The following is a 55,502-nucleotide window of genomic DNA, read 5'->3' as shown; positions in this document are numbered from 1 at the left end:
CGATCGATACATACCTCGGCGATCTTGCCCAGGACCTCCAGCACGATCCCGCAATGATTGCCCGGGCCGAGGCAATCAAGACCCAGGTCCTCGGTGATCCCGAGGTCCGCGAACTCGCTTCCCGCACGTGGGGCACCATCAAGGACGCGCTGCTCACCGCCGTCGACGATCCCGACAGCGAACTGACACAGCGCTTCAAGAGTGCTGTCCGGGACTTCGGTTCGCGGCTTGTCAACGACGACGAGCTCGCGGGCAAGGTCAATGCCTGGATCGGTGATGCAGCCGGGTACCTCGTCAAAACGTACCGCTCCGATATCGCGGGGGTCATCACGGACACCGTCGCACGCTGGGATGCCGAGGAAACCTCGCAAAAGATCGAACTCCAGGTGGGCAAGGACCTGCAATACATCCGCATCAACGGCACCGTGGTGGGATCGCTGGCTGGGCTCGCGATCTTCACCGTGGCGCACTTGGTTTTCGGCTGACGCGGGTTCGGCCCGCCCGCAACAAGGGACATGCCCAACGCTGCCTCTGAGCAACGGACATAATCCCAATATGTCCACTCCTCGACCCGGGAAGGCGCATGTCCCAAGTGGGCACCCGGCAGGCAGCAAGGGGCATGTCCGGTGGAGGGGAACCCTCAGCCCAGGAAACGAATCCGCTGGCCGGGGCGGGCTTGGCCCAACAAGTCCAGATCCGTGCGACGCACCACGGCAATCACGGGGTAGCCACCCGTCACGGGATGATCAGCGAGGAATACAGTCGGAAGGCCCGACGGCGGCACTTGCAGTGCGCCGAGCACCATGCCTTCGCTGGGCAGTTCCTCGAGCCGGGTCTGGGTGAGAGGGCGGCCCACCAGTCGGGCACCGATCCTGTTGGAATCAGGCGACAGGGTCCAATCTTGGCTGACAAGCCGGCGCCAGGAGTCGTCGTCGAACCAGTCTGCACGGGGACCGCGGTCCACTCGGGCCGTGATGGCGCGCCCCGGATCGGGAGCGCGGCGGATGGCAGGGAGGGCATGCGCGTTGTTGCGGGTCCCAATGCCCGCACTGGCCCCAGATCCCGGTCCGGGAACGGAACCCACACCGGAAACCAGGCCGTTGCCCGCGGAAACACGCCCGATTCCCAACTGCCCACCCGATTTCAACGGCGCGGGGCCTTCACCGGAGAGCATGTCCGTGCTGCTTGAACCGAGGAGCTTGGGAGCATCGATGCCGCCCTGTACCGCCAGGTAATATCGCAGTCCGAACACTGGAGCAGCGAAGTCCAGCACCGCACCCGGCGCCACCCGTACGGCTTGGTTCAGCGGAATCTCGGCGTCGTTGAGTGTCACGATTCCCTCCGCCCCTGTCACCGCGACCGTCGACGCCGTGACGAACCTCAAGCGAAGCCCACCCAGCAATATCTCCAATCCGGCCGCTTCCGCAGGATTCCCCACCAGCAGATTGGCAAGCCGGAGTGATTGCCGGTCGAGGGCGCCGGAAGGGCTCAGCCCCAACGAAGCCCAGCCCGGCCTGCCAAGGTCTTCCACCAAGGTGAGTGGGCCGGGGTTCACCACTACGATCCCCATCACGCCTCCACGAATCGGACCAGGTCACCCGGCCGGATCAGCGCGGGCTCGGCTTTGGACGCATCCCACAGTGCCGCCGTCGTGGTTCCGATCAATTGCCAACCGCCCGGAGACGATCGCGGGTAGACGCCGCTGAACTCGCCTGCGAGGCCAACCGAGCCGGCCGGCACGGCAGTGCGCGGAGTGTTCCGACGCGGAACGCGGAGCCGCTCATGTGTGGTGACCAGGTACACGAAGCCGGGCGCGAAGCCGGAAAAGGCGGCCGTCCACTCGGAGCTCGTGTGAAGCTTGACCACTTCGGCCTCGCTCATGCCGAGGAACTGTGCCGTCTCGGCGAGGTCGGGGCCGCCGTAGGAGACCTCGATGGTCACTTCGCGGCCCGAGGCGGAGACCCCCGCTGCAGGCTCCGCGGACTCCAGCCAGTCGCGGACGTCGGAGGGACGGATCGTCCCGGGATCGAAGGTGACGAGGACGGTGCGGGCGGCGGGCACGACGTCGATGATCCCTTGCGGCGCAGAAAAGCGAGCCGAAGCGCCGGTGCCGGTCAGCCCGCGGTAGTACGCGACGACGGCGGTCAGTTCCGGCAGTTCCACCAAGAAAGCGCTGTCGCCGCAGGGCAGAAGGATCCGGTCAGGCGAAGGACTCAATCTCCACACCAGCTTCCTCAAGCCCAGCGCGCACCGCCGCCGCCAGCTCGACAGCACCCGGGGTGTCGCCATGGATGCACAACGAATCGGGCTTCACCCGAACCACCGTGCCGTCCACGGCCAGCACCTCGCCCCGTACGGCAAAGCGCACGGCCCGTTCGACTACCGCGGCGGCGTCGTGCACCAGTGCACCGTCCTGCGAGCGCGGAACCAACGTGCCGTCCGGCATGTAGCCGCGGTCCACGAAGGCCTCCCGGAAGACCGGGTGCCCGGATTCTTCGGCGATCCGCAGCAAAGCGGAACCCGGCAGGCCAAGGACAGGAAGCCCGGGATCGTAGGCGTGAATCGCCGCCACCACGGCTTCGGCCTGCTCGACGTCGTGAACGATCCTGTTGTACAAGGCGCCGTGGGGTTTGACGTAGTCCACGGAAGCGCCCACCGCGTGGGCCATGCCGTCCAGGGCACCGAGCTGGTAGAGGACGTCGCCGAAGAGCTCATCGAAGGACATGTCCATCGCTCGGCGCCCGAAGCCATGCAGGTCCCGGTAGCCCACATGGGCGCCGACCCGGACGTCGAGCTCGAAGGCGGCACGGCAGCTGTCCAGCATCGTCACCGGGTCCCCGGCGTGGAAGCCGCAGGCAACGTTGGCGCTGCTGACAATCCGGAACATTGAAGCGTCGTTCCCCATGGTCCAGGAGCCGAACGACTCCCCCGAATCAGCGTTGAGATCCACTATTTCCGCCTTCCAGCGCGTTTTGCCGGGCGGCTGGGAGCAGCTCGCCCGGGATGATGTCCGGCATGGGACCGAATGCTTCCCTCGCCGAGGCCGCTGCGGCACGCCCCATGACGCGGTTTCCGACTCCGCCAACCACGGCCCCGACGCCGAAAGGCAGGGCACGGCCGAGGAAAGCGGCGCCTTGGCGCTGGACGAGGCGCTTGAGGAAGGCGCGCTGGATGGCGTCGCGAATGACCCCGAATCCTCCGCCAGGCAGCTTCTTCGTGAGGGTCTTGCCCCAGGCCTGCGTGACGCCTTTGCCTTTGCCGAGCGATTGTCCGCTCAGCGCACCCAGCAGCGCGGTGCCTTCCTCGCCGAGCATGATGGCCATGACCATCGTTCGAGCACGGTCCGGATCGGTCAGGCGGATGCCGTGGAGCTCGGCCAGGGAAGCGGCGTAAAGGGCGGTTCCTTCCAGGAAGCCGATGGTGGCCAGCGCGGACAGCCCCAGCGAGGCTGCCGTACCGATACCGGGCACGACGGCGGTTGCCCCAACGGCGGCACCCCCGCCGGTGACTGCGGCGAGGTAGTCCCTCTCCAGTTTGGCGGCCAGCTGCGCCGCCGTGGCCTGCGGGTATTTGCGCTGCAAGCGACGCAGGTTCGCCAGGACAAGGGGACGTTGGACCTCGACAGCCCGAAGGAGCACGTTGTGGACACCGGGCTTGGCATTGCCGCTGGCGTCGAACATGGCGTTGTGGGCCGTTTCCTGCGCAATCTTTACTGCCTGATTGGGTCGCTTTGCCATTCTTCACCTCTGCATTCAGCCCTTGGATTCGTTCGGTAGTTCCTTGGCCTAGCCTAGGCCACACGCCCCCTCCCCGGCGTAGACTTGAGTGCGTTCACGGGAACAGTCCAACGAAGGACAGGAAGTATCCGGAATGGAAAAAGCAGCAGAGTCCAACGACGTCCGCCATCACAGCGACGCCCCTGCCGAAGGGGAAACGGAGGGCTGGGTGTCGCACGATACCGGCCTTCATAGCCAGGAACCTGCCGAAGGGCCGGATACCGACGACGCCCCCGCATAGTAGCGTTCAGCCTGCGAAATCGGGGGCCCGAAAGTGGCTTCGCACGGGGTGCTCGTCCCTCCGGGGGACACTCAACCGGGGCAATTGTTGGCGCGCGTCCTCGACGAACTGCGCGCTTTGGAGAAGCACGACGCCGCGAGCTTCCGCACCGTCCGACGCAGGATTTCCGCGGAAATCGCCACGATGGACGCCGCCGTCGTCTTCAATCTCGCCGAAGGGCTCGTACAAGCGGGCTTTGACTGGGAGGGATGGGAGTTCATCAATTCCCATCGGGCGGCTTTCGCTGAGCTGACGCCGGCCCGGCTTGAATACTTGGGACAAGGCATCGCTACGTGGGGCCAGGCCGATGCCTTCGCGGCCGACTTGGTGGGGCCGGCGTGGCGCGAAGGACTCATCTCGGACGCCGACGTCGACCGCTGGGCGCGGAGCCCGGACCGTTGGTGGCGGCGCATAGCCCTTGTCTCCACTACCGTGCTCAACACGAGATCACGGTGGGGAACAGGTGATACACAACGGACGCTCACCGTCGTCGGGATCTTGATCAACGATCGCGACGATACCGTGGTCAAGGCAGTCAGCTGGGCGTTGCGGTCCTTGGTGCCATGGGATCCTCGGGCCGTCCGGACCTTCCTGGAAATGCATGAAACCGAGCTTGCCGCCCGCGTGAAGCGCGAGGTCCGGACCAAGTTGGAGACCGGGCTGAAATCGCGCCGACGCAGCGTTCATGGCGCCGAACTTTCCAAATGAAGCCTCCACTGTTCTTGGGGGTGGTGCCATGCACATAGCCTTCATCTGTCTGCCTGCAGCCGGCCATGTGAACCCGACGTTGCCAGTGGTCGCCGAGCTGGTTCGCAGAGGCCACAGGGTCACCTATGCGACGTCGGCGAAGTACGCGAAGGCAGTCGAATCTGCCGGCGCCGCGTTCTTTCCCAGTGGAGAGGACCTGGCGGCCTTCCTCCCCCCGCGCGAGCGTTCCGCTGAAGGCGGTCCGCCCCCGGGAGAGGGCGGCCCTGCGCCGTCACCGATGACGGGGATGTTCGCCGGAATGCCGTCCGGAATGATGTCCGGACTGCTTGAGCGGATTCTCAAGGGCGCACGCGAGGAATTCCCGGCGTTGCTGGCCCGTCTGGCCGAGGACCCGCCGGACGGGGTGGCTTACGACGCCATGACGCTCTCGGGGAAGATGGCTGCAGCGAAGTTGGCGTTGCCCGATATTGCGTTGCTTCCGAGCTATGCCACCAATGAGCATTTCTCGATGCGGGATCTCATGCCCGGCCCGCCGTCGCCGGGGATGGTCGAGGCCTGGAAACAGGTAAGCCAACGGATCAACGATTTCGCCGCGGAACATGGCGTGGGTCATCTGCAATTCATGGGAGGCCCTCCTGCGTCGCTAAACATCTCCTTCATCCCGAGGGAATTCCAGCCCTCGGGAGAAACATTCGATGCCAGGTTCCACTTCGTGGGTCCCTGCCTCGGCGTGCGGGGCAACGAGGAAGCCTGGCAGCCCCGGGAGAAGGACAGACCTTTGTTGTTCGTCTCGCTGGGCACCACGCCGTTGAATGACCGGCCGGACTTCTTCAGAATGTGCTTGGAAGGATTTGCAGGCACAGACTGGCAAGTTGCCATGGCAATCGGCGAGCGCGTCGAGGAGTCCGAGCTGGGGGATGTCCCGGACAACGTTGAGGTACGGCCCTTCTTTCCGCAGCTTGAAGTCCTTCCCCACGCCGATGCGTTCCTTTCCCACACCGGGATGAACTCGACCATGGAGGCGCTCTATTTCGGGGTGCCGTTGGTAGCTTTCCCACTGCAGCCCGAACAGGGAGCCAATGCGCGCCGGGTGGAGGACCTGGGGCTCGGGCGCCGTCTCCCCCTTGAGGGGCTCTCCCCCGAGCTCATCCGGGAAACGGTCCTTGAAGTCAGCGGCGACCAGGCGATCCTGGACAATCTTGAAGCGATGAGTGCCCGTGTCCGCGGTTCCGGCGGAGCCGCCGCAGCCGCCGGCGCCATCGAAGGCTTCCTGCGCGGCCCCACTGTCCGCCTTCCAGCGCCGCCCGATGCTGTGTAGCGTGTAGCCATCATCGCGACGGGAGGGCCTCATGCGCTGGATCAATGCTCCCGCGGGTATGCCGTGGAACAACCCATGGCCGCACGACATGGTGATCAACGTCGAGGACCGATCCCTGCCGCTGAACGAGCTTCTGTTCATCCGGCACGCTTGGGGCTTGGCCCCCTACGCCGACATTCCCGCACTCTCACCCCGTCCAGATCCGGGGACCTCGCGGACCCCTGGTTCGGCGAGCGTCGCCGAGTGGGAGGAAAGGTGGCAAGCTGCCTGGAAGCGCGCCTGGGACTGGTACGAGATCAGGGAACGGACCGCGGAAAACAGGCCCACACCCGAGGTGATCCGGCAGGTCACCCGGCCGGGTCAACCGCTCCACCCGTTCATTCCCCCATTGTGGAGTTCTGAGTACGGCAGCGAGGGCGTGGACCAGGCGGCTTTCCATGCCTGGCACAATTCCCTGGTCCCTGCAGTTCCGCCGACTGCGGAACGCGATAGCCTGCAGGCCTTGATTCCGGCCTGGGAGAGTGGCCTGGAGGAGATCATCGTTCTCCCCTACGCCGGCTTCTACGCCAAACGCATCAGCCGGCGGCAACTAGTTGTTTCGGCGGTGACGCGGAGCGAGCCCGCGAGCTACAGCCGGGCATTGGCGGTTCGGCTAGCCGAGGGCGCCTAAGCCCGGGTGGGGTCCCGCAGACATTCGGCCCGGCCCTGTGTAGCGTGTAGCCAACACCGCGCGACGCCCGCCAGGAAGGACACCGAACATGGCCGCTGGATCCAAGGAAGACCCCTGGAAACTCACCACCCCGCCTGGTTCCTCCGACTACTCGATGTACCGGGACGAAGCGGGTGACCCTCCCGCGATCGTTTGCCAGGTGGGTTCCACGACCCTCAAGTACCACTTGAGCGCCATCGAGGACCTGCATGCGTGGCTACTCCAGCAGGGCGATTGGGTGCCGCTCGGGGCCGCCGATGAGAACAAGCCGGCCGCCGAAGGCACGGTTGAGGCCTGGGGGCGCGACGACGGCAACCCGGTGGGCGGTTGGTACGGCCTGCGCAAGGGATACCGCGGTCGCTTCGGTATGTACATGCCACCGCTCCTGGAAGCGCTTGGACTCGCCGAACTCACCCACGAGAAGCGGAACAACAGCATGCGGGCCATAGCGCCTCAGTAGGGAGCACCTCAGGCGGGGTTCGACGACGGCGCGCGGCCGCCGTCGTCGAGCGCGTCACCGCCGGGTGCGGCACTCAACCGCCCCGCCGCGTCCTGCTGGATCCGTGCGGCTTTGGAGGAATAGTCCGCGATGACGCGGAGTTCTTCGTCGCTGTATCCCTCCAACAGGCTCGCGAGCCCGCCCATGAAATCGACGAAATGGGGCATCGCGGCAGTCACCTGGTCCCCCACGAGCTCGATCAGGACCTTCCGCTTGTCCCCTTCGTGCCGGACTCTGCGCGCCACGCCCTTGCTCTCGAGCCGTTGCATCAATCCCGTGACCGAGGCTGGAGCCAGGCCGGAATGTTGGCCGAATTCCCCCGCCGTCATGGGTCCGAAGCGCAGCAGGATGTCGATCGCTTTGCCCTCCGTCGCAGACAGTCCGCGCAGTTCGGACAGCTTGGTGTGGAACATGACGGCCGCCGTCGAAAGCTCCCGTCCCGAGGCAAAGACCGCCTCAAGCAAGTCTTGGCGGTGCGTACTGACTCCGGGGGGGTTTTCCATCCTCCGAGGCTAGCAAATTATTTCGTCTCACCGAAAGGATTGACCGCGCCTACGGCGAGTCATATATTTCTTTCAACCGAACGAAATAAATTGCAGAGGACTCCGCCATGTTGAACTGCCTTGTCATCGGATCCGGGATCGCCGGACTCGCCACAGCCATCTCGCTACAGAAAGCCGGCCATAACGCCACCGTCTTCGAGGCCTACAGTGGGCCCTCGGACGGCGTCGGCGGCTTCCTCACTGTGGCCGTCAATGGCTTCGATGCCCTCGAAACCCTCGAACTCAAGGGGGCGGCCGCCAACCTGGGCTTCAGCACCCCACAGATGTCCATGTATCTGGGCAGTACCGGTAAACATCTCATCGACTTCGACTACGGCGGATCCCTTCCTGACGGCACCACCGCCCGCACCATGACGCGTTCCGAGCTGTACGGCATGTTCCGCGAGGCGGCAGGCCACCGCGGGATCCGCATCGAGTATGGCAAGCGGCTCGCCACGGTGAAAGAAGCGCCCGACGGCGTCACGGCCGTTTTCACGGACGGCACCTCCGCGCATGGAGACCTGGCGGTAGGCGCCGATGGCCTCCACTCGGCCGTGCGGCGGCTGATCGACCCCTCGTCCCCGGCTCCCCGCAATATCCCCCTGCTCAACACCGGCGGCATCGTCGAAGCCGGGTTGCTCCCGGCCGGGCTGCTGGACCTCGAACCGGGACGAATGAAGATGGTCTTCGGCAAGCGCTGCTTCTATTGCTACATGCAGGATCCGGAGGGAAAGATCTGGTGGTTTGCCAATCCGCTTCAGCGGTCATCGGAGGATCCGGCCACGCTGGACCACAGCGCCCGCAAGTCCTGGCTGACGCAGCTCGTAGCAGGGGACCGCACGCCCATGGCTGAGATCATCAACGCTACTGACGGCATCATCCGGCCGTACACCACCTCAGATTTTCCGAGCATCCCCAGCTGGCATCGAGGCGGCCTGGTGCTGGTGGGAGACGCTGCCCACGCTGCATCGCCGTCGTCCGGGCAAGGCGCCTCTATGGCCATCGAGGACGCCATCTCGCTGGGCCGATCGCTCCGGGGCATCTCGCCCGGCGACATCCCCGGCGCCCTGTCCCGCTATGAAAAGGAACGCCGGAGCCGGGCAGAATCAGTGGTCGAATGGGGCCGCAGGAACGCCGCCCCGAAGATCCGCGGCCAATTCAAGCGGGTCTTTGAAGACCTTGTCCTGAAGGCCGTCTTCCGCTCACTCGCCCGGAAGACGGCCGACAACTTCGACTGGGTCTATCGCCACCACATCGACTGGGATTGGTCGGAGACGGTGCCGGCGCGCTGAAGTTCGCTCAAGCAAAGCGTCCCCTGCGCCATCGGGAAATCAGCCGTTGGGATAGGCCTGTGCGATCAGTTTCCCGCGGAGCACAGCCATCTGGGCGTACATGTCGTGCACCAGATAGAGATCACGACGCCGGGTCCACGGCTGTCCCGACTGCGGATCATAGGTGCCGGGCATGTCGATACCTTGGGGAGCGAAAGCGTCCATCCCGCGGTCTTGGGTGGTCTGGACACAGCGCTTGATATGGTCCCGGAATCCAACAATCCCGGCGATCCCCGCAGGCTGAGAGGCGCGGAGCTCCTTGACCTGGGCTGCAACGCCGTCCGTGCTCAGATACACAATGGTGCCGTCCCCCGAAATGACCGGTTCAATCGAAGTCACCCCGCTCATGTGGTATTTGGACTCGAGGAACCTGGCGATTTCCCACTGAGCGTAGACGGGAAGGTTGCGCCCCGCCCGCAGCTTCGCAACCGTGTCCGCAAGGGCTTCGTTCACCGGGCCAGGCTCGTAGAGCACGCGGCTGGGATCTCCGCCACCTGCCGGTGGTCGGTTGCCGAAACCATAGGCAATGATGAAATCAATGCTCTCGACCGGCTTCGTTGGCGGATGCCAGTTGAATCCGATGTCTTCAATGTGGGGCTCCACGACGGCGGCGGTGGCACGGTCGTCCAGTTCACCTTCCAAAGCGTCCAACATGGTGCGTGTAAGCTTGGCATCCTTTCCCCGCCCGGAAGAGTCCGCGAGGGCCGGAGTGGTGGTGAGCAGCGGTGCCGCCGCGGTCAGCAAGGCAGCGGAGGCGAATGTCCGTCGATCCATGGGTTGAGTCCTTTTCCAGAGAGGTCTCCGGAGACAGTATCTGCGTCCCATGAATCAGGAATGAACCGTTCCCGAATAACTCCGAAACCGCAGCTCCCCACCGGCGGGGGTCCGCCTCGCCGGTGGGGAGCAATCGATCGGTCAGACCCGCGCGCTCCCGATCACCGGAAGGCCCGCCGTCGGGAAGAGGCTCGGGAAAACAGACGGCGCGGGGACCGGCACTTCGTCGAGGGGCACAGTGACCGTCTCGACGCCGACGACGACCCGCTGCCCGCGCACGCTGACCTCCAAAGGTGCGGCACCGGCGTCGGGCGCTGAACCTGAAGCTGCATCCGCAACCAGCGCAAGGCTGATGGACCCCGGGTGCAACTCGACGGACAAGAGCCGCCCGCGGATCTTGAGCCGGAAGGACAGGCTGTCCCATTCGGCCGGCAGCCGCGGATCGAAATGCGGGACCTCGCCCTGGTCCCGCATGCCCGCGAAACCGCACACCAAGGAACTCCAGATGCCGCCGGTGGACGCGATGTGCACGCCGTCAACGGTGTTGTTGTGCGTGTTGTCCAGGTCGATGAACAAGGCCTCGGTGAAGTGCTTGAGCGCGACTTCGGAGTAGCCCACCTCGGCCGCCATGATGCCCTGCACGCAGGCGGACAAGGTGGAGTCGCCGGTGGTGATGGGATCGTAGAAGTCGAATGCGCGCTGCTTTTCCTCGGCCGTGAAGTCCTGCCACTGCAGGAACATCGCCAGTACCGTGTCCGCTTGCTTGAGGACCTGGTGCCGGTAGATCACCAGCGGGTGGAAGTTGAGCAGCAGCGGGTACTTGGAGCGCGGCGTGGACCAGTCCCACGGCTCCAGGGTCATGAAGTCGTTGTCCTGGCTGTAGATCTCCATGTCCGGATCGTAGGGAAGGGACATGCGCGCGGCGGCCTGTTGCCAGACCATCCGCTCGGTTTCCGGGACGTCCGGGTGTTCCAGTGCCGCAGCGGCTCGCAGGTTAAAGCGGGCCATGACGTTGGTGTAAAGGTTGTCGTTTACCACGGCGGTGTATTCATCCGGGCCGGTGACGCCGTGGATGTGGAACAATCCGTCCTTGCCGAAGAAGCCCAGCGAAGCCCACATGCGCGCCGTCTCGATCAACAGATCGGCGCCCACTTCAGCGCGGAAGCTGGCGTCGCCGCTTGCCCATTGGTAGCGGTTGGCGGCGAAGGAGATCGCGGCGGCAATGTGGAACTGCGCGGTGCCGGCAGCGTAGTACGCGCTGGCCTCGTGCCCGTTGATGGTGCGCCACGGGAACAGGGCACCGTCCACGCTCAGTTCCTTGGCCCGGATCCGGGCGTCGGGAAGCATGGCGTGGCGCGATTCCAGCACCTGGCGGGCGGCGGCCGGGTTCGTGTACGTCAAGTACGGCAGCAGGTACACCTCCTGGTCCCAGAAATAGTGGCCCTCATAGCCCGAGCCGCTGACGCCCTTGGCCGGGATGCCCGCGACGCCGGCACGCGCGGTGGCCTGGGCAAGCTGGAACAGGCTCCAGCGCACGGCCTGCTGCTGCTCGGGCTGGCCACCAATGATGATGTCCGCGGTGGACCAGTAATCGCGGTAGTGGGCCGCGCCTTCAGCCAGGAGCCGGTCGAAAGGCACGAGTCCCAATTCGGCATCCGACGCCAGGATCTCGCCCGGGTCCGCTGCGCTTGCATCGACGCTGTTCACGACGTAGCTGACGCTCTTCTCCAAGCGGAACGTCTCGCCCTCATTCACGGCCATGACGTAGCGGACCGTGGACTCGTCCTCCCCCACCACGGTTTCGAAAGGCTGGCCTTCGGCGGAAATCCAGTGGTCCACGGCCATGCCGATGCGCTGGTGGGATTCGGCGGTCTCCCAGGCCATGCGCAGGGATCCGTCGGAGCCCTGGAGGTGGATCGGGCGCAACACCCGGCCGGCGTGGCGGCCTGCGCGGCGGGGGTCGTGGGCCGAGTGGTCCTCCACAGGCTGGTCCTGCCGGTTGATCACGAGCGACGTGATGTCCGCAGAAACCTGGCGGTCGGTAGTGAGGCTCAGCTCGATGCCAAGGGAGCCCCGGGATTCGATTCCGACGGCGCGGCGCTCCACCGTGGTGACGGTGGCGCCTGAACGGCATTCCCACGTGACAGCGCACTCGTAAACGCCCGTGGCGAAGTCGATGCTGCGGCGGTAGTTCTGCACCGTTGACTCGGCGAGGCTCAGCTGCTCGCCGTCGATGACAACGTTGAAGTTGTTGGCATCCGGGACGTAAACGATCCTTTGTCCTATGCGGGCAAAACCGTACGCGTTCTCGGCGTGCTTAATGTCCCACGTTTCGTGGAAACCGTTGATGAACGTGCCGGGAAGTTCGGCGTCCGCCCCCGCCGAGTGGGCGCCGCGGATGCCCAGGTGGCCGTTGCCGAGGCTGAAGAGGGTTTCGAGCGGACCGGTGTCACCGGGAACGTGGATGCTCTCCACGAGCTTCCACGGTTCGCAGGGGAATCGCAGCCGGTCGGAGCTGATGAGTGCCATGGACTGTTGGGTTCCTTCTGTTTCTGGTGAAACGGCTTGGTTAGAGGAGTTCGTCGAGGTCGTCGACCACGAACGTTGCGCCGGCGTCGAGCAGGGTCTGGTGGCCGGCGCCCCGGTCCACCCCGATCACCGCACGGAAGTTCCCGGCGCTGCCGGCCTGCACGCCGGACACTGCATCCTCGACGACGACGCAGCCTTCGGCGGGAACGTCCAGCAGCTCGGCGGCGTAGCGGAAGGTGGCGGGATCCGGCTTGCCGGGAAGCCCGACGGCGGCGGCCACCTGGCCGTCGACCACCACCGGGAAGTAGCCATCGAGTCCGGCCGCCTTCAGGACGGCGGGTGCGTTGCGCGAGGAAGACACGACGGCGAGCTTGAGTCCCAGCTCCAAGGCGGCGTGGATGAAGCGGACAGAGCCTGCGTAAGGCTCGACCCCGCGAGAATCCACGATCTCGTTGAAGATCCGGTTCTTGCGGTTGCCCAGGCCCTGCACGCTGGTGTTGGCGGGATCGTCGTCGGTGGGTCCTTCCGGCAACGTGATTCCGCGGGAGGTCAGGAAATCCCGCACTCCATCGAAGCGCGGCTTGCCGTCGATGTGGTCGAAGTAGTCGCTCTCCTGGTAGCCGTCCGGATGGCCTGTTTCAGCCAGGTAGCCGTCGAAGAGTTCCTGCCATGCCTGCTCATGCACGACGGCGGTTGGCGTCAGCACGCCGTCGAGGTCGAAAAGGAGCGCGGTAGCGCCCGTCCAGGCGGTCTTCTGGGTGGCTCGGGTATCAGTCATGGTGTGGCGTGGTCCGTTCAGCGCTGGCGGCGCGTGGTTTTGCGTTCGATCAGCTTGGTGTCAAGGAAGTGGTTGGAGGGTTCGTTGGGGGCGTCGGTGTTCTGGAGCCGGTCCACCAGTAGGTTGGCGGCGAAGGCACCTTGGTCGGCCACCGGCTGCGCAACTGTACTTAGGCCAAGGAACCAGCTCATGGGGTGGTCGTCGATTCCAATCACGGAGACATTCTTCGGTGCGGACAGTCCGTGCTCGCGCATGGCCATCAAGGCTCCGAAAGCCGCTTCGTCGCAGTCCGCAAAGACCGCCGTGGGAAGGCTTCGGTGGGCAATGAGTTCATTCATGGCTTTGCGTCCGCCGTCGATGGTGGAATCCGAGTTGATGACCAAGTCCGGATGAACGGTCAGGTGATGGTCTTTCAATGCCCGGCTGAATCCCTTGAGCCTGTCGCTGGACGTCAGCACCGAGTTCTCTTGGGTTTCTCGGCCGGAAAGCACCGCCAGATCCCAATGACCCAGCCCCAACAGGTGTGAGGTGGCTTGCCAAGCCGCGAGTTCGTCGTCGATCCCTACGTTGTCCCACGGTACGGAAGTCATCCCCACGCTCGCAACTGCAAGGCCGGACGCGGCCAGGAGGGCAACCTCGGATTCGCTCAAATCGACGTTGAGGAGCAGCACTCCGTCCACGCGTTGGGAGAGCCCCAGGAGATCGCCGAAGATTTTCCGCTTGACGCTCGACTTGCCGCGCAGGCTGATCAGGACGGTGTCGAAACCGCTGTCTCCGAACACTTCCTCGGCCGCTTCGACGGCCTGGGCGAAGAACCAGGCCGTGGCGGTGGGAGCGATGATGGCGATGGAACCGGTATTTCCGCCGGCCAGCCGGGCCGCGGCCGAGGATGCCTTGTAGCCGAGTTTGGCGGCGGCGTCGGCCACTTTGGCTTGCGCTTTTTCGGACACGTTCGGCAGGTTCCGCAGGGCGCGTGAAACGGTGCAGATGGACAAGCCCGAGAGGACGGCAACGTCCTGGATTGTCACGCGGTGAGCCTTAACCATTCAACACGGCCTCAACCCTTTCATCTTCTGGATTTAGCAGCACATCCTTGCACCGCCGAAGAAGAGTGTAAGCGCTTACAATTTTGGCAATCAAGAGTTGTTTTCCAGCACCCTCGAATGTGACGCGGACCTCACCTCAGCGGAGAACGTAAAAGCGCAGAAACGCGCTGACATCCGCCATCTCCCGGGCCTCGATCCGGTGGCCCATGCCGGGGTACGTTCGCGCGGTGAGAGCCATGTTTTTGTTGAGCCATTCTTCGGTGTGCTCAATGGCATCACTGAAGATCACGGGATCGGCTTTGTCCCTCCCCCAGAAGAACGGCGGCGGGGAGTCGAAGGATTCGCTGAGCGCCAGAAGATCGTTATCCAGCACGAATCCGGAGAGGCCCACTGTCGCTTTGAAGCCTTCCGGACGAAGCCGCAGCAGCGTACTGGCCATGGCCATGCCTTGTGAATAGCCGAGGAGGCTCACGCTGCTGTGGTTGCGCTTGACCGAGTCAATCCAGGAAAACACCTTGTTGGTGGCGGTGATGACGTCCGCAAAGTCGCTGGCGAGGAAGTAGTCAAGCAGGAACCAACCGTAGTGGTCCCCGATCGGCATGGGCCCACGGAGCGCGGCGCAGGTGAATTCTTTCGGGAGCTGTGGAAAGAGATTCACCATTCGCTGCTCGTCCGTGCCGTACCCGTGCATCATCACGAGGAGCGGCGTCCCTGCGCGCTCGTTTTCCGGCTTGGACCAGACGACTGTTTCCATGGGAAGAGCCTATGCGCCCCTCCTGGTCAAAAGTCGCAACTCTCGCCGGCAGGCCCGGCTGGAGCAGCCAGACTGTCGTCGCGGACAAGTGCTACTCCGGTTTGTCCGTCAACAGACTCCGGCAGGCCAGTTGCAATGCCAGACACGCTTCCGGATCGTCAAGGTTGATGGCGATGAGCGACTGAATGTAACTTGGAGGGTCGGCCTTAACACGCCTTTTCTGGTGCTTCGCTCGATCTTCACGTCGTGCGGATCGTTACCTCATGGTGAATGGGGAAGTTGATCGAACGTGCAATGAAGCAGAACTCGGCAACGCGTTCGTGTAGCTCGCGTGCTCGGTCCTCGTCGCGAGGACTCGCGATCGTGACCTCGGGCCGGAGGATAACCTCGGAGAACTGGCCGGCGCCATTTGTTTTCTCGAGCATGGTTCCGGTGGGATGGTCTTGATAGTCGGTGACGACAATGCGGGCGGCTGCTGCAAGTCCCAGATACCAGAGCATGTGACATTGGGCTATCGAGGCAACGAGCAACTGCTCGGGATTCCAGCGGGTGGGGTCACCGCGGAAGGACGGGTCTGATGAGCCCGAAATCGTGCCCACCCCCTCGACGGTGACGTCATGGTTTCGGCTGTAAGCGCGGGGGTTGGCGGTCCCCTCGCCGAGATTCCCTGTCCAAGCAAGGTCAATGGCGTAGTTATGTGTCTTCGTCATTGCTGTTCCTTTTCAGTCAGGAGGTTCCGGGTGCTGAGTGCGTGGTGGAAAGCTGCTTCGTATGCTGCCGTTGCGTCTCCTTGTGCCATCGCATCCAGGATGCGTTGGTGCTCCTCGCGAACCTCATCGACTCGATGCGGTTCGCGCAGCTCGTTGCGCGTTGAAACGAGGATTTGGTCCCAGTAGCGGTCAAGAGTCGTTTCGATGACGCTATTGCCGGCGATCGACGAGATCGCCTGGTGAAACTCTCGATTCCACTCAACCGCCTCGACAAACCGCTGATCGCGCGTCAGGCGGTCGGTCTGATCGGCAAGGTTCTGCAGATCACGAAGGCGTGCCGGCGGCAACTCGCCTGCGCCATTGCGGCGTGCGACGACAGCCGCCGTATGGCCGTCCAACGCGGCACGAGCCTCGTATATCTGGACCAGCTCGAGAGCATCGTGGATGCGAACGCGGATACCCCGCCCCTGGGCGAACACGAGCCCCTCGGCTTCTAGTCTCTGCAGCGCCTCTCGGACCGGGGTCCGGCTGACCGTGAGGCGAGCTGCCAGCTCCGCCTCGCTGACCCGGGCGCCAGGACTGAGCTCTCCGGAGAGGACCAGCTCTCGTAGCGAATCATAAGTCGTCACTCAGAAATTATTGCATACATTGATATCTAATGAATGCAATAAGGAAGATCATGACCCGACTATCACTTTCGAAGGCGACCGCGCGGAATGTTCGAAGTCGTCTGCACCGCCGCCCTGCCCGCAAAGGGACCGCCGACCGCTCACGCCCACGCGACTTTAGCGTCGGACTAATGACTTTTTCACAAGCCCATGCGAGTCTTCTATGCGCCGGAGGCCGGGACGAAATGCGCGAGGGATCCATCGCGCTGGATTCTCTTCCCCGGGCGTAGACTCTGTTGCGCCAGCTTCAGGACGCCGGACGGTATGCAAAAGGAGTAGGACATGACGGGCAACTTCATTGCGATTTCAACCATCGCGATCCAGGCAAGCGCCGACCGGGTATGGTCAGTGCTCACCGATCCTCAGGCCATCAAGGAGTTCATGTTCGGAACCGAGGTTGTCACCGACTGGACGGTCGGCGGACCCATTGCTTGGCGCGGCGCCTGGAAGGGCAAGGAGTACGAAGACAAAGGTGTCATCCTCGAATTCGAGCCCGGGAAGCGGCTGGTAAACACCCATTTCAGTCCACTTTCCGGCCAGGACGATGCCCCGCAGAACTACCACACGCTGACGTGGACTTTGGAGCCCGAAGACGGGATGACCAAGTTGACTTTGGCCCAGGACAACAACGCCGGTCCGGATGAAGCCGCGCATTCGAAGGGCATGTGGGACAGCCTCGTGGAGAGCGTCAAGAGAATCGCGGAGCGCAGCTAGCGGAGTCGCTTACGCCTCGAAGTGCGAGGCTGGCCTTTCGTTTGTCAAGGATTGGAGAAGGGATTCCGCAACCTCCCTCAGTTTCTGGTTCCTTCCGTTCGAGGCCTTGGTCAGAATCCTGAAGGCCTCCTCCTGGCTGCACCTGTTCTGGCCCATGATGACGCCTGTTGCCAGATCGATCGCGGTCCGGGAACGCATGGCCTGCTCGAGGTCCTCTGCGCGTTGTTGCCTGGCACCGATCCGGACCGCCAGCCTCAAAGCCTTTTCTGCCTGGCTTGCGAATAGTTCGCAGCTGCGGATGGAGGCCTCATCGAAGGCATCGCGGTGCCGGGCGAAAAGGTTGATGGCCGCCGTCGCACCCTCTTCGAGGCCCAAGGGGACGCAGAGTACGGCCAGGTGCCCGCGTTCCGCGATGGTGGTGCAGTATTCAGGCCACTGCGAGTCCGTGGAAGTGTCAGAAACGAGTACAGACTTCCCGGTCCTCATCGCTTCCAGGCAAGGCCCGTCTCCGTATGCTTGCTGCACTTCGTCAATGAGGCGGGCTTCGTGGCTGCTTCCAGCGACCGTCATCGATCGGCGGCGTCTGCTCAACGTAACGCCGCACAGGACGTCTTGACCGCGCGTAGCGGACACCGAGGACGCCGTGAATACCGCAAGGTCTTCGAGGAAGCCGCTGACGTCTTCACGGTCGATGACCAAATCCTGGAGTTGGCCCACGACCGAGGCGTTCAGGTCCATTTCGTCCATGGTTCAGTCTAGGAGCAGCAGGGCGGCAATGGAGGAAAAAGGGCGTGCCAATACAACGTCCATCACGTGGGCAAACCCTCCGCCGGTCTTGCGCACCGGGGACGCACAGTGCACAATTCTTCTACAGTCCGTGCAGAACTCCGGACAAGGGCCGAGCCTTCGGCTCGTTTTCGCTCAAGCAGCCGGGCGCCATGTCACTCAACGTGAAGGTGCTGCCTGATGAGCAAATGCCTGTTACCGGCGCGGAGCTAGTCGATGTCGACCCTCTCCGAATCCGCCATCCCTCACGAACCACGTCAGCCCGGGGCTGCACCCCTTTGGTGTGCCGGTTGCGGAACAGACAAGCACCTGATCATCGAATCCATCCAGGCCCAGACGCCAAGGTCTTCCCAACAGCTTGCCGTGTTCTACACGTGCACTTCCTGCGGGTTTTCCTATAGCCACGCAGCCACCGTCCAGCAGGCGGGGGCCATCCTGAATCGTCGGGGGATTCAGGATGGCCTCCTGGAGTTCGGAAGCCATTATTTCCACTGCGATGAACCCCTCCGTGAAGTGAAAACCGTACTGCGAAGCTTCAGGGCACCGCAGACGGGCACGTCCCGATCGCGCAACTCTCCCCCGGAAGCCCAACTCCACATCAAGGTCTTGAGATGCAGTTGCGGGTTCGAGTTGGAAATACCTGCTTAACCAACGACTTGCAGCATTACCCGAAGGAAGCACCATGAAGCTCGAAAGTACACAGCAGCGACATCCCGAAGACGACTCCCGGCAAGGACCCGATGAGCTGGGCCAACAGAGGAACAAGCATCGGCAAGAGACGGATTCCTCTACCCAGTCCCGCTTGCCCGACCCTCCTGACCCGGACAACCTTCCCATCGAGTACCCCGGTTCGCGGGAAATCGAGTGGCCGTAGGGCACTTTCCGGTCCGGCGATAGAGCAGCCAGCCTTTACTTGACCAACCCATCCAGGCTGGCCAGGCCTGCGCCGGACCGGTCACATCGTCGTGCCGGCCCGAGGTCGCGCCGGTCCGACGTCGAATCCGACGTCGCGTGTCGGATTCTGCTGGATCATTCCGGCATCCAGGCTCGCGGCCCCCGCCATTCCAGGGCCGACAAGCCGTCGCCTTCGAATGATCCAGCAGAATCCACCGCTCCCCGCATTCAAGCACCCTCGAGCGCCCAACCCAATCACCCTTCGCCAGACCCAAACAAACCCAAACCAACCCAATATCTTTGTTTATGTTGTTTTCTGTTGACAGACCAACATGAACAAAGATAGAGTCAAGCAATTCCACATCATGTGATCACAGTCACTGGTGTACCTAGAGCTTGTACGCAATGGAGGGTATGTGTTTGCCGAGGAGCGCCAACAGCTGATCTCCGAGCTCGTCGCCGAGCGTGGACGGGTCAGCGTCACGGACCTTGCGGATCGATTCAGCATCACCACGGAGACCGTCCGCCGTGACCTCGCTGCCCTCGAATCCGCCGGCAATCTTCGCCGCGTCCACGGCGGGGCAGTCCCGTCGGACCGCCTCAGCACCCGTGAGGAAAGCGTGGTTGAGCGGGCCATCCAGCGCCAACCGGAAAAGCTCCGCATCGCCGAGGCTGCCCTTGCCCTCATCCCCGAGAACGCGGCCGGCAGCATCCTGATCGACGCCGGCTCCACCACCGAGGCCCTCGCCCGCTTGCTGGACCAGCGCACCGCGCAGCGCACGGCGTCCTCCAACGGGAACCCCCCGCGAGAAGAACTCGTTGTTATCACCCACGCCATCCCCATTGCCGGACGCCTTTCCGGCAACCCCCGCATCGCCCTCCAGATCCTGGGTGGCCGCGTCCGCGGGCTCACCCAGGCCGCCGTCGGGCAGTCCACGGTCGAGGCCGCTTCCCGGCTCCGCCCGGACATCGCCTTCGTCGGCGCCAACGGTATCCACGCCACGTTCGGGCTCAGCACCCCTGACCCCGAAGAAGCCGCCGTCAAGGCCGCCTTCGTCACGTCCGCACGGCGCGTCGTCGTCCTCGCGGATTCCTCCAAGCTGGACGCGGAAACCCTCGTCCAGTTCGCCGCCCTTAAAGATGTGGACACCGTGATTACTGACCACGAACCCTCTGAAGAGCTCTCCGCCGCTTTGGCCGAGGCCGGCGTCGACGTGGTGATCGCATGATCGTCACCCTGACCGCCAACCCGAGCCTGGACCGCACCGTAGAGCTCCCGGCCCCCTTGGCCCGCGGCGAGGTGCAACGCGCCGTCGCTGTCCACCAGCATTCCGGTGGCAAGGGCGTCAATGTCTCCCGGGCCCTGGTCGCCTCGGGCCTGGACACCGTTGCGGTCCTGCCGGGCGGGGATTCCGATCCCGTCCTCGCTGGACTGCTCGACGACGGCGTCCCCTACGCAGCGCTTCCCATCAGTGCGCCGCTACGCAGCAACGTGACGCTCACCGAACCGGACGGCGTCACCACCAAGATCAACGAACCCGGCCCGGAGTTGAGCCTGGACGAGCAGGAAGCCCTGATCGGGCTGCTGCTGGACCGCTCCCGTGGCGCGAGCTGGGTGGTACTCGCCGGATCGCTCCCACCAGGAGTTCCGGCGGATTTTTACGCCACGGTCGCCCGCCGGATCCGTTCCACGCACGGCGATCCGGCAAACGGCGGACCGCCGCTTATAGCAATCGATTCCTCGGGCGCCCCGCTGGTTGCCGCCATCAGTGGCGATTCAACCGGCAACATCAGCGGCAAGCCCGATCTCCTGAAGCCCAACGCGGAAGAACTGGCCGAATTGGCCGCCGCAGCGGGCCTCACAGACGTCCACACGGCTGACGAACTGGAAGCGGACCCGGGCCTTGCCGCCAGGGCTGCCGCCGCCGTCGTCGGCAGGGGTGTGGGTGCAGTACTCGCAACACTCGGTTCCAAGGGCGCCGTCCTGGTAACCGCCGACGGCGCGTGGTTCGCCACGCATCCGCCGATCCAAGCCGTCAGCACAGTTGGTGCCGGCGATTCATCCCTTGCTGGCTATCTGCTGGCCGCCACCAACGGCGGAACCTCGCAGGACTGCCTCCGTCAGGCTGTGGCACATGGTGCCGCCGCTGCTTCGCTGCCGGGCTCCACTGTCCCGGCGGTCCACCAAACAACTCCCGACGCCGTAACCATCACGGCCCTTCAGAAGGACTAACAGTGACCCAGCTCATCACCCCCCAACTGGTCTCCCTTGACCAGAACCTCGGCGATTCTCCCGCCGATGTCATCCGCTTCCTGGCGGGCAAAGTTGCCGCAGCCGGGCGCGCCTCCGAGGTTGAAGGGCTCTTCGCGGACGCCTTCGCCCGCGAGCAGAAGACTGCCACAGGCGTACCCGGCGGCATCGCCATCCCGCACTGCCGCTCAATCGCAGTGACCGAACCCGCCCTGGCGATGGCCCGGCTCTCCCAGAAAGTGGACTTCGGTGCCAAGGACGGCCCCGCGGACATCATCTTCTTCATCGCTGCCCCGGAAGGAGCGGACCAGGAGCACCTGAAACTGCTCTCCAAGCTGGCCCGTTCCCTCATCAAGAAGGACTTCACGGCGGCCCTGCGCGCGGCTGCCACCGAGCAGGACATCGTCGACCTGGTTGAAGGCGCGCTGGCCGACAAGCCGGCTGCACATGCGGCAGAATCGGCAGCACCCGGCGCCGAGGCACCGGCTTCGGCCCGTGCCGCTTCGTCGGCTGGCCCCAAGCGCATCGTCGCCGTCACGGCCTGCCCCACCGGCATCGCCCACACCTACATGGCAGCCGACTCCCTCGTGGCTGCCGCCAAGGAGATGGGCGTCGACCTCCAGGTGGAAACCCAGGGCTCGGGTGGATTCACCGCGTTGGACCCGGCTGTCATTGCCGCCGCTGACGCCGTGATCTTCGCAGTAGACGTCGATGTCCGCGGCAAGGAACGCTTCGCCGGCAAGCCGGTCATCAACGCGCCGGTCAAGCGTGGCATTGACGAGCCGGCCAAGATGGTGCAGGAAGCCCTCGCAGCCGCCTCCGACCCTCACGCACACCGCGTTCCGCACTTCGGCGCCGAAGAAAACGCCGAACACGCATCAGAGGCCGCCAGCGAGCACTTCGGCACCAAGGTCAAGAAGGTCCTGCTGACCGGTGTCAGCTACATGATCCCGTTCGTCGCCGGTGGCGGCCTACTCATTGCTTTGGGCTTCCTCCTCGGCGGCTACGAGATCGCCGGTGCCGCCGACAAGATCCTCGGAGCGAACACGCTTGGCAACCTGCCCACCGATTTCCCCGCGCACGCTTGGGGCCCACTGGGCGCATACCTAGGCGCCGTGCTGTTCAAGATCGGCGCATTGTCCCTTGGCTTCCTCGTCCCCGCCTTGGCGGGCTACATCGCTTATGGCATCGCGGACCGGCCCGGCATCGCTCCCGGCTTCGTCTCCGGCGCTGTTGCTGGCTACATGGGCGCAGGCTTCCTGGGCGGCCTGGTAGGCGGCCTGCTGGCTGGTGTCACGGCACACTGGATCGGCACCTTCAAGGTTCCGCGCTGGCTGCGCGGCCTCATGCCCGTGGTGATCATCCCGCTCGCGGCCTCGATCGTTGCATCCGGGCTCATGTTCCTGGTTCTCGGCGGCCCCATCGCTGCAATCACCAAGGGCCTCAACGCGTGGCTCTCCGGCATGACTGGCGTCTCCGCCATCGTTCTCGGCATCATCCTTGGCCTCATGATGTGCTTCGACCTGGGCGGTCCCGTCAACAAGGTGGCCTACTCCTTCGCAGTGGCCGGCCTCGGCGCCGGAAGCGCGGCCAACCAGGCTCCTTGGCAGATCATGGCCGCCGTCATGGCGGCCGGCATGGTTCCCCCGCTGGCCATGGCACTGGCAACCGTGCTCAACAAGAGGGGCTTCAGCCTGGCCGAGCGTGAAAACGGCAAGGCCGCCTGGCTGCTGGGGGCTTCCTTCATCTCCGAAGGGGCGATTCCGTTCGCCGCTGCAGACCCGCTGCGTGTCATCCCGGCCAGCATGGTTGGCGGCGCAGTGACAGGCGCCTTGAGCATGGCGTTCGGGGTCACCTCGCAGGCACCCCACGGCGGAATCTTCGTCTTCTTCGCCATGAACAACTTCCTGTTGTTCTTCGCCGCGATCGCAGTCGGCGTGGTCATCACCGCCCTGGTCCTGCTCGCGCTCAAGCGTTGGGCAGTCCGGAAGCCGGTTGAGGCAGAGCAGGCTCCTGTTCCGGTCGCAGCCTGACCCCACCGTCAGCAAGCAAGTAGAGGACTAATCCATGCAGACCTTTTCAGGTGTGGGCGTTGCCCCCGGGCGTGTTCTGGGGCCGGTGCGGCAGATGCCGAAGCCGGTTCAAGAGCCCCACGAGAACGTCAATATTCCTGCGGACGTAACCGTCGAATCGCAGGGCCAGCGCATCAAGGATGCCGCCAAGGCCGTGCAGGCGGAACTCCGTGCCCGAGCCGCCACAGCGTCCGGCGAAGGCAAAGAGGTCCTGGAAGCAACCGCCCTGATGGCCGTCGATCCCATGTTGGTGAAATCGGCCATCAGGCTCCTCTCCCCCGAGGCTCCGGGCGGCGCACGTACCGCCGAACGGGCCATCTGGGAGGCAGCTGCAACGGTTGCAGACTCGTTGAAGGCCCTCGGCGGCTACATGGCAGAGCGCGTGGCCGACGTCCTGGACGTCCGCGCCCGCATCGTCTCTGAACTGCGCGGGCTGCCCGCGCCGGGGATCCCGGCGTCGGACGTTCCGTTCATCCTGGCCGCCGAGGACCTCGCCCCGGCAGACACCGCCACCCTGGACCCCGCCAAGGTGATCGCGCTGATCACCTCGAGCGGCGGCCCGCAGTCCCACACCGCCATCCTGGCCCGCGCCCTCGGCCTGCCGGCGATCGTCGCCGCCCCGGGGGTCGACGAGATCCGGGACGGCACCGAGGTCTACCTCGACGGCGCTGCCGGCACCATCACGGTTGACCCGGACGAGGAACTCCGCCTCGCGGCCAAGGCTTGGGCCAACCAGGCGTCGACGATTGCCGCGTTCAGCGGGAGCAACGTCATGGCCGACGGGTTCCGGGTTCCTCTGCTCGCCAACGTCGGTACAGGCGCCGACGCGGTCAAAGCCGCCGACGCCGGGGCCGAGGGCGTCGGTCTGCTGCGCACCGAATTCTGTTTCCTGGATCGTGACGACGAACCAACCGTCGAGGAGCAGATCATCGCCTACGGCGCCGTCTTCGCCGCGTTCCCGGGCAAGAAGGTAGTGGTCCGTACCCTCGACGCCGGCGCCGACAAGCCCCTGCCGTTCCTCACCAACGCGGACGAGCCCAACCCTGCGCTGGGCGTCCGCGGGTACCGCACCGACCTCACCTCCCCCGGGGTCCTCGAACGCCAGCTGGCGGCGATCGCGGCAGCTGAGATCAACAACCAGGCAGAAGTGTGGGTCATGGCACCCATGATCTCCACGGCCGAGGAAGCCGCGCATTTCGCAGCCCTCTGCTCAGCCGCCGGATTGAAGACCCCCGGCGTCATGGTCGAAGTCCCGTCGGCGGCCCTGACCGCCGCCTCCGTTCTGCGCGAAGTCAGCTTCGCGTCGCTCGGCACCAACGACCTCACCCAGTACGCGATGGCCGCGGACCGCCAACTCGGACCGCTCGCCACGCTCAATGACCCCTGGCAGCCCGCCGTGCTGCAGCTCGTGAAGTTGACCGCCGACGGCGCTGCGGCCGCCAGCGCGGGCGGCATCGCCCGGCCCGTGGGAGTATGCGGCGAGGCAGCCGCGGACCCCGCCCTCGCCGTCGTACTCGTCGGACTGGGCGTCGCGACGCTTTCCATGAGTGCACGCGCCCTGGCTGCCGTTTCCGCTGTGCTGGCAACCGTCACCGTGGCGCAGGCCCAAAAGCTCGCGACGGCGGCGCTGGCCGCCCCGAGTGCATCCGCCGCGCGCCAAGCCGTTCGTGCCCAGCTGCCTGTCCTGGACGAGCTGGGTCTCTAGACTTTCCCCAAGCCCACAATCGAAGGAGCAACAATGTCCGAACGTACCGCCACCATCGCCAGCCGCGTTGGCCTGCACGCACGCCCGGCAGCCATCTTCGCCGAAGCCGCCGGCGAGCTGGACATCGAGGTCACCATCGCCCGCGAAGGCGAGCCCGCCGACGACGCCATGGACGCCGCAAGCATCCTGTCCCTCATGAGCCTCGGAGCGTCATTCGGCGACGTCGTCGTGCTGCGCGCAGAGGGTTCCGGGGCCGACGAAGCCCTGGACCGTCTCGTGAAGATCCTCGAAACGGACCACGACGCCGAGTAACCCCACTGAGCATGCTCTCCCTTGGCACTCAGGGATGGACAAATTCCTAATTTGTCCGTCCCTCGCAGCCAACGGGGAGCATACTCATTGTTAGTTCAGGGCAGATTGTTCAGGTACGCCGCAATTTCCGACTCGGTGGCCTTGAGCTGTTCGAGGTCACCGGCAAGGAAACCCTCGACGACGCGCGGATCGACGTAGGCCGCCCTCGCCACCGTGGGCGTGTTGCCGAGCAGTTCGGCGGTTTGCTTGATGGCCTCAAGAACTCGTTGGCGGGGCGGCGCTTTCGATCTGCCTGCGAGCGCCATGCCGGCTGCCGCGGTCCCTTTCCACGTGCGGAAGTCCTTGGCCGTATAGTCGCCGCCGGTGATGTGGCGAAGGTACTCGTTGACCATCGCGGCATTCAGGCAGACGCTGCCCTCACCGCTCTGGAAGACCAGCAGGGACTCCTTGCCGGGCCTGCCCGCCAAGGGTCCGAGGAATCGGGCCAGCACAGGGTCCTCGATGGTGGAATCCCAGGTTTGACCGCTTTTCCCCGGGAAATGCAGGGAGACCGCATCCCTGTTGACCTTGACGTGCTTGCACCTCAGCGTGGTGAGCCCATATGAGCCGTTGCGGCGCGTGTAACCATCGGATCCAACGCGTAAGGCACCGAGATCCATGAGCCGCACGGCCGCGGCCAAGGTTTTGGTCTTCTCCGAAGCTGACTCCCGCAGATGCCGGGAGACCAGACGGCGCGCCCGCGGCAGGAGGGCCCCGAGCCGCGCAGCACGGGCGAACTTTTCAATATCCTGGCGGGCACGCCATTCCGGGTGGTAGATGTATTGGCTCCGGCCGGCGTCGTCCACTCCCATTGCCTGGATGTGCCCGTTCTCGAACGGACATATCCAGACATCGGACCACGCAGGAGGAATCGCCAGCGCGTCAAGGCGCTTGCGATCCCCACCCGCGATAAGCGATCCGTCCGGATGGTAGTAGCTGAATCCGCGGCCGGACCTTCGCCGGGAAATGCCCGGAGTGCCGGGTTTGCTGCGGCGAAGCCGTGGCACGCCCTGGCTCCGTTTGCCTGGCTTCCCGGGTTCCTAGGCTTCCTGTGGGTCTGCCACTGACGCACTGGCTGACATGATCTCGGCACTGATCATCCAGGCGAGCTGCTCCAAACGGGCAATGAACGCGTGGAGGAGGTCCGCCGTCGTGGGGTCTTCTTCGTCTACTTCGTCGTGGACATCACGCATGGTCTGGACAGTCCGCTCCAGGCGGTCGGTGATCAGCTTCACGGCGTCCTTGGTTTTGGTCAATCCCGCGGGGAATTGCTCCAGCCTGGTTGAGGCAGCGATGGTGCTGCTCCGGCCATCGGGAAGAGCATGGAGCGCCCGCATCCTTTCGGCGGTTTCGTCGGCGAACTCCCGGGCCGCTGCGACCAGTTCGTCAAGTTGCAGATGCAGGTCCCGGAAATTGGCCCCAACGATGTTCCAATGCGCCTGTTTTCCTTGGAGCTGGAGTTCAATCAGATCCGTCAGGACCAGCTGGAGATTATCTGCCAGGGTTTGCGATGCTTTCACGTTTTCTCCTCCTAGACGACCATTCGATGCGTGCGCTGGAACCCGGCGCACGACCTTCCAATTAGCCTACGACGATATCCAAAAATCTTTGTAAGCGTACTTAGTACTTGATTTGATAAGGGTGCTTAGTAGTACCATGGAGGAAGTCGGTACCGGTCCCTAACGGATGAAAACCCCGAAAATATGGGGCGGTATCGCTACAGCAGGACCTTGCACGGGGCCTGGGGGCCTGGCGGGGAACCACGGTTCGCAAGTGAACCGATAACCGAATACATCGCAAGGGGCCCGGGCGCTTGCCGGCGGTCCCGCTGAAGTAAGGAATGTGTCATTGTGAACACTCTTCTGATCATTGCAGGCGTTGTGGCAATCGTTCTTCTGCTCGTCGGCGGATTCTCGCAGGCCGTGAGCTGGCTCCTCTGGGTCGGCGTTGTCCTCCTGATCGTCGCGGCCATCGGCTGGCTCCTTAGCTTCATGTCCGGCCGCCGGTCACACGGCGTTTGACCGACAACGGCAGTTAGTGCGCCTGGCCCCTTCCGCCAGGCCCCGCGCGCTTGGCGGAATGAAGTAATCCATTACCAGCAAAGGAGTACGTCCATGGGTGCAGATGACAAGATCCAGAACGCCGGAGAAAAGCTTGCAGGCAAATCCAAGGAAGCGGCTGGAAAGCTGACGGGCAACGAGAAGCTCGAAGCCGAAGGCAAGATGGATCAGAGCAAGAGCGACCTGAAATCGGCCGGCGAAAAGGTCAAGGACGCTTTCAAGAAGGACTAAATCCGCTCGAAGTGCGGCTTCCGCCTCGCGCGGGAGCCGCACTTCCCGCTTCAAGGAGTTAAGTCGATGCCGACTATCTCTGACCCGATCGTTCCCAACGGCGCACCTCACCCCAGAGCGGAACGAATCTGGTGCGGCAATTGCCACACTGCCGAGCACGTCATCCTGGATTCCATCGAGCCGCTCAAACCACCGACGACTGAGCTCGTGGATGTCGCTTACACCTGCGTGGAATGCGATATGTTCTACGCCCATGCTGCGACGTTCCAGGATGTCGCAGCCATCCTGAACCAACGAGGCACGGTATCGGGCATGCTTCAATTCGGCGGCGAATACATCCATTGCGGAGAACCGATGAAGATTTCGGGAACCGGATTCCACAGCGTATACGCGCCAATATCCACTGAGGACCCCGCTGTGGACCTTCTCGACGTGTACCTGGCGACAAAGGTGCTCCAATGCCGCTGCGGTTTCCGGATGGAGCTTCCGTCTTAGCCAGAATCTTGACCGCAGGAGGAACACATGCCAGACAAGAAGAATCCCAGCCTCAAGGATCCGGAACTCTACGAAACCCTCAGGGAGGATGGCGCCTCGAAGGAAAAGGCCGCCAGAATCTCGAATGCCGCCGCCAAGGTGGGCCGCAAGGAAATCGGCCATCGTGGTGGCATCTCGGGTGACTATGAGGACTGGACCGTGCCCCAATTAAGGTCCCGGGCAAAGGAACTGGGGCTCACAGGGTACTCAAGCAAGAAGAAATCCGAGCTGATCTCGGCGTTGCGAAACCACTAGGCCCTCGGAGGGACATGTCAAGTATTCGCGAAGTGCGCGGGTTTTCGCGGAGCGCACGACGGCGGCGCGTCAGGCTTTCCTGACCCTCGCCCTCGGCTTGCTGGCCGCCTTGGCGGTGGCGCCGTCGTCGGACTCTTCGGTGGACGACGCAGCCGCCGATCCAGCGGCCTCTTTGCCGCGTTTCTTCTCAAGACTCCGTTTGAGGGCCTCCATGAGGTCGATGACCTCGCCACCTTCCCCTTCGCTGGCTGCTACACCGAACGTCTCCTCGGTGTCGATGGAGTCTCCCTTTTCGAGCTTGGCCGCGATAAGTTGGCGCAATTGAACTTGGTAGTTGTCGGTGTATTGCTCGGGTTCGAAGTCGCGCGCCATCGAGTCCACCAGGGCCGAGGACATTTCGAGTTCCTTGTCGGAGATCTTGACGTCGGTTTCCAGCGACGGGAAGTTGGCTTCGCGGACCTCGTCGTCCCAGAGCAGGGATTGCAGCATCAGCACGTCGCCACGTACCCGGAGCGCGCCGAGCCTGGTCTTCTGCCGGAGGGCGTACTGCACTATGGCCACGCGCTCGGTGTCCTGCAAGGTGCGCAGAAGCAGCATGTAAGCCTTGGGCGACTTGGAATCCGGCTCGAGGTAGTAGGGCCGCTCGTACATGATGGGATCCAACTGCTCAGCCGGAACGAACTCCACCACTTCGATTTCGCGGCTGTTCTCCGCGGGCAGCGACTTCAAATCGGCCGCGGACAGCACCACCGTACGGCCTTCCTCTTCGTAGGCCTTGTCGATATCCTCGTAATCCACAACAGAGGCGCAGATCTCGCACTTCCGCTGGTACCGGATGCGGCCTCCGTCCTTGTTGTGGACCTGGTGGAGACTGACATCGTGGTCCTCGGTGGCGCTGTAGAGCTTGACGGGTACGTTGACCAGCCCGAACGCGATAGAACCCTTCCATATGGCCCTCATGCACTAAGTGAACATCACAACAAGGCGGAGGTGAAGAGGTGGCAACCAGCCAGAAGGAACGCGTCAACGTTGAAGGCCATGAACTGACGCTTACCAACCTGGGCAAAATCATCTACCCGGAGACTGGCACCACCAAGGCCGAAGTGCTCGAATACTACGCCGCCGTAGCCCCGTTCCTGATCCCGGCTGCCGCCAACCGACCCGCCACCCGGAAGCGTTGGGTGCACGGGGTAGGGACCACGTCGGATCCCGGGCAGATGTTCTTCCAGAAGAACCTGGACGACTCCACGCCGTCGTGGGTTCCGCGGGTCACCATCCAGCACAGGGAACACAGCAACGTCTACCCGCTCGTCAACAACCTCGCTACGCTCACCTGGCTGGCCCAGATTGCCGCCTTGGAAATCCACGTGCCGCAATGGCAAGTGGACGCCGACGGAACCATGTTGCCGCCGGACCGCCTTGTCCTGGACCTCGACCCTGGTCCCGGCACCGGCCTTTCCGAATGCGTCGAAGTCGCCAAGTTGGCTCGCAGCATCCTGCAGGACATCGGCCTCGATCCGGTACCTGTGACGAGCGGCAGCAAGGGGATCCATCTCTACGCCGGGCTGGATGGCACTCGCAAATGGGAGCAGGTCTCCGCGTTCGCGCACGAGTTGGCGCGCTCGCTCGAAGCCGACCATCCGGACCTCGTGGTCAGCGACATGAAAAAGACTCGGCGCAACGGCAAGGTGCTGGTGGACTGGAGCCAGAACAGCGGGAACAAGACCACCATCGTCCCGTACTCCCTTCGCGGTCGTGCCCACCCGATGGTGGCTGCACCGAGGACGTGGCATGAACTCGCCTCGCCCACGCTCGAGCATCTGGACTTCACGGCCGTCATGAAGCGCGTCAAAGAGGGAAAGGACCCCTTCGCCGCGGTGGCGGCCGGGCGGTCGGGGCATGCGCCCGAGCACGGGGGCACCGCCGTCGGGGGCACCGCCGTAAACCCGCGGCTGGCCAGCTACGTGGAGAAGCGCGACCCGCAGCGGACGCCCGAACCGTTTCCCGGCGTCGAACACCAACCCGGTTCGCGCCCACTCCAGGCTGACGCGGAACCCAATCCGCCCGGCGGAATCTTTGTCATCCAGGAGCACCATGCCCGCCGTTTCCACCTGGACTTCCGGCTGGAGCACAACGGAGTCCTGGCGTCCTGGGCGTTGCCGCGGGGCGTGCCGGACACTCCGGACAAGAACCATCTCGCGGTGCGGACTGAGGACCACCCGATGGAGTATGCGGAATTCGCGGGCATCATTCCGAAGGGCGAATACGGTGCCGGGACAGTCAGCATCTGGGACAGCGGCGAGTTCGAGTGCGAAAAATGGCGTGACGGCAAGGAAGTCATCGCCACCCTCACAGGCAAGCCCGGCGGCGGATTGCACGGCACCCGGCGCTTTGCGCTCATCCACACCGGGGAGTCGCCGTCTCAGTGGCTGATCCATCTGATGAAGGACAAATCGGGCCACCGGACGGTGCTGTTGCCCGACGCCCAGCCACAACCGAACGGGACCCCCAGCTACGCGCCCATGCTCGCAACACCCGGAACCCCCGCCGATGTCTCCTCCGGCGACTGGTTGTTTGAGCTCAAATGGGACGGATTCCGGGCCATCGTTTCAGGTTCGGGCGGCAAGATCAGGTTGACCAGCCGCTCCGGTATCGACATGACTCCCACCTATCCCGAACTGGCGGATCCGCGCTACTGGCCTGACCACGACTTCGTGGCAGACGGCGAAATCGTCGCACTCAGCAAGGACGGCCGGCCCAGCTTCGAGTTGCTCCAGAAGCGGATGAACCTCTTCAAACCCGGCGACGTGGAACGCGCCCGGGCCGCGGTCCCCGTGCAACTCATGGTGTTCGACCTCCTGTACGACGCCGGATCCCAAGGCAGCGCCGACCTCGCCTCCCTGCCGCTCAGCGAGCGCCGGGACAGGCTGGCGGCCTTCCGTGCCAAGCTGCCGGCCCAGGGCTCCCCTATCCATGTATCCGAGATCCTGGAACATGACCTCGACGACATCTTGGCGAGCGCCAGCGAGCTTGGCTTGGAGGGCGTCATGGCCAAGCGCGCGGATAGCCGGTACCAACCGGGACGGCGCAGCAGGTCCTGGATCAAACTCAAGCTGGAACGCACGCAGGAAGTGGTGGTGGGTGGCTGGCGGCCCGGTGCCGGGGCGAGGCTCGGAACCATTGGAGCGTTGCTGGTGGGGATTCCCGACGGCGACAAGCTGCGCTACGCGGGCCGGGTGGGCACTGGCTTCAAGGACTGGCAGCTGCGCGACATCCTGAAGCGCATGCAGGGGCTCGACCGCCCGGACTCCCCCTTCCGCGACATCCCCGCCGAGGACGCAGCCACCGCGCACTGGGTGTCCCCCGAGCTCGTGGGAGAGGTGACGTTCGGCGACTGGACCGGCACCGAAAGGATGCGCCATCCCGTCTGGCGCGGATGGCGCCCTGACAAGTCTCCGGCCGACGTCGAGCGCGCCTAGCCCAGCCCCCAAGCGCACGCCCCCCGCACGCCCCCACACGTAGCTCAGCCCAACTGTCTGGCAGCAGATGTCGTTATGAGGGCTCATAACGACATTAAGTGCGAGTCAGTTGGGCTGAGGAGGGCGAATATTCCTAAGAGGAGTGCGGCAGCTGGGGACGGCTGGTGCGGTGGACCGCGGTGACCGCCGCCTGTTGGCCGACGCGGCCGTGGCTGGCGCCGCGATCCTTGGGGTGCCTGGTCTTGCCGCTTCCGTCTGGCCAGGCCTGTCCTTGGGTCGAGCCGAGGGCCATGGCCACAGTTGCAGGGGCCGGCATGGGCGCCTTATCCATGGACTCGACCAAGTGGCTGGCCACCTCGGAGTTGATTTGTTGCTCAACGTGCTTCGCAGCCATTGTTCTTCCTTTCTGCATTGAAACGAAGGGATTTTCCATACTAGGTGGGAGCGGTCCGCTTGTCTGCAGGATCTACCAGCGGACTTTCTTCTCGGACTTGGCCAGCTTGCCGCTCGCTTGAGTGGGCTTGTGTCCTTTTCCGGTGCTTTGCCAGCTGTTCGCTGCCCCGCCACGGGATTTGCTGGCCAGCATCTCCTTCTGCGCGTCAGTCAGTTTCGATCGGACACCGGCAGCCGGGGCGTCGGTTTCCTGCGCTACTGGTTCCTGCCCGGCGTCGGTTTCGGGTGTGTTCGGTGTCATGCAGTGGACTCCTTTAAAGCTCTTGATTTGCCGGAGGAGGTATCGGGACGCGACGTCCGCTGCCAGACCCTGGGTCTAACAAAAGCAACAGAAACGGCGCGGAGGCGAAGCCTCAACAGGCGTGGATTTTTGTCGGCTCAAACTCAGCGGTGCCGGTAAGCATCTTCAGTGCCTTGCGGGCATCTGCGACGAACCGGGATCGGCTGGTCTATTCAAAAATCAGTGTTCCCATGCACCCACCCTAGACACTCCTCGCCGTGTTTGTGAACCCCGGCTTTTTGTCGAGGCTGTTTCACGCATGGCCTCCGCCTTCGCTCTCGGCTAGCATGGCCCGGAGAGCACCCCTCGGTACCCCGAAAGACTCTCCCATGTCAGCACCCGCGTTCCAGCCTTCCCATTCCGCCGTCACAGCCCGGCTCCGTTCTGCCGGTTGTGTCTTCGCCGAGGACGAGGCCCGACTCCTCATCGCCGCGGCGCACGCCCCCGAGGATCTTGAGCGGTTGCTCGGACAACGCGTCTCAGGATTGCCCCTTGAATACCTCTTGGGGTGGGCTGAGTTCTGCGGCCAACACATCACGGTGGAACCTGGCGTCTTCGTCCCCCGCCGCCGCACGGAGCACCTCGTCCAGGAGGCTGCCCGCCTCGTCCGGCCGGGCGCCGTCGTCGTCGATCTTTGCTGTGGCTCGGGTGCCGTGGGTGCCGCTTTGGTTGCCGCAGTGGGCGGCATTGAGCTTCACGCGGCCGACGTCGACCCCGCAGCGGTCCGCTGCGCCCGCCGAAACATCGGGCTGGCGGGCGGCCAGGTGCATGAAGGCGATCTCTTTTCGGCCCTGCCGGACACTCTTCGCGGCCGGGTGGACGTCCTGGTGGCCAACGCCCCCTACGTCCCTACGGACTCGATCGGGATGATGCCGCCGGAGGCCCGGCTGCATGAACCGCGGGTGGCGCTCGACGGCGGCTCGGATGGTTTGGATGTGCAGCGCCGGATCGCCAGAGAGGCTCCGTCGTGGCTCGCTCCCGGGGGGCGGCTGCTGATCGAAACGAGCATCCGGCAGGCCCCGACGACGGCGGCCTTGTTCGGGGACGCCGGGCTGTCCGCGCTTGTGGTCCATTCTGAAGAATTCGATGCCACGGTGGTGCTGGGGAAACTACGGGAAACCCACCGGAAATGATCAGCAAACTGTGCGTTTCGGGCCCCTGAACCAAACAATTTGGTAACGCACCCCCGGATCGCGCCAAAATCCGCGTGATTCCGGGGCTGTAGGGGGCAAATGGATGTCAGACATTTGCCCCGAAAAGGGGGTGGAATAGCCCCGAATTACAGGGCCCTACTCTCAGATCCGGCGAATCTCGCGTAAAATTGAAACCCTGCCCAGAGCGGAGCAGCTGTATGTCGCAAGCAAATGATCTCCCTAGGAGAAACACAAATGCCCACAGACCGAAGCATTACCGACTCTTCAGCAGGCGCTAGGAACGCTGCTGCAACGAGCAAGACTGCACCACGCGGTGCCTCAAAATTGAAACTTCCAACACGCCGTCGACTCAAGGTATCCGACGTCAACGTCGTTGACCAGCCCATGCTGAAAAAAGCACTCGGCGGCACGATCGTCGGCAACACCATGGAATGGTACGACGTCGGCGTGTTCGGCTACCTCATCACGACGATGGGGCCGGTCTTCCTGCCCGAGGCCGATAAGTCCGTGCAGACCCTGTTCCTTCTGGGAACCTTCGCCGCAACCTTCGTGGCACGGCCGCTCGGCGGCGTAATCTTCGGTTGGCTCGGTGACAAGGTGGGCCGCCAGAAGGTGCTCGCCACAACACTCTTGCTGATGGCTGCCAGCACCTTCGCCGTCGGACTCCTGCCTGGATACGCACAAATCGGCATCTGGGCGGCTGTGCTGCTCGTCCTCCTGAAACTTGTCCAGGGTTTCTCGACCGGCGGCGAATACGCCGGCGCGACTACGTTCGTGAGCGAATACGCTCCGGACAAGCGCCGCGGTTTCTTCGCGAGCTTCCTGGATATGGGCTCCTACATCGGCTTCGCCCTGGGTGCGGCCCTCGTTTCCATCCTGCAGCTCACCATCGGCCAGTCGGCCATGGAGGACTGGGGCTGGCGACTGCCGTTCCTCCTCGCTGGTCCCCTCGGAGTCATTGCGGTGTATTTCCGTAGCAAGATCGAGGAATCACCCCAGTTCCAAGCCACTTTGGATGCCCAGGAAGCCCTCGCCGCGGACGCCGCAGCAGGCGATGCCGCGGTAGCCAAGGGCCCCATCGGCATCGTGAGGGCTTACTGGCGCCAGATCATCCTCGCCATGATCCTTGCCGCCGCCGCAAACACGGTGGGCTACATGCTGACCTCCTACATGCCCACCTACCTGACCGAGTCCAAGGGCTACGACCCCGTTCACGGCACGCTGCTGACCATCCCGGTGTTGGTCATCATGGCAGTCTGCATTCCGCTGACGGGCAAGCTCTCCGACCGGATCGGCCGCCGGCCCGTACTGTGGATCGGCGCCATCAGCACCGTCGTGTTCGCCGTTCCGGCCTTCCTGCTGATCGGCATCGGCGATATCTGGTCCACGCTTGCCGGCCTGGCCCTGATCGCCTTCCCGGTCACGTTCTACGTGGCAAACCTCGCCTCCGCGCTGCCGGCACTGTTCCCGACCTCGAGCCGCTATGGGGGAATGGGCATCGCCTACAACTTCTCTGTAGCGATCTTCGGCGGCACCACGCCGTTCATTGTCGCCGCCTTGATCCAGGGCACCGGCAACGACATGATGCCTGCGTATTACCTCATGGGAACGTCCGTGGTTGGCGCAATCGCCATCTACTTCCTGCGTGAATCCGCACAGCGCCCGCTTCCGGGCTCCATGCCGAGTGTGGACACCCAGGCAGAGGCCCGCGAGCTTGTGGCCACCCAGGACACCAACCCGTTGATCGACCTGGACGAAATGCCGTTCGACGACGGCACACTCGTAGCAGCAGAGCCGGACCGGGACCCCGTCCCGGCCTAGGCACACAGCGGGCGGGGCTGCGGGCGGCCCGCGCCGGCAGAACAAGGCTGGTTATTTGTAGCGGAACGCTACAAATAACCAGCCTTGCCGTCGTTTAAGCCTTGTCCCTTAGGCCTTGCGGTCGGCCTTCTGCTCCTGCATCCGCTTTGCCTGCGCCTGGATCTTCGGACCGTAGCCGCCATTCAGCGCGGTGTCCCTGATGTGGGTGGCCTTCGCGACCCGGTCACCGTCCGCCGCATCCTTCAGCGCCTTCAGGTCCGCCTGCAACGCGGCTGGCAGCTTTGCGGCCAGCTTCGGTCGCTCGTCCAGGATGAAGGTGGCGATCTTCGCGGCGCGCTGACCGTAACCCGGCTTGCTGCTGTCGCCGTTGACGAAGAACCGCAGGCCGGCCGCGAGGGGGTGGCGCGCCAGAGCGGTCTTGGCCGCCACGGCCGCCGTCGCCGCCGTCGCTGCGGGCTGGGAGGTGGCTGCCGCCGTCGTTGGCTGGGAGGCGGCTGCCGCCGTCGCGCTCGTGCTGTTTGAGGTGGCCGCGTTTGCGGCGATCACGCCGCCCCCCAGCAGGAGGCCAGCTGCCAGGACGCCGACGACGGCGGTGCGGGCCCTGGTGCGCTTGCGGCCTTCAGCGGGGGTACTGGAGCTCGGGGTGCTGTTGTTCATGGTCCGTGTCCTTTGTTCCGGCCGGCGGTCGATCCTCCGGCGCTCTTCACCACACTCTGGTCCGGCCGCGTGAACTGACTGTTCGGCCAATGTTCGAGGAATGTAAAACCGTCGCCACCGGCTGACAACCACGCTCCAAGGGAACCGTCCGTGCTGTTGAATGGACGCATGGAAGACAGCCGCGGATTGGTGCTGATTGCCGAGGATGAACAGGCGATTGCCGATATCCAGCGCCTCTATCTGGGCCGCGCGGGGTTCGGCGTGCACGTTGAGCGGGACGGGATTTCCGCGCTGGCACAGATCAAGCGGCTCAAACCGGTCGCGGTGATCCTCGACGTCGGGCTGCCCGGCATGGACGGGATCGAGCTCTGCAGGCAACTGCGGCAGGCGGAGGACTGGACGCCGGTATTGTTCGTCACTGCCCGCGATGAGGAGGTGGACCGCGTCCTTGGCCTGGAATTAGGCGCGGACGACTATCTCACCAAGCCGTTTTCGCCCTCCGAACTGGTCGCCCGGGTCAAGGCCGTCCTGCGCCGGACCGAAGGCACTCCACGGTCCAAACCGCTGGTGTTGGGCAGCGTCGAACTGGATCCGCTGAACAGGACCGCACGCGCCGGCACCGAGGAACTCACGCTGACCGCCACCGAATTCGACCTCCTCGCGTACCTCATGACGCAGCCTGGCCGGGTCTTTTCCCGTGAGCAGCTCCTGTCCGCCGTATGGGGGCAGGCCAGTTACGCCGCCGGACGGACCGTGGATGTGCACATCGCGCAGCTCCGCGCCAAGCTCGGCGAGCACTCCCCCATCGCGACAAGCCGCGGCGTCGGCTATTCCGCCGCAGCTTCCCAATCGTCCGGCCCCCACCCCGCCGCCGGGGGAGCCACGTGAGGCGCTGGTTCGGCACACTGGCCGGTCGCACGACGGCGGTGATCGCCGCCGTCGCGACTGTCGCCGTCGTACTTGCCGGCCTTCTGGCCGCGCAACTGGTCAACGCCACGGCCGTGGACGAAGCCAAGAAGTATCTCGCGGTTGAGGCCGATTCCCTCAGTAAGCAGTCAAGCATTGGAAGCCTGCAGGACCTTCGCGCAGATCTGCTCACGCACGGCGCGAGGCTAGCGCAAATCAGCACCGACGGTCGCGTGACAGGCGGCGGGGCAAGGCTGGTGGATGCCAGGACAGTGGCAGATGTCCTCGCCGGAAAGTCGGTCTCGACGTCGGTGAACGGTCCGCAGAACACCGTGGTCCTCGAGGCCCGGCCGTTGGCGGCCGGCGGTGGCGTGGTACTGGCTCAGCCCGTGTCCGAAATCCGCGCCGCCGCCGCTCCCCTGTTGAGCCGCATGCTGATCGCCCTCGCGGTCTGCCTCGTGTTCGCCATAGTGGCGGGCGGCCTGTTGGCCCAATGGTTGAGCCGGCCCTTGGTGCGCACAGCACATTCGGCCCATCGGCTCGCGGCCGGAGAACGATTCGTGGCTGTCACGCCAGGCGGCCCGGCCGAAGTAGTGGAAGTTTCGCAGGCGCTGGCGGCCCTCGACGCCGCGCTCCGGACCAGCGAGGGGCGCCAACGCGAGTTCCTGCTTTCCATTTCGCATGAAATCCGGACACCCCTGACCGCGCTGCGGGGCTACGCCGAGGCGCTTGCCGATGGCGTGGTCAGCGGAAACGACGTGGTCGGGGTCGGGCGGACCCTCGTGGCCGAAACCAACCGCCTGGACCGTTTTGTCCGCGATCTCCTGGAATTGGCACGGCTTGAGTCCGACGATTTCCGCGTGGAACTGCAGCCCGTTGACGCAACCTTGATCCTGCGCGAGAGTTGGCAGGCCTGGCAAGCGGTGTGCGTCCAGAACGGGGTCGCGGGACGGCTCGAACTGCCTCTTGGGCCCTTGCCGGTCCGCAGCGATGGCCAGCGGCTGCGCCAAGTGGTGGACGGCTTGCTGGAGAACGCCCTGCGCGTGACACCTGAAGGCTCTCCCGTTGTGCTCGCCGCCTATCCTTCCGGCAGCGGGCTAACCGTTGAAGTGCGCGACGGCGGACCTGGCCTCACGGAGGCGGATGCCGCCGTCGCGTTTGAACGCGGTGCGCTCTTTGCCAGATACAGCGGAGAACGGCCTGTTGGAAGCGGACTGGGTCTGTCCATCGCCGCAAGGATCGTGCAGCGGATGGGTGGCCGCATCAGTGTGCGAGCTGCGCGTGAGGGCGGCGCGGCATTTGTGGTGGAGTTGCCTGGCATTCCCGTGGACTCCCGGCAAACGTAGACTCTGCGCATGGCTGATGTTCCGGTGGGTTCGCTGCACCACGTAGAGATCTGGGTACCTCATATCGCCCGGGCGCAGGAAGAGTGGGGCTGGCTGCTGACCGAATTGGGCTACGAACAATTCCAGGAGTGGCCCGAGGGCTGCAGTTGGAAACTCGGAGGCACGTACATCGTGATCGAACAGTCCACGGCGCTCACGGGAAGCACGCACCGGAGGACGGAGCCCGGGCTCAACCACCTCGCGTTCCACGCAGGGACGAGGGAGAAAGTGGACCGGCTCCAGGAGCTCGGCGCGGACTCAGGCTGGTACGAGATGTTCGAGAGCAAATATCCCCACGCCGGCGGGGCCGACCACTACGCCGCCTATCTGGTGAATACCGACGGATACGAGGTTGAGCTGGTTGCGGGGTAGGGGTCGACGTTCTGCAGATTTCCGGGCCATTCGGCGGGCAGGTGCTCTTTTACCTATTAATGTCAGACCCCTCTGGAATGCTTTGGTCATGGCCGGGAACCGGGGAACACAGCTGATCGGATCAGGGGCGCCGTCGGGCGGCGCGGTTCCGGATGCTCCGGTGTCGGATGCCTGGGTGCGGGAATTGATCGATACCGTTGCCTCGTTCAGGCCATGCGCCGTGGGCACCGAACCGGCCGGGGGCGCCGAGTTGATAAGCCAGTTGCGTGCCCTGGAGGATTTGAAGTCCGCGGCCGCCGCTTCGCAGGCCCGGATCGCGGTCGCGTTCGACGCCGCCCAACGCGGCGCCGACGCGGCGGCCGGTGTTCCGGCCGACGAGCAGGGGCGAGGCGTCGGAGCCCAGATCGCGTTGGCCCGGAGGGAGTCCCCGGCCCGCGGATCCCGGCTCCACGGACTGGCGAAGGCGCTCGTGACCGAGATGCCGCACACCCTCGCCGCCCTGGACGCCGGGCGGCTGAACGAATGGCGGGCCACCCTGCTGGTGAAGGAAACGGCGTGCCTGAGTGCCGAGGACCGCTGCGCCGTGGACGAGGAACTCGCCGCCGACACGGGAGTCTTCGACGGCGCCGGAGACAAGGCGATTATCGCCGCGGCCAGGACCGCGGCCTACCGGCGGGACCCCCGCTCCGTCACCCAGCGCGCAAGCCACGCGGCGGCCGAACGTCATGTCAGCCTGCGCCCGGCACCGGACACCATGACTTATTTGACCGCCCTGCTCCCGGTTGCGCAGGGCGTGGCCGTGCACACGGCCCTGACCCGGCACGCCGACACCCTCCGCTCCAGCGGGGAGACCCGGTCCCGGGGCCAGATCATGGCCGACACCCTCGTCGAACGCACCACCGGCACCCCCGCAGGCATCACCGGTGTCGAGGTCCAGCTCGTCATGACCGACCGCACCCTCTTCCAGGGCGACAGCGAGCCAGCACGGCTGCCCGGCTACGGCATCGTCCCCGCCGGCTGGGCGAGGACACTTCTCACCGGGAACAAGGGCCCAGCCGATCCCAGCCAACCCGGCCAACCCGCCCAACCCGCCCAACCCGCCCAACCCGGCCAACCCGGCCAACCCGGCCAAGACCAGGATCTAGAAGTCTGGCTCCGGCGCCTCTACACCGCCCCCGGGACCGGAGAGCTCGTCGGCGCTGATTCGCGGGCACGGTTCTTCCCGGCAGGCATGCGGCGCTTCATCCGGGCCCGCGACGACACCTGCCGCACCCCCTACTGCGACGCGCCCATCCGGCACTTCGACCACATCATCCCCTGGCACGACGGCGGCACAACGAGCCTGGCCAACGGGGCGGGCCTGTGCGAAGCCTGCAACCACACCAAAGAACTCAACGGCTGGACAACACGAACCAAGACAACAACACGCCCCGGGACACGGCATGCCCTCGACATCCGCACCCCCACCGGACATACCTACCGATCAACAGCCCCACCCCTGCCGGGCTTCCACCGGTCCGCTCCCAGCCAAGTGACCAGCAATTCGCCCGGCGCGGACCCGCCGACTACGACGGACCACTATTTCGGGGAACTGTACTACTGGCGCCCGCAACGACAGTCAGCTTAGGACCCCGGATTCTGGAGCCGGGCCTTGAGTGCCGCCGTATCGACGCCCAGGTTATGGAGCAGGACGGCAGCCGGATCCGGTTCATGCCGCTCCAGCAGGGCGAGCAGAAGGTGCCGCGCGCTGATCCTGCGGGCCTTCTCCCGGGTGGTCAATATCAAGGAGTCTTGGATGACTGAGCGGGCGGCCGACGTGAAGGTGGTTCGGCTGCTTCCCTTGGGCGCATCCAGCGGGCCGAAGTCCCCCAGCGTGATGCCCACGGCTTCCAGCGCCTGCTGGTCGAGGGCATCGAGCTTGGCGCGGGCCGACTCCAGGTCCGTCTCCAAAGTCCGGCAGCTCTCGGGGTCGTGGAGCAATCCCAGCAGCAAATGGTCCGTGCCAATTCTGCGGTCTCCGCGGCGTTTGGCTTCCTCGGCGCCGGCATGGACAGCGGTCCTGGCTTCGCCGGCAAATCGTTCAAACATGGCAGGCTCACTTTCCGTATTTGGCGTGGACCGACTGCTTGGAGACGCCCAAAGCATCACCGATTTGCTCCCAGGACCAGCCCTGCTGCCGCGCGAGGGCCACGTTGGTGGCCTCGACTTTTTCGGCCAAGCGATGCAGGGCACCCACCGCGCGGAGGCCGATTGCCGGGTCCGTCGCAGGGATGTGGGAAGTCAGCTCATCACCGTTCATGCTGTCAGTTTGAACTGACAGCATGCGCGTGTCAATACAGACTGACAGAATTCTCCTGAGTAAGGATTGATCTGACGCGCCGCCGCATGGCAATCCTCGGCCAACGGTTCAGGCCCACCAAGCCCTCGCATTCCAGGATGCCCCGGAGTCCGTCTTCCAACATCTCCGGATCCAGTTCCTCGAAACCCAGCCTGCGATAGTAGGGCGCATTCCACGGAACATCGCGGAAAGTGGTCAGGGTCAGCCACTCCAAGCCCTCCGCGTGTGCCCGCTTTTCGGCGACGTCCAGTAGCTCGCTCCCGAGGCCTTGCCGCGCGTGCGATGGGTGGACACTCAACTGCTCCACGTGCGCATTTCCGTCGAGGTGTTCAAGCAGGAGATAGGCCACGGGTACGTCTGACGCGTCGGCAAACACCAAAACACTGCCGCGCGCCTGGTAGAGAGCTAGCTCCGTGACGGTCAACGGCTCGTCGTCTGCGATGGCGTCCATTCCGCAAGAACGGAATATCTCCCCGGCGGCGAATTCGATCCCGCGAAGCCGTTCCAGTTCGTCCGCGCGGGCCGTCCTGATCATGCGGCGGCACCGTTGCGGGCAAGGTATTCGTTGCGCTGTTCAATGAGGTTTTGCAGGTATCGCCCCAGGAAAGCTTTCTCCGCAAGCCTGCCCACGACGCCGAAGGGCGCCGCGAACTCGACGCGATCGATCATGAGCGTGCCGCCGTCGTCGTCGGGAAGGAACTCGTGCACGTGCCGGAAGAACCGGAAGGGACCCCGTACTTGCTCGTCCGTAAACGAATCAGGGAAGCGAAACCGGGTGATGCGGCTGCTCATCCGCAGGGGCACCGCGAAATGCCAAGCCTGCCAGGTGACCTCGTCGCCTTCCGAGAGCAGCCCGGCCACGACGCCGGCAACCGCACGTTCCCGGGACTTGGCCATGGAGCCGAGGTGCGCGTCGACATTGCGGGCGAGGTCGAAGAGCTCCCCGGGCTCCATTCCGATATGCGTACGGCATGTGAACGACACAGTCATGCTTCGATCCTGCCACCGTTTCGAAACACCCGTCGACCCAACTAGCTCGCATTTGTTGTCGTTAAGAGGCGCCAAAACGACAACAACTGCGAGTCAGTTGGGTGGCGGTGGTTGGGCCCACGCCGCCAGGGTTCCCTGGCCGAGCTTGCGAGGCGAGGGAGCCGGTGGCTGGGCCCACGCCGGCGAGGGCCCCGACCTGAGCTTGCGAAGGTTGGGAGCCGGTGGGGACTAGTTCGACGGGAAGTTGTACGAAGCTCCCGAGGCGTGGGTCGACTCAGGCCAGCGGGAGGTGATGACCTTGCCGCGGGTGTAGAAGGAGACGCCCTCGGGACCGTAGATGTGCTTGTCGCCGAACAGGGATGCTTTCCAGCCGCCGAAGGAGTAATAGGCAACAGGAACCGGCAAAGGGACATTGATGCCGATCATGCCGACGTCCACGGAACGCTGGAACCTGCGGGCGCTGGCGCCGGAGGACGTGAAGATCGCCGTGCCGTTGCCGTACGGATTGGCATTGATCAGCCTGATGCCTTCGTCCAGGTCCTCGACCCGGACCACTACCAGGACGGGTCCGAAGATCTCCTCCTGGTAAGCGCTCATTTCGGTCTTGACGTGGTCGATCACGGTGGGGCCGACCCAGAAACCGTCCTCGTGGCCGGGAACCACCAGGTCGCGGCCGTCCACGACCATCGCGGCGCCGGCCTGCTCAGCCTCGGTCACCGTCTTGACGATGAACTCGCGCGACTCGGGGCTGATCACGGGCCCCATGTCGGCGTCGGCTTCGGTGCCGTTCTTGACCTTGACGTCGAGGGCACGCTCTTCGACCTTCTTCACCAGCAGATCGGCGGCATCGCCGACGGCGACCGCAACCGAGATTGCCATGCAACGCTGCCCGGCGGAACCGAACGCGGCTGCGGCCAGGTGGTCGGCCGCGTTGTCCAGGTCGGCGTCGGGCATGATGATCGCGTGGTTCTTCGCCCCGCCCAAGGCCTGGACCCGCTTGCCGTGGGCCGTTGCCACTTCAAGGATGTGCTTCGCAACAGGCGTGGAGCCCACGAAGGAAATGGCATCCACGTCCGGGTGCGTCAGGAGACCGGAAACAACCTCACGGTCCCCATGCAGGACCTGGAACACGCCATCCGGCAGTCCGGCCTGCTTCCACAACTTGGCCAACAACATGGCGGCCGAGGGAACGCGGTGGGACGGCTTGAGGATGAACGCGTTGCCGGTGGCGATCGCCATCGGAGCCATCCACAGCGGCACCATCACCGGGAAATTGAACGGGGTAATGCCCGCCACCACGCCCACGGGCTCCCGGAACGAGAACACATCGATGCCGGTGGAGACCTGGTCCGAGTACTCGCCCTTGAGCAACTGCGGGATGCCGCAAGCGAACTCGATGACCTCCAGGCCGCGGCCGATCTCGCCCTTGGCGTCGTTGAGGACCTTGCCGTGTTCGGCCGTGATCAGGGCAGCGAGTTCGTCCACATGCGCGGCGACGAGCTCACGGAATTTGAACAGCACGGCAGTGCGCTTGGCAAGCGAAATGTCGCCCCAGCTCGCAGCGGCTTCCTTTGCGGCGGCGACGGTGGCGTCGAGATCAGCCAGGTTGGCCAGACGAAGCTGGGCAGTCACGGCACCCGTGGCCGGGTTGTAGACGGGCTTGGTGCCCGTGCCGCTACCGGCAGCTTCGGTTCCGCTGATGAAGTGGTTGATGGTGGTCATTACTGCTCCTGTAGTAGGTGGTGCTCCACGGCATGTACGTCGTTGACATCCCGCGGCAAGCCGGTGGCGAGTGATTCCTGGAGCGCCAGGCGCACAGCCAGGTTCTGTTCGGTTAATTCCCTCTGGACGAGTTCGGGTCCGGAGTTGCGCACCCACGCGCTGAACCGTTCGATTTCGGTCTTGAACGGGTCTTCCCCGATATCGACAGACTCGGACCTGCCGTCGCGGAAGGACACGGTAACGCGGGCAATTTCGCCCGGATCCGGGTCGAAGGCCTTGTCCAGGGTGATCTGGCCTTTCGTACCGATGATCTGGAACGTGTTGGTACGCGGGCCCTCGAAACCGCAGTCCAGCGTTCCCAAGACGTCCCCATAGTCCAGGATCGCGGCCATAGTGGTTTCCACCGCGTCCGTGCGGCTTGTACCTTTGCCGAAGACGGTTTGCGGCGCGCGGCCCATGACCATGTTCATGATGTCGACGGCGTAGCATCCGACGTCGTTGAGCGCACCTCCGTCCATTCCCGGCTGGAGGCGGACCTCGCCTTCGCTTCGGTCCATGACGAAGTGGAAGCGGGCGTGCATAGACACCAACTCGCCGATCTTGCCCGAGTCGATGAACTCACGGACCTTCTGGTGCTGGGGATGGAAGCGGTACATGAACGCTTCCATCAGGTTCACCCCGTTGCGTTCGCAGGCTTCCAGCACCCGGCGATAGTCGTGGGTGTTGGCGACGAGCGGCTTTTCGCAGAGGATGTCCTTTCCAGCCTCTGCGGCCGCAACAATCCAGTCGGCGTGCAGCGAATTGGGGAAGGGCAGGTAGACGGCTTCGATGCTTGGATCGGCCAGTAATTCCCCGTGGGAAGAATAGGCGGCCGGGATGCCGAAGCGCTCTGCAACTTCGGCTGCCTTTCCGTTCGGACTGCTGATGGCCGACGCTACTGCGTTCCGAGCCCGGCTCATGGCGGGCAGGAACCTGCCTTGGGCGATCCGTGCCGTGGTCAGCACTCCCCAGCGGACCGCGCTCATCGGTTGATTTCCGTTTCGAGTTGACGCAGGAAGGCCACGGACTGACGGACATCCCGGACCGGACCGTCGTCGGTAGGTGCGACTTCGAGGATGGTGTCCTGCTCCATGGTGAACCAGCCCTCGTAACCGGCGTCCAGCAGGTCCCGGACGATGCCGGCGATGCCGACGTCGCCTTGCCCCAGCGGCACGTACATGCCCGCCTTGACGCCGTCTGTGTAGGAAATCTCCCCGGACTGGACACGCTTCGCGACGGCGGTTCGCACGTCCTTCAGGTGGGTGTGTCCGATACGGGCTGCGTAGCCGCGGACGAGCAAGGCAGGATCGGTGCCACCGATGAGCAGGTGACCCGTGTCGAGGCACAAGTTCGCAGCAGTGTCGTTCAGGACCCGGTCAACATCCGAGGTGCTTTCAATCATGGTTCCCACGTGCGGGTGGACCACCGCCTGGATACCTTTGTCAGCGGCGGCCTTGACCACGGCGTCGAGGTTCCTGCCGAACAGCTCCCAGCCTTCGGCGTCGAGCTCGTGGCGCTGGTCGTAACCTGCGACGCCGGTCTCCGCGGCGAGGACCATGACGCTGGCCCCGGCTGCTTCGTACGCGTCCAACTCGGCCGACACAACATCCAATGGGTTCTTGAACGGATCGTGCAGGATGACGGGGAAGAATCCGCCGATGGCCTGGAGGTTGTGCCGCTTCAGCACCTCCGCGCGTTGGGCGGCCTGTTCGGGGAGGAAGCCGGCGGGGCCGAACTCGGTGGCGCTGATTCCCAGCTCCGTCATTTGGGACAAGACTCTGTCGGCCTCAAGCTGGTGGCCCCATCCGGGGACTTCACAGACGCCCCAGGAAATGGGTGCTGCGGCAAGGCGCTTGGTGATGATGCTCAATCTGATCCTCCGTATACGTTTTGGTCCCAGTCGATGACCGAGCCTGTGACAACACCGCTCCTGTCGGAGAGGAGAAAGACAATGAATTCGGCGATCTCGTCCACTTGTCCGAGCTTTCCCATGGGGACGGACGCGTTGGCCTTTTCGAGCCAGTCGTCCCCTGCGCCATGGAATTTCTTCTGGGTTTCGGCTTCGCCGTCCGTGGCGGTCCAGCCGATGTCGAGCCCGTTGATGCGGATCTTGTCCCAACGGTGGGCGTGCGCCGCGTTTCGGGTTGCCCCGGCCAGGCCGGCTTTGGCCGCCACATACGGCGCCAAGTACGGCTGCCCGCCGAGTTCGGCGATCGAGATGACGTTCACAATGCTTCCTGGCACACCCCTGCTACAAAGATGCTTGATGATTTCGGCCATGATGAAGAACGGCGATTTCAGGTTCACCGCGATGTGCGCGTCGAAAAGTTCGGGCGTCGTGTCCAGCATGGTGCCGCGGGTGGTCAGGCCGGCCGCATTGACCGCGCAGTCAAGTTGACCGAAGACGTTGATCGTCTCGAGCACCGAGTTCCGGGCCTGTTCGACGTCGGCAAGATCGGTCTTGATGAACCGGGTTTCGACGCCGGATGCCGTGATCTCCGCGGCGAGCCGAACACCTGAGTCCGCGTTCCGGCCTGTGACCGCAATCCCGGCTGCACCCTCGGCCGCCGCGCGTCTCGCGACTCCGGCGCCCAAACCCTGCGTGCCCCCGCTGATCAGGATGACTTTGTCCTGGAGAAGTGGCATGGCTACAGCTGCCCGATCTTGACCGAATTTTCGATCCTGACGGCGCGGCCGGAACGGGCGGACTCTTCAGCCGCGTTGGCCAAAGCGAGTGCTTGCAGGCCGTCGTCGAATCCCGGGCTGCAGGGGGTGCCTGCGCGGATGGCCTTGGCGAAGCTGTCCAACTCGTTCCGGTAAGCCTGGGCGTAACGCTCCAGGAAGAACGGCAGGTAGGCGTCCGCCTCTTCGGTGCCCGCGGCACCATACTTGCGCACCGTCGTCGGGGTGACGTTGCCCGCGCTGAGCATCCCCTCGCTGCCGAACGCTTCCAGGCGCTGGTCGTGGCCAAAGGCGCTGTGGCGGGAGTTGGTGATGGTGACGAGTTCGCCGTCGCGGCCCTTGAGGGTGATGACAACCGAGTCGAAGTCCCCGGCTTCCTCGATGTAGTCGCAGAACATGTTGGCGCCGGTGGCCGAAACTTCGATGATGTCAGGGACGAAGAAGCGGGCCATGTCGAGGTCATGGATGCTCTGGTCCCGGAAGATCCCGCCGGAGGTGGCGATGTAGGCAGCGGGCGCAGGTGCGGGATCGCGGCTGATGATGGTCAGCTGTTCGAGGCGGCCGATCTCGCCCGCTGCGACGCGCGACTGGATGGCCGCGAAGTGGGGATCGAAGCGCCGGTTGAACCCGAGCATGAGGGGCGTGTTGTTGCCCTTGATCGCGTCCCGGCAAGCGAGCGCCCGCTCGATGTCGAGGTCGATCGGCTTTTCGCAGAGGGCCGCCACGCCTTGCGCCATGGCGCGCGAGATCAGGTCCACGTGCGTGCTGGTGGGCGATCCGATCACGACGGCGTCAAGGTCACCGTTCGCGAAAACCTCGTCGGCTGACTCGAGGGCGACAGCGCCGGTCCCGGCCGCCAACGTGCGGGCTCCGTCAATGAAGGGGTCGGCGATCCATGCCAGTTCCAGGTCCGGGTGCTCGGCGATGTTCCGGGCGTGGACCTGCCCGATGCGGCCGGAACCGAACAGCGCGACCTTCAGGGGGCGTTCAGTGGACATGTGTGGGGTCCTTTCTAGCGGGTTGCCCGGGAAAGGCCGGGCTTGGGTTGGTTCTGGATGGTGGACGGGGACGTGCCCAACTTCTGAACTGTCATGGCGCTGCCACCGCGGCGGGCGTACGGCCAGCGAGGACGTCAACCGCACCCTGGGCGGCGTCCCTGACGGTGTGGGCCATGCCTTGACGGGTGAATCCCATCAGGTGCGGAGTCAGGACGACGTTTTCGTGATCGAACAATGGGTGGTGGGCGGGCGGCTCGGGATCGTACACATCCAGCCCGAGCCCGGAAAGATGGCCGGACTGCAGGGCCTCGTGGACGGCGTCGAGCTCGACGAGGCCTCCGCGGCTGCAGTTGACGAGGATCGCTCCGGGCTTCATGGCTTTGAGCCGGTCCGCGTTGATGAGGTTGTGGTTTTCCGGTGTCAGGGGCGCGTGGAGGGTGACGAAGTCGCTGCCTGCAAGGAGCTCCTCCACGGTGTCACAGCGGATCTCGGCGGGGATTTCGGCGAAAGGATCGTAGGCCAGGACCTTCAGCTCGAAGGCCTCGGCGATACGCGCCACGCGGCGGCCAATGCGGCCGTAACCGATGATGCCGAGCGTGAATCCCTCGAGGTCTCCGACGCCGACGGCGGCACGCTGCTCCCAGCGGCCCTCGCGGACCAGCGCGGTCAGTGGAGAGAGCTTCTTGACGAGCGCCAGCAGGTGGGCGAACACGCCTTCGGCCACCGAGGCGGTGTTGCTTCCGGGCGTGATGACCACCGGGATTCCGCGTCGGCTGGCTTCGGCGACGTCCACAAGGTCGGTCCCGACGCCGGTCCTGGCGATGACTTTGAGGGCGGGCATGCGATCCAACAGTTCACGGTCCACGCGGTAGGCAGCCCTGACGATCGCGGCATCGGCATTGGCCAGGTCCTCGTCGGTGGGGTCCTGGATGAGCCGCTGGTGTTCGGAGAGAAGCGGTTCCACGAGGTCTGGCTCGACGCTGCCGAGAGCGACAAAGATTTGGGGTGTGGTTATGGAAGCCATCGTCATCCTTGAAGATGTGGGTATGGGATTGCGCCGAAAATTGCGCTGTTATCGGTGTTGCTGGAGGCGTTTCTAGAGGCCTGTGTGTTCTAGCGGCCTGTGTGTTCTAAAGGCCCAGGAGGCTGGATTTCCGCACGACCAAGTGGGGCGTGACGGAATGGTGGACGAATCCGCTGCCCTCACCATGGATGCGTTCCAGGAGGGTCTTGGCCCCTGTGACGCCAATGGTGGAGCTGTCCGGATCGACGGTGGTCAGTCCGAGGCGCGGCATGGCACCCAGCGCGATGTTGTCATAACCGGTGACGGCTATTTCGACGCCGCGTTCATCGGCCGCTGTCATGGCACCAAAAGCGGCGAGATCGTTGATGCAGGCCAACGCTGTGGGGCGCTGGTGCTTGGAACGGGAACTCAGTGCCCTTTGGGCGGCAACATAGCCGGACTCCTGGAAGAAGTCGGCGTCGACCACGCGGATATAGCGGGCCAACCCGCGCTCTTCCATTGCCGCCGAATAACCGTCCACGCGTTCCCGGCCAACCGAGCCACCCAGGCCGCCGAGGTGCACGATGTTTTCGTGTCCCTGGGCGATCAGGTGCTCAACAACCATGGACATGCCGAGGGCATCGTCGCTTCGCACGATATCGGCGGTATCGATGTAGTCCGGTCCCCCACCGGCAAAGACCACAGCCCCGCCGGAAACGGCGCGGTTGAACGGTGCTTTGTCAGGCACGGTTCCGACAACGAGCAGGCCCGCGACCCGCAAGTCCCGGAAGGCCTGGAGGATGGACTGGTCCACTCCCCTGCCCGCCGCGGTGACCGCACTGAAGAGGACAGTGTGCCCGGCCTCTTCGAGTACGGTCCGTGCGGCGTCGGCGACGTCAAAGGCCCACGGGTTGTGCATGTCGCTGACCAGCACACCGATGGTTCCGCTGTCCCGTGTTGCCAGGGACCGGGCTGCGAGGTTCAACTCGAAGCCCATCTCTTCAACAGCCTTGAGCACCCGCTGGCGGCGTTCGTCGCTGACGCGCGGTGAGTCGCGCAGCACGAGTGAGACCAAGGACTTGGAAACGCCGGCGCGTTCTGCCACGTCCATGATCGTTGGCCGCCGGGCGGATGGAGGTGCCATGGTTATGCCCGCGCTGCCGTGGTGCCGTGGATTTCCTCGATCTTCTGCCATTGACCGGACAGCGACGACGCTTCAGCGGCGCTGACAATTGCGGCAGCGGAGGCGGCATCGTGGATGTTGGAGTTTTCCTGTGCTCCTCCAGTGACGGCGACGAGGAATTTCTTGGCTTCGATGACCTTGAGGTCGTCAAAGCCCATGCTGTTGCCGGGCCCGGGTTGGAAGTGTGCGTAGTCGCCGTGGCGGGGGCTGGCGTTGACGGTGGTGTAGCCCTGCTCGTTGTTGTTGCGGCCCAGGCAGACCTTGAGTTCGTTCATGCGCTCGAAGTCCCATTTGAGCGAGCCTTCGGTCCCGTAGACCTCGATCTGGTAACCGCATTCGGGTCCAACGGCAACGCGCGAGGATTCGATGGTGCCGACGGCGCCTGCTCCGCGGGCGGACGGGCCGAAGCGGACGAGCGCTGCAGCGTAGTCCTCATTCTCGACCTCTCCCATTTCACCGTTTTCGATCACCGCGAAGTGCGTCCCTGACCCCATCGCCAGCTTGGGTCGCTGAGTGTAGACCGTGCTTGTGAGCGCGGTTACCTCGGCGATGGGCCCAACTACATATTGGCACAGGTCCGTTGCGTGGCTGAACAGGTCCGCCAGCACGCCGGTGCCGGCTAGTTTCCGGTCGAAGCGCCAGGACAGGGCGCCGTTGGGCTCCGACGCATAACCGGAGAAAAACACCGCGCGGACGTTGGTGATACGCCCGAGGCGCCCGTCCGCAATGAGCTTCCTGGCGTGCTCTACCGCGGGGGCATGCCGGTAGTTGTAGCCGATGGAGGTCACGACGCCGGCCTCCACAGCGGCTTCCTGCACGGCTGCGGTTTCTTCGTAGCCACGCCCAACGGGCTTTTCGATCCAGAAGTGCTTGCCGGCTTTGGCCGCTGCGATGCCGATTTCGGCATGCAGGAAGTTGGGGGCGCAGATCGAAACGACGTCCACGTCCGGGTGGTTCAGGACATCGTGGTAGTCCGTGGTTCCTTCCGCGAAGCCGAGGACAGCGCGGGCGTAGTCCACCCGGTCCGGTGCCGTGTCCGCCGCGATGACCAGCTTGGTGGTCAAGCCAAGCTCCGGGTAGGCGTACGGGACCGTCTGGTAGGCGCGCGAGTGGAGCTTTCCCATCCACCCGACGCTGATAAGGCCTACACCGACTGTGCGGGATTCTTGGCTCACGTTAATGCCTTTCTCGTTGAAAATTCTTGTCAGTTGCGTGCGGTGTCGAAGGCGTCTCGGAACGCCGCCGCCATGATGGTGGAGTCCGAGCCGATGGCCACGAACCGGAAGCCTTGGCGGACATACTTGGCCGCAGCCATGCCGTCCACCGCGAGGATGCCGGCAGCTTTGTTGTGCAGTTGCGCAGCGGCGACTACTCGTTGCAGTGCCTCTTGAAAGACATTGCTGTCCAGTTGCATCGGCACACCCAAAGCGAAGGACATGTCCATTGGTCCGACGAAAAGGACATCCACGCCGTCCTGCGCCGCGATCTCCTCCACGTGCTCCAGCGCGTCCACGGTTTCGATCTGGATGATTCCCACGGTTGACTGCTGGTCCGCGCTCAACGGAGCCCGGTCCATGCCCCAGCGGCAGGAACGGTTATACGTTGCCACGCCGCGGTCGCCGTAGGGCGGATACAGCATGTGTTTCACCGTTTCGTCGGCTTCCTCTACGGAGTTCAGGCGGGGCACCATGATGCCCGCCGCGCCTTGGTCCAGGACCCGGCCGATGCGGATCCGTTCTCCGCTCTCCACGCGAACAATGGTGGGGACGCCGTAGCTTCCGGCCGCCAGGACGCCGTCGCGGACGGCATCCTCACCGCCGGAACCGTGCTCAAGATCGATCAGAACCCAGTCAGCTCCGGCAGCGGCACACACTTCCACCGCGGTGGCCGAAGCCATGCCAACGAAGGTTCCCAGGGTCACCTCTCCGGCCGCCAAGCGGCGCCGCAGCCGACCGCCGTCGAGCGGTCCGCCGTCGTAGTTGCCGCCGCTCATCCGAACCACCGCTGGCGGCCCTTGGCCTTCTCGTAGTCCGAGCGCAACGAACGGACCCATTCCTGTCCGGACACTTCTGCGGGAGCTACGTCCCACCAGACGTCGCCGCCCGGCAGATCCACATGGGGAACAGTTGGCACCACGATCACGACGGGTCCTTGGGTGTCGCGAGTGGAGGCCAGTGCTTCCCGGACCTCTGCCGCCGTGGTTGCTCGGATGGCGAGAGCGCCCAGGCCCTCAGCGATCTGCCGGAGGTCCACCTTGAGGTAGTCGCCGTCCAGCCGCGCCTTGGGGGCGTCGTCGACGGCGACGCTGCCTCCGGTGGTGCGGTAGCGGAACTCGTTGCCGAATTCCTTGCCGCTACGGTTCATCTGGAGACGGTGGATGACCTGGTAACCGTGGTTTTCGGAGACGACAACCGTGACGTTGAGTCCTTCCTGGGCCGCGGTGAGGATTTCGGTGGGTGCCATGAGGAAGGTGCCGTCACCGATGAAGGTGACCACGCGGTTGTCGTTGTTGCCCTCAGCCAAGCGGACGCCCATGCCGGCCGCGATTTCGTAGCCCATGCACGAGAAGCCGAATTCCAAGTGGCAATTGCGGTTGCCCGTGGCATCCCAGACTTTTTGCAGGTCACCGGGAGGTCCTCCGGCTGCGGCGATGATGGTGTCGCCGGAGCGGGCGTGCTCCTGCATCAGTCCGATCAGCTGCGGCTGGGTGAGGACGGCTCCGGTGACCGGCGCCTCCGGGTGGTCTTCCGGGCGGTAGGCAGTGTCGGCGTCGAGCCACTGCGACCGGATCGGGGCCCACTTTGCCTTCTCGGAATGAACCGTTTCCTGCCAGTTTTCCGCGGTGCTGTGCCCTTCCAAGGCGCGGGCAAGTGCTTCCAGGCCCAAGCGGGCGTCCGCGAGGATCCCGGTGGCGCCCTGCTTGCGGGTATCGGCGTCCACGATGTTCAAGGACGCGAATCGGACGTCCGGGTTTTCGAAGATCGACTGGGAGCCGGTAGCGAAGTCGGTGAGGCGTGTGCCGACGCTAAGGACCAGGTCGGCTTGCTTGACCAGGGTGTTGGACGCGAAGTTGCCCTCCAGCCCGACGCCGCCCACTTGCCACCATTCGTCCTTGGTCACGGCGCCCTTGCCGCCGAACGTCTCGACGACAGGAATTCCCGTTTGCCCTGCCAGCGCCTCGAGGGCCGCGTGGGCGTCGGAGTAGTGGATGCCTCCGCCGGCGATAATCACCGGACGCTCCGCCGCACGGATGAGCCGGACGACGTCGTCGACCTCTTCCAGGTCCGGCAGCGGCCGGCGGATCTTCCAATCGCGCGGCTCGAAGAATTCGGCCGGGAAGTCGTAGGCGTGGGATTGCACGTCCTGGGGCAGCGAAATGACCACTGCACCCGTGTCAGTGGGGCTCGTGAGCACCCGCATTGCTTGCGGAAGCGCCGTCAGCAGCTGCTCCGGGCGATTGATCCGGTCGAAGAATCGCGATACAGGTCGGAACGCGTCGTTGACCGTGGCATCAGCCTCGGTGGGGTGTTCCAGCTGCTGCAGTACCGGGCCTTGGTGCCGGGTGGCGTAGGTGTCACCGGGCAGGAGCAGCAAAGGAATCCGGTTGACCGTTGCCAGCCCAGCGGCGGTCACGAGGTTGAGCGCACCCGGGCCGATGGAGGCCGTGACCGCGAGGACAGCCTGGCGGCGGCTCGCCTTGGCATACGCTGTGGAGATGTGAGCCAGGTACTGCTCATGACGGCCTTGAATGAACGGCATGTCGTCCGCCAGTTCGTCCAGTGCCTGGCCGAGACCTGCCACGTTGCCGTGGCCGAAGATGCCAAGGGCAGCGGGGACCAAGCGGCGGCGGACGCCGTCAGCGAGCGAATACTGTGCCGAGAGGTACTTGACGACCGCTTGGGCCGTGGTGAGCCTGATGGTCTGCGATGGTGTGGTCATTGCCTTATTCCCGTTGTCGTGGTTACCAGGGGCGTCCGTGCAGGACGACCGTCTTCTCTTCGGTCATTTCCTGGACAGCGGAACGGACGCCTTCCTTGCCGATCCCGCTGCCTTTCAAGCCGCCGTAGGGCATGAGGTCGGCCCGCCACAGCGGCGACCAGTTGATGTGGATGTTGCCGGCGTCGATCTGCCGCATGGCCTGGACCGCTCCGGCGACGTCGCTCGTGAAGATGCCGGCGCCCAGGCCGTATTCGTTGTCGTTCGCCATCGCGATGGCGCTCTCCATGTCCGGCGCGGACGAGACTGCGACGGCGGGTCCGAACAATTCGTTCCGGCTCAGCGGCGACCGGGGGTCGACCCCGGCGACGACGGCGGGAGTCACCACGGCGCCGTCACGGTCACCGCCGGTGAGGACCCGGGCGCCCGAATGGCGGGCTTCGAGGATGGACGTGTGGACGCGTGCTGCTTCCTCTTCGGAAATCAGGGAGCCGAGCCGGGTGTCCTCTTCCTTGGGGTTGCCCACGGCGATCGCTTCGACCTTCGGGACCAACGCATCCAGGAAGTCCTTTTCAACCCGACGGTCAACGATGACCCGCTGAACGGAAATGCATACCTGCCCGGCGTTGACGTAGCCGCCGGCAGCCACTGCGGTGGCGGCGAGTTCGAGGTCCGCGTCCGGCAGGATGATCACCGGGCATGAGGCCCCCAACTCGAGGGACAGCTTCTTCACTCCCGCGATTGAACTGATGTGCGTCCCGGTGCTGGTGGAGCCGGTGAAGGACACCTTGCGGACCCGCGGGTCCGTCACCAGGACGTCGCCAAGGGAACTGCCAGGTCCGGTGATCACGGACAGAGCTTCAGGCGGCAGGCCGGCGTCGACGAAGCACTGTGCCAGCTTCAGTGCCGTCAGCGGCGTTGCGCGGGCGGGTTTAAGTACGACGGCGTTACCGGCTGCCAGCGCGGGTGCAATTTTGTGCAACACCAGCAGGGCGGGGTAGTTGAACGGGGTGATGGCGACGACGATGCCCACCGGCTGCCGCAACGTGAAGCCGATCTTGTCCAAGCCTGTCCCCGAGTTTGCGTCCAAGGGAAGCGTGGAGCCGTACAGCTGGCTTCCCTCATAGGCAGCGAGGCGGATGATGTTGCCCGAGCGGCTGGCCTCGCCCCGCGCCTCAGTGATGGGCTTTCCGGTTTCGGCGCTAAGGGTCTGGGCGATGTCCTCGGCGCGTTCATCCGCCAGGGCGGCCGCACGCAGGAGGATGTCGACGCGGACATGGGCCGGCGTGGTCCTTTGCAGGTGGGCGCCGATCTCGGCCCGGTCAAGGGCGGCCTGTGCGTCCTGGACGGTCGCCACGGGGACTGTGTCGATCGTCCGGCCGTCGAAGGGCGAGCGGACTTCCTCTGTCCTGCCGTCGGCGGCACCTCGCCAGTTTCCAGCTATTAGCATTTCCATGGTTGCTCCATCAGGTTGTGAACTTTTGCGCTCAGTGGCGCTTGGCGTTGCTTTCGTATGCCGCGTCAGCGACTTCGGCGACTTCGGCTTGGACTTCTTTGAGGGCTTCGGTGTGTCCGCCGAGTTGTTCGAGTTCGTGGGCGAGTTCGGCCAGTTCCGCGCCGCCGGCCATCTGGGCGGTGAGCTCGTCCAGGGTGATGTCCTTCTTGTCGTAGTAGCCGATCGACTTGCCGCGCTTGAGCAGCAGGAACCGGTCACCGACCGGGAAGGCGTGGTGCGGGTTGTGCGTAATGAAGATGACGCCCAGGCCGCGGTCGCGGGCCTGCAGGATGTACCGGAGCACGACGCCGGACTGCTTGACACCCAGGGCGGC

At 64.6% G+C, this 55,502-nt stretch carries 59 protein-coding genes and 1 pseudogene (1 of these 60 running past the window's edge); 25 read left to right on the top strand and 35 right to left on the bottom strand.

The genetic code is table 11. The features are described 5' to 3' along the window. Positions 1–485: the 3' end of a DUF445 domain-containing protein gene (locus tag AB4074_RS13615; RefSeq protein ID WP_441413853.1), read on the top strand. It extends 877 nt beyond the left edge of the window; the window shows 485 of its 1,362 coding nt (coding positions 878–1,362); its start codon lies beyond the left edge, outside the window; its stop codon occupies positions 483–485. Positions 486–640: 155 nt separating this feature from the next. On the opposite strand, the gene AB4074_RS13610 is transcribed toward AB4074_RS13615, so the two are convergent. From AB4074_RS13610 to AB4074_RS13595, 4 genes are read right to left on the bottom strand one after another with little or no spacing between them, the layout of a single operon-like run. Beyond that, on the bottom strand, positions 641–1,570 hold the full coding sequence (locus tag AB4074_RS13610) for a biotin-dependent carboxyltransferase family protein (RefSeq protein ID WP_441413852.1): 930 nt from the start codon (positions 1,568–1,570) through the stop codon (positions 641–643). Beyond that, a complete protein-coding gene (pxpB, locus tag AB4074_RS13605; RefSeq protein WP_441413851.1) occupies positions 1,570–2,163 on the bottom strand; it encodes a 5-oxoprolinase subunit PxpB in 594 nt (197 codons plus the stop codon). Before pxpB ends, AB4074_RS13610 begins: the two co-directional genes overlap by 1 nt. A 37-nt stretch (positions 2,164–2,200) precedes the next feature. Next, positions 2,201–2,950 carry a LamB/YcsF family protein gene (locus AB4074_RS13600; protein ID WP_441413850.1) on the bottom strand — a complete coding sequence of 250 codons (750 nt, stop codon included), beginning with the start codon at positions 2,948–2,950 and terminating at the stop codon, positions 2,201–2,203. Then, positions 2,934–3,737: a hypothetical protein gene (locus tag AB4074_RS13595; protein ID WP_441413849.1), complete on the bottom strand. Its 804-nt coding sequence runs from the start codon at positions 3,735–3,737 to the stop codon at positions 2,934–2,936. Before AB4074_RS13595 ends, AB4074_RS13600 begins: the two co-directional genes overlap by 17 nt. A gap of 133 nt (positions 3,738–3,870) precedes the next feature. Here AB4074_RS13595 and AB4074_RS13590 point away from each other — a divergent pair, with 133 nt between their 5' ends. The 5 genes from AB4074_RS13590 (at position 3,871) to AB4074_RS13570 (ending at position 7,251) form a co-directional block, all read left to right on the top strand. After that, the gene (locus tag AB4074_RS13590; protein ID WP_234754026.1) at positions 3,871–4,017 is read left to right on the top strand and encodes a hypothetical protein; all 147 of its coding nucleotides are present in this window, start codon (positions 3,871–3,873) and stop codon (positions 4,015–4,017) included. A gap of 33 nt (positions 4,018–4,050) precedes the next feature. Further along, entirely contained in the window at positions 4,051–4,764 is a 714-nt protein-coding gene (locus AB4074_RS13585; RefSeq protein WP_441413848.1) for a DNA alkylation repair protein, read from the top strand. A 28-nt stretch (positions 4,765–4,792) separates the two neighbouring features. Beyond that, positions 4,793–6,082 (top strand): macrolide family glycosyltransferase, encoded by a 1,290-nt coding sequence (locus tag AB4074_RS13580; RefSeq protein WP_441413847.1) that lies wholly within the window; start codon positions 4,793–4,795, stop codon positions 6,080–6,082. Between the two features lie 31 nt (positions 6,083–6,113). Then, a complete protein-coding gene (locus AB4074_RS13575; protein WP_441413846.1) occupies positions 6,114–6,752 on the top strand; it encodes a hypothetical protein in 639 nt (212 codons plus the stop codon). A gap of 88 nt (positions 6,753–6,840) precedes the next feature. Beyond that, on the top strand, positions 6,841–7,251 hold the full coding sequence (locus AB4074_RS13570) for a DUF6855 family protein (protein ID WP_441413845.1): 411 nt from the start codon (positions 6,841–6,843) through the stop codon (positions 7,249–7,251). Positions 7,252–7,259: 8 nt separating this feature from the next. Here the strand turns inward: AB4074_RS13570 and AB4074_RS13565 are convergent, their stop codons facing one another. Further along, entirely contained in the window at positions 7,260–7,793 is a 534-nt protein-coding gene (locus AB4074_RS13565; protein WP_441413844.1) for a MarR family winged helix-turn-helix transcriptional regulator, read from the bottom strand. A 107-nt stretch (positions 7,794–7,900) separates the two neighbouring features. Here AB4074_RS13565 and AB4074_RS13560 point away from each other — a divergent pair, with 107 nt between their 5' ends. Then, a complete protein-coding gene (locus tag AB4074_RS13560; RefSeq protein ID WP_441413843.1) occupies positions 7,901–9,124 on the top strand; it encodes an FAD-dependent oxidoreductase in 1,224 nt (407 codons plus the stop codon). 39 nt (positions 9,125–9,163) lie between these two features. Here the strand turns inward: AB4074_RS13560 and AB4074_RS13555 are convergent, their stop codons facing one another. The 7 genes from AB4074_RS13555 to AB4074_RS13525 all read right to left on the bottom strand — a co-directional run bounded on the left by AB4074_RS13555 (position 9,164) and on the right by AB4074_RS13525 (position 16,383). Beyond that, positions 9,164–9,937 carry a hypothetical protein gene (locus tag AB4074_RS13555; protein ID WP_441413842.1) on the bottom strand — a complete coding sequence of 258 codons (774 nt, stop codon included), beginning with the start codon at positions 9,935–9,937 and terminating at the stop codon, positions 9,164–9,166. Positions 9,938–10,078: 141 nt separating this feature from the next. Further along, the gene (locus AB4074_RS13550; RefSeq protein WP_441413841.1) at positions 10,079–12,466 is read right to left on the bottom strand and encodes a glycoside hydrolase family 65 protein; all 2,388 of its coding nucleotides are present in this window, start codon (positions 12,464–12,466) and stop codon (positions 10,079–10,081) included. A gap of 40 nt (positions 12,467–12,506) precedes the next feature. Then, on the bottom strand, positions 12,507–13,244 hold the full coding sequence (locus AB4074_RS13545; protein ID WP_441413840.1) for an HAD family hydrolase: 738 nt from the start codon (positions 13,242–13,244) through the stop codon (positions 12,507–12,509). Positions 13,245–13,261: 17 nt separating this feature from the next. Beyond that, positions 13,262–14,272, bottom strand: a complete 1,011-nt coding sequence (locus AB4074_RS13540) for a LacI family DNA-binding transcriptional regulator (RefSeq protein ID WP_441413839.1) — start codon at positions 14,270–14,272, stop codon at positions 13,262–13,264. 154 nt (positions 14,273–14,426) lie between these two features. Continuing rightward, a complete protein-coding gene (locus AB4074_RS13535; protein WP_441413838.1) occupies positions 14,427–15,044 on the bottom strand; it encodes an alpha/beta hydrolase in 618 nt (205 codons plus the stop codon). 239 nt (positions 15,045–15,283) lie between these two features. Then, positions 15,284–15,754 (bottom strand): OsmC family protein, encoded by a 471-nt coding sequence (locus AB4074_RS13530; RefSeq protein WP_441413837.1) that lies wholly within the window; start codon positions 15,752–15,754, stop codon positions 15,284–15,286. Continuing rightward, on the bottom strand, positions 15,751–16,383 hold the full coding sequence (locus tag AB4074_RS13525; RefSeq protein ID WP_441413836.1) for a GntR family transcriptional regulator: 633 nt from the start codon (positions 16,381–16,383) through the stop codon (positions 15,751–15,753). The genes AB4074_RS13530 and AB4074_RS13525 overlap by 4 nt, the downstream gene beginning before the upstream one ends. A 321-nt stretch (positions 16,384–16,704) precedes the next feature. Here AB4074_RS13525 and AB4074_RS13520 point away from each other — a divergent pair, with 321 nt between their 5' ends. After that, entirely contained in the window at positions 16,705–17,136 is a 432-nt protein-coding gene (locus tag AB4074_RS13520) for an SRPBCC domain-containing protein (protein ID WP_441413835.1), read from the top strand. Positions 17,137–17,145: 9 nt separating this feature from the next. Here AB4074_RS13520 and AB4074_RS13515 read toward each other — a convergent pair whose 3' ends face one another. After that, the gene (locus AB4074_RS13515; protein ID WP_441413834.1) at positions 17,146–17,883 is read right to left on the bottom strand and encodes an ANTAR domain-containing protein; all 738 of its coding nucleotides are present in this window, start codon (positions 17,881–17,883) and stop codon (positions 17,146–17,148) included. Between the two features lie 721 nt (positions 17,884–18,604). Between AB4074_RS13515 and AB4074_RS13510 the strand changes: the two genes are divergently transcribed. The 6 genes from AB4074_RS13510 to AB4074_RS13485 all read left to right on the top strand — a co-directional run bounded on the left by AB4074_RS13510 (position 18,605) and on the right by AB4074_RS13485 (position 25,156). Beyond that, a complete protein-coding gene (locus AB4074_RS13510) occupies positions 18,605–18,796 on the top strand; it encodes a hypothetical protein (RefSeq protein WP_441413833.1) in 192 nt (63 codons plus the stop codon). 436 nt (positions 18,797–19,232) lie between these two features. Next, positions 19,233–20,045 (top strand): DeoR/GlpR family DNA-binding transcription regulator, encoded by an 813-nt coding sequence (locus AB4074_RS13505; RefSeq protein ID WP_441413832.1) that lies wholly within the window; start codon positions 19,233–19,235, stop codon positions 20,043–20,045. Next, positions 20,042–21,049 carry a 1-phosphofructokinase family hexose kinase gene (locus tag AB4074_RS13500; protein ID WP_441413831.1) on the top strand — a complete coding sequence of 336 codons (1,008 nt, stop codon included), beginning with the start codon at positions 20,042–20,044 and terminating at the stop codon, positions 21,047–21,049. Before AB4074_RS13505 ends, AB4074_RS13500 begins: the two co-directional genes overlap by 4 nt. A 2-nt stretch (positions 21,050–21,051) precedes the next feature. After that, positions 21,052–23,100: a PTS fructose transporter subunit IIABC gene (locus tag AB4074_RS13495; protein WP_441413830.1), complete on the top strand. Its 2,049-nt coding sequence runs from the start codon at positions 21,052–21,054 to the stop codon at positions 23,098–23,100. Positions 23,101–23,134: 34 nt separating this feature from the next. Continuing rightward, the gene (gene ptsP / locus AB4074_RS13490) at positions 23,135–24,844 is read left to right on the top strand and encodes a phosphoenolpyruvate--protein phosphotransferase (protein WP_441413829.1); all 1,710 of its coding nucleotides are present in this window, start codon (positions 23,135–23,137) and stop codon (positions 24,842–24,844) included. Positions 24,845–24,877: 33 nt separating this feature from the next. Then, a complete protein-coding gene (locus AB4074_RS13485) occupies positions 24,878–25,156 on the top strand; it encodes an HPr family phosphocarrier protein (protein ID WP_441413828.1) in 279 nt (92 codons plus the stop codon). A gap of 95 nt (positions 25,157–25,251) precedes the next feature. Here the strand turns inward: AB4074_RS13485 and AB4074_RS13480 are convergent, their stop codons facing one another. Both AB4074_RS13480 and AB4074_RS13475 read right to left on the bottom strand, forming a co-directional pair. Further along, positions 25,252–26,202 carry a DNA topoisomerase IB gene (locus tag AB4074_RS13480; protein ID WP_441413827.1) on the bottom strand — a complete coding sequence of 317 codons (951 nt, stop codon included), beginning with the start codon at positions 26,200–26,202 and terminating at the stop codon, positions 25,252–25,254. A gap of 33 nt (positions 26,203–26,235) precedes the next feature. After that, positions 26,236–26,715: a Dps family protein gene (locus AB4074_RS13475; RefSeq protein WP_236814300.1), complete on the bottom strand. Its 480-nt coding sequence runs from the start codon at positions 26,713–26,715 to the stop codon at positions 26,236–26,238. 330 nt (positions 26,716–27,045) lie between these two features. Between AB4074_RS13475 and AB4074_RS13470 the strand changes: the two genes are divergently transcribed. The 4 genes from AB4074_RS13470 (at position 27,046) to AB4074_RS13455 (ending at position 28,275) form a co-directional block, all read left to right on the top strand. Beyond that, positions 27,046–27,216, top strand: coding sequence for a DUF2207 domain-containing protein (locus AB4074_RS13470; protein WP_139359614.1), 171 nt, complete (start codon positions 27,046–27,048; stop codon positions 27,214–27,216). Positions 27,217–27,309: 93 nt separating this feature from the next. Next, positions 27,310–27,486, top strand: a complete 177-nt coding sequence (locus tag AB4074_RS13465) for a CsbD family protein (RefSeq protein WP_234754057.1) — start codon at positions 27,310–27,312, stop codon at positions 27,484–27,486. A 66-nt stretch (positions 27,487–27,552) separates the two neighbouring features. Next, positions 27,553–27,981 (top strand): hypothetical protein, encoded by a 429-nt coding sequence (locus AB4074_RS13460; protein WP_441413826.1) that lies wholly within the window; start codon positions 27,553–27,555, stop codon positions 27,979–27,981. Positions 27,982–28,008: 27 nt separating this feature from the next. Next, positions 28,009–28,275, top strand: coding sequence for a DUF7218 family protein (locus AB4074_RS13455; RefSeq protein WP_441413825.1), 267 nt, complete (start codon positions 28,009–28,011; stop codon positions 28,273–28,275). Between the two features lie 69 nt (positions 28,276–28,344). On the opposite strand, the gene ku is transcribed toward AB4074_RS13455, so the two are convergent. Continuing rightward, positions 28,345–29,235: a non-homologous end joining protein Ku gene (ku, locus tag AB4074_RS13450; RefSeq protein ID WP_441413824.1), complete on the bottom strand. Its 891-nt coding sequence runs from the start codon at positions 29,233–29,235 to the stop codon at positions 28,345–28,347. Between the two features lie 38 nt (positions 29,236–29,273). On the opposite strand from ku, the gene AB4074_RS13445 reads away from it, so the two are divergent. After that, positions 29,274–31,754 carry an ATP-dependent DNA ligase gene (locus AB4074_RS13445; RefSeq protein WP_441413823.1) on the top strand — a complete coding sequence of 827 codons (2,481 nt, stop codon included), beginning with the start codon at positions 29,274–29,276 and terminating at the stop codon, positions 31,752–31,754. A gap of 133 nt (positions 31,755–31,887) precedes the next feature. On the opposite strand, the gene AB4074_RS13440 is transcribed toward AB4074_RS13445, so the two are convergent. Both AB4074_RS13440 and AB4074_RS13435 read right to left on the bottom strand, forming a co-directional pair. Then, complete coding sequence (locus AB4074_RS13440) at positions 31,888–32,148, bottom strand: hypothetical protein (protein ID WP_345447975.1); 261 nt, start codon at positions 32,146–32,148, stop codon at positions 31,888–31,890. A gap of 72 nt (positions 32,149–32,220) precedes the next feature. Continuing rightward, positions 32,221–32,448 (bottom strand): hypothetical protein, encoded by a 228-nt coding sequence (locus AB4074_RS13435; protein WP_284754430.1) that lies wholly within the window; start codon positions 32,446–32,448, stop codon positions 32,221–32,223. Between the two features lie 368 nt (positions 32,449–32,816). Between AB4074_RS13435 and AB4074_RS13430 the strand changes: the two genes are divergently transcribed. Together AB4074_RS13430 and AB4074_RS13425 are read left to right on the top strand one after the other, a co-directional pair. After that, the gene (locus AB4074_RS13430) at positions 32,817–33,620 is read left to right on the top strand and encodes a putative protein N(5)-glutamine methyltransferase (protein WP_441413822.1); all 804 of its coding nucleotides are present in this window, start codon (positions 32,817–32,819) and stop codon (positions 33,618–33,620) included. A gap of 255 nt (positions 33,621–33,875) precedes the next feature. Then, on the top strand, positions 33,876–35,462 hold the full coding sequence (locus tag AB4074_RS13425; RefSeq protein WP_441413821.1) for an MFS transporter: 1,587 nt from the start codon (positions 33,876–33,878) through the stop codon (positions 35,460–35,462). Positions 35,463–35,570: 108 nt separating this feature from the next. On the opposite strand, the gene AB4074_RS13420 is transcribed toward AB4074_RS13425, so the two are convergent. Further along, positions 35,571–36,119 (bottom strand): hypothetical protein, encoded by a 549-nt coding sequence (locus tag AB4074_RS13420; protein WP_441413820.1) that lies wholly within the window; start codon positions 36,117–36,119, stop codon positions 35,571–35,573. A 168-nt stretch (positions 36,120–36,287) separates the two neighbouring features. On the opposite strand from AB4074_RS13420, the gene AB4074_RS13415 reads away from it, so the two are divergent. The 4 genes from AB4074_RS13415 (at position 36,288) to AB4074_RS13400 (ending at position 40,409) form a co-directional block, all read left to right on the top strand. Next, positions 36,288–37,007, top strand: a complete 720-nt coding sequence (locus tag AB4074_RS13415; RefSeq protein ID WP_441413819.1) for a response regulator transcription factor — start codon at positions 36,288–36,290, stop codon at positions 37,005–37,007. Beyond that, complete coding sequence (locus AB4074_RS13410; RefSeq protein WP_441413818.1) at positions 37,004–38,371, top strand: sensor histidine kinase; 1,368 nt, start codon at positions 37,004–37,006, stop codon at positions 38,369–38,371. Before AB4074_RS13415 ends, AB4074_RS13410 begins: the two co-directional genes overlap by 4 nt. Positions 38,372–38,380: 9 nt before the next feature. Then, positions 38,381–38,782 carry a VOC family protein gene (locus tag AB4074_RS13405; protein ID WP_441413817.1) on the top strand — a complete coding sequence of 134 codons (402 nt, stop codon included), beginning with the start codon at positions 38,381–38,383 and terminating at the stop codon, positions 38,780–38,782. A gap of 88 nt (positions 38,783–38,870) precedes the next feature. Then, on the top strand, positions 38,871–40,409 hold the full coding sequence (locus tag AB4074_RS13400; protein WP_441413816.1) for an HNH endonuclease: 1,539 nt from the start codon (positions 38,871–38,873) through the stop codon (positions 40,407–40,409). Here the strand turns inward: AB4074_RS13400 and AB4074_RS13395 are convergent. The 16 genes and pseudogenes from AB4074_RS13395 to AB4074_RS13320 all read right to left on the bottom strand — a co-directional run. Next, entirely contained in the window at positions 40,406–40,870 is a 465-nt protein-coding gene (locus tag AB4074_RS13395; RefSeq protein ID WP_441413815.1) for a Clp protease N-terminal domain-containing protein, read from the bottom strand. The genes AB4074_RS13400 and AB4074_RS13395 overlap by 4 nt on opposite strands. A gap of 7 nt (positions 40,871–40,877) precedes the next feature. Then, positions 40,878–41,081: a helix-turn-helix domain-containing protein gene (locus tag AB4074_RS13390; RefSeq protein WP_441413814.1), complete on the bottom strand. Its 204-nt coding sequence runs from the start codon at positions 41,079–41,081 to the stop codon at positions 40,878–40,880. 31 nt (positions 41,082–41,112) lie between these two features. Then, positions 41,113–41,655: a GNAT family N-acetyltransferase gene (locus tag AB4074_RS13385; protein WP_441413813.1), complete on the bottom strand. Its 543-nt coding sequence runs from the start codon at positions 41,653–41,655 to the stop codon at positions 41,113–41,115. After that, complete coding sequence (locus AB4074_RS13380; protein ID WP_441413812.1) at positions 41,652–42,110, bottom strand: SRPBCC family protein; 459 nt, start codon at positions 42,108–42,110, stop codon at positions 41,652–41,654. Before AB4074_RS13380 ends, AB4074_RS13385 begins: the two co-directional genes overlap by 4 nt. A gap of 228 nt (positions 42,111–42,338) precedes the next feature. After that, positions 42,339–43,832 (bottom strand): CoA-acylating methylmalonate-semialdehyde dehydrogenase, encoded by a 1,494-nt coding sequence (locus tag AB4074_RS13375; protein WP_441413811.1) that lies wholly within the window; start codon positions 43,830–43,832, stop codon positions 42,339–42,341. Continuing rightward, positions 43,832–44,857, bottom strand: a complete 1,026-nt coding sequence (locus tag AB4074_RS13370) for a Gfo/Idh/MocA family protein (RefSeq protein ID WP_441413810.1) — start codon at positions 44,855–44,857, stop codon at positions 43,832–43,834. Before AB4074_RS13370 ends, AB4074_RS13375 begins: the two co-directional genes overlap by 1 nt. After that, positions 44,854–45,741: a sugar phosphate isomerase/epimerase family protein gene (locus AB4074_RS13365; RefSeq protein ID WP_441413809.1), complete on the bottom strand. Its 888-nt coding sequence runs from the start codon at positions 45,739–45,741 to the stop codon at positions 44,854–44,856. Before AB4074_RS13365 ends, AB4074_RS13370 begins: the two co-directional genes overlap by 4 nt. Then, the gene (locus tag AB4074_RS13360) at positions 45,738–46,517 is read right to left on the bottom strand and encodes an SDR family oxidoreductase (RefSeq protein WP_441413808.1); all 780 of its coding nucleotides are present in this window, start codon (positions 46,515–46,517) and stop codon (positions 45,738–45,740) included. Before AB4074_RS13360 ends, AB4074_RS13365 begins: the two co-directional genes overlap by 4 nt. A 2-nt stretch (positions 46,518–46,519) precedes the next feature. After that, the gene (gene iolG / locus AB4074_RS13355) at positions 46,520–47,551 is read right to left on the bottom strand and encodes an inositol 2-dehydrogenase (protein WP_441413807.1); all 1,032 of its coding nucleotides are present in this window, start codon (positions 47,549–47,551) and stop codon (positions 46,520–46,522) included. A 91-nt stretch (positions 47,552–47,642) separates the two neighbouring features. Beyond that, positions 47,643–48,575, bottom strand: a complete 933-nt coding sequence (locus tag AB4074_RS13350) for a hydroxyacid dehydrogenase (protein ID WP_441413806.1) — start codon at positions 48,573–48,575, stop codon at positions 47,643–47,645. A 106-nt stretch (positions 48,576–48,681) separates the two neighbouring features. Then, on the bottom strand, positions 48,682–49,665 hold the full coding sequence (locus AB4074_RS13345; RefSeq protein ID WP_441413885.1) for a LacI family DNA-binding transcriptional regulator: 984 nt from the start codon (positions 49,663–49,665) through the stop codon (positions 48,682–48,684). A gap of 35 nt (positions 49,666–49,700) precedes the next feature. Then, positions 49,701–50,912 (bottom strand): Gfo/Idh/MocA family protein, encoded by a 1,212-nt coding sequence (locus AB4074_RS13340; RefSeq protein ID WP_441413805.1) that lies wholly within the window; start codon positions 50,910–50,912, stop codon positions 49,701–49,703. Positions 50,913–50,941: 29 nt separating this feature from the next. After that, complete coding sequence (locus AB4074_RS13335; protein WP_441413804.1) at positions 50,942–51,730, bottom strand: HpcH/HpaI aldolase family protein; 789 nt, start codon at positions 51,728–51,730, stop codon at positions 50,942–50,944. Beyond that, positions 51,727–53,676: a 3D-(3,5/4)-trihydroxycyclohexane-1,2-dione acylhydrolase (decyclizing) gene (gene iolD, locus AB4074_RS13330; protein ID WP_441413803.1), complete on the bottom strand. Its 1,950-nt coding sequence runs from the start codon at positions 53,674–53,676 to the stop codon at positions 51,727–51,729. Before iolD ends, AB4074_RS13335 begins: the two co-directional genes overlap by 4 nt. Before the next feature lie 22 nt (positions 53,677–53,698). Continuing rightward, positions 53,699–55,129: an aldehyde dehydrogenase family protein gene (locus AB4074_RS13325; protein WP_441413802.1), complete on the bottom strand. Its 1,431-nt coding sequence runs from the start codon at positions 55,127–55,129 to the stop codon at positions 53,699–53,701. Between the two features lie 31 nt (positions 55,130–55,160). Next, a pseudogene (locus AB4074_RS13320) lies at positions 55,161–55,502 on the bottom strand (sugar ABC transporter ATP-binding protein); the annotation flags it as partial.

Source organism: Arthrobacter sp. 2MCAF14, assembly GCF_052115645.1.
In the GTDB taxonomy this organism is placed as follows: domain Bacteria; phylum Actinomycetota; class Actinomycetes; order Actinomycetales; family Micrococcaceae; genus Arthrobacter.
This window is presented reverse-complemented; position numbering and strand designations above follow the sequence as displayed.

Coding starts and splice junctions, on each gene's coding strand:
- AB4074_RS13610 (WP_441413852.1), bottom strand. CDS start 1,570: ATGGGGATCGTAGTGGTGAACCCCGGCCCACTCACCTTGGTGGAAGAC.
- AB4074_RS13595 (WP_441413849.1), bottom strand. CDS start 3,737: ATGGCAAAGCGACCCAATCAGGCAGTAAAGATTGCGCAGGAAACGGCC.
- AB4074_RS13590 (WP_234754026.1), top strand. CDS start 3,871: ATGGAAAAAGCAGCAGAGTCCAACGACGTCCGCCATCACAGCGACGCC.
- AB4074_RS13580 (WP_441413847.1), top strand. CDS start 4,793: ATGCACATAGCCTTCATCTGTCTGCCTGCAGCCGGCCATGTGAACCCG.
- AB4074_RS13575 (WP_441413846.1), top strand. CDS start 6,114: ATGCGCTGGATCAATGCTCCCGCGGGTATGCCGTGGAACAACCCATGG.
- AB4074_RS13570 (WP_441413845.1), top strand. CDS start 6,841: ATGGCCGCTGGATCCAAGGAAGACCCCTGGAAACTCACCACCCCGCCT.
- AB4074_RS13565 (WP_441413844.1), bottom strand. CDS start 7,793: ATGGAAAACCCCCCCGGAGTCAGTACGCACCGCCAAGACTTGCTTGAG.
- AB4074_RS13560 (WP_441413843.1), top strand. CDS start 7,901: ATGTTGAACTGCCTTGTCATCGGATCCGGGATCGCCGGACTCGCCACA.
- AB4074_RS13555 (WP_441413842.1), bottom strand. CDS start 9,937: ATGGATCGACGGACATTCGCCTCCGCTGCCTTGCTGACCGCGGCGGCA.
- AB4074_RS13550 (WP_441413841.1), bottom strand. CDS start 12,466: ATGGCACTCATCAGCTCCGACCGGCTGCGATTCCCCTGCGAACCGTGG.
- AB4074_RS13545 (WP_441413840.1), bottom strand. CDS start 13,244: ATGACTGATACCCGAGCCACCCAGAAGACCGCCTGGACGGGCGCTACC.
- AB4074_RS13535 (WP_441413838.1), bottom strand. CDS start 15,044: ATGGAAACAGTCGTCTGGTCCAAGCCGGAAAACGAGCGCGCAGGGACG.
- AB4074_RS13530 (WP_441413837.1), bottom strand. CDS start 15,754: ATGACGAAGACACATAACTACGCCATTGACCTTGCTTGGACAGGGAAT.
- AB4074_RS13520 (WP_441413835.1), top strand. CDS start 16,705: ATGACGGGCAACTTCATTGCGATTTCAACCATCGCGATCCAGGCAAGC.
- AB4074_RS13515 (WP_441413834.1), bottom strand. CDS start 17,883: ATGGACGAAATGGACCTGAACGCCTCGGTCGTGGGCCAACTCCAGGAT.
- AB4074_RS13510 (WP_441413833.1), top strand. CDS start 18,605: ATGAAGCTCGAAAGTACACAGCAGCGACATCCCGAAGACGACTCCCGG.
- AB4074_RS13500 (WP_441413831.1), top strand. CDS start 20,042: ATGATCGTCACCCTGACCGCCAACCCGAGCCTGGACCGCACCGTAGAG.
- ptsP (WP_441413829.1), top strand. CDS start 23,135: ATGCAGACCTTTTCAGGTGTGGGCGTTGCCCCCGGGCGTGTTCTGGGG.
- AB4074_RS13485 (WP_441413828.1), top strand. CDS start 24,878: ATGTCCGAACGTACCGCCACCATCGCCAGCCGCGTTGGCCTGCACGCA.
- AB4074_RS13465 (WP_234754057.1), top strand. CDS start 27,310: ATGGGTGCAGATGACAAGATCCAGAACGCCGGAGAAAAGCTTGCAGGC.
- AB4074_RS13460 (WP_441413826.1), top strand. CDS start 27,553: ATGCCGACTATCTCTGACCCGATCGTTCCCAACGGCGCACCTCACCCC.
- AB4074_RS13455 (WP_441413825.1), top strand. CDS start 28,009: ATGCCAGACAAGAAGAATCCCAGCCTCAAGGATCCGGAACTCTACGAA.
- ku (WP_441413824.1), bottom strand. CDS start 29,235: ATGAGGGCCATATGGAAGGGTTCTATCGCGTTCGGGCTGGTCAACGTA.
- AB4074_RS13440 (WP_345447975.1), bottom strand. CDS start 32,148: ATGGCTGCGAAGCACGTTGAGCAACAAATCAACTCCGAGGTGGCCAGC.
- AB4074_RS13435 (WP_284754430.1), bottom strand. CDS start 32,448: ATGACACCGAACACACCCGAAACCGACGCCGGGCAGGAACCAGTAGCG.
- AB4074_RS13430 (WP_441413822.1), top strand. CDS start 32,817: ATGTCAGCACCCGCGTTCCAGCCTTCCCATTCCGCCGTCACAGCCCGG.
- AB4074_RS13425 (WP_441413821.1), top strand. CDS start 33,876: ATGCCCACAGACCGAAGCATTACCGACTCTTCAGCAGGCGCTAGGAAC.
- AB4074_RS13420 (WP_441413820.1), bottom strand. CDS start 36,119: ATGAACAACAGCACCCCGAGCTCCAGTACCCCCGCTGAAGGCCGCAAG.
- AB4074_RS13415 (WP_441413819.1), top strand. CDS start 36,288: ATGGAAGACAGCCGCGGATTGGTGCTGATTGCCGAGGATGAACAGGCG.
- AB4074_RS13405 (WP_441413817.1), top strand. CDS start 38,381: ATGGCTGATGTTCCGGTGGGTTCGCTGCACCACGTAGAGATCTGGGTA.
- AB4074_RS13400 (WP_441413816.1), top strand. CDS start 38,871: ATGGCCGGGAACCGGGGAACACAGCTGATCGGATCAGGGGCGCCGTCG.
- AB4074_RS13395 (WP_441413815.1), bottom strand. CDS start 40,870: ATGTTTGAACGATTTGCCGGCGAAGCCAGGACCGCTGTCCATGCCGGC.
- AB4074_RS13390 (WP_441413814.1), bottom strand. CDS start 41,081: ATGAACGGTGATGAGCTGACTTCCCACATCCCTGCGACGGACCCGGCA.
- AB4074_RS13385 (WP_441413813.1), bottom strand. CDS start 41,655: ATGATCAGGACGGCCCGCGCGGACGAACTGGAACGGCTTCGCGGGATC.
- AB4074_RS13380 (WP_441413812.1), bottom strand. CDS start 42,110: ATGACTGTGTCGTTCACATGCCGTACGCATATCGGAATGGAGCCCGGG.
- AB4074_RS13375 (WP_441413811.1), bottom strand. CDS start 43,832: ATGACCACCATCAACCACTTCATCAGCGGAACCGAAGCTGCCGGTAGC.
- AB4074_RS13370 (WP_441413810.1), bottom strand. CDS start 44,857: ATGAGCGCGGTCCGCTGGGGAGTGCTGACCACGGCACGGATCGCCCAA.
- AB4074_RS13360 (WP_441413808.1), bottom strand. CDS start 46,517: ATGCCACTTCTCCAGGACAAAGTCATCCTGATCAGCGGGGGCACGCAG.
- iolG (WP_441413807.1), bottom strand. CDS start 47,551: ATGTCCACTGAACGCCCCCTGAAGGTCGCGCTGTTCGGTTCCGGCCGC.
- AB4074_RS13350 (WP_441413806.1), bottom strand. CDS start 48,575: ATGGCTTCCATAACCACACCCCAAATCTTTGTCGCTCTCGGCAGCGTC.
- AB4074_RS13345 (WP_441413885.1), bottom strand. CDS start 49,665: ATGGACGTGGCAGAACGCGCCGGCGTTTCCAAGTCCTTGGTCTCACTC.
- AB4074_RS13335 (WP_441413804.1), bottom strand. CDS start 51,730: ATGAGCGGCGGCAACTACGACGGCGGACCGCTCGACGGCGGTCGGCTG.
- iolD (WP_441413803.1), bottom strand. CDS start 53,676: ATGACCACACCATCGCAGACCATCAGGCTCACCACGGCCCAAGCGGTC.
- AB4074_RS13325 (WP_441413802.1), bottom strand. CDS start 55,129: ATGGAAATGCTAATAGCTGGAAACTGGCGAGGTGCCGCCGACGGCAGG.